Raw genomic sequence first — 57,671 nt, forward strand, 5'->3', positions numbered from 1 at the left:
ACTCCTTGAGTAATTTTTTTCATACATTGTATAACGCTCAAAAAGTGTAAATTGCTTTGAGTTTTTTACTATCGGAGATAAAAAAACCCGGCAAACTCCAAAATGTCTTCAGGCATAGACATCGACCAACCGGGCCGGCTCCCCGAAAGTCTTTGAAACCTGTTCATCGTAATAATCCTTTAGCCGGTCAAAAAAGGTTTCCGAAACCTCTCCAGGTTCCACACGGCGTAGGCCGGATAAAAAACTTCTGTCACCCGCGTATCCCATAACCGAATTTTCATGTGCACCCATATTTCCCGCCGCTTCCGCTTTTTCTTCCGCCTCTACCGCCTTTTCCTGTCTGAGTTCCGCTCTGGCCTGTTGTTCCATTTGAATCGCCGCAGCCGCGACCCTCATATCCTGGGGTGACGGATTCGCCGGCGCAAGTGCGGCCCTCCTGATTTTCTGCGCCTTCCGTATTGTCTCTTCAGGATTTCCCGGTACAGGAGAGGTATCGATCGATACTTCACCGCCAACCGCATAGAGTCTTCCGTCCGGGCCCATGACAAACGAATAGGATGCCCCAGCAGTCGCAATCCCTCCCGCGGCTGCAATATGTGCGTGCTCATGCGCGCGGACTTCGGCATCACGCGCCCGGAGATGACCCAGGATACGCGCTTCCGAAAGATTCATTTCATTTTCTGAAAACGTTTCTTCAGCTTTTATCCGCCGGTTTACCTCGTTTATCTTTGTAATTTTTTCAAGGCTGTAGGGCATATATGTTTCTGTAAGTCTGTTTTTTCCATAAAGACCGGAAATTATAGTGTTATGGAAATCAATTTCTGTTAACGGCATACCTGAAATCCTCATCCATATAGCACGCTATGGCTCGCCCTCCCGTTTACTTTAAAGTATATCATGATTCCGCAGAAAAACAAAGCTTTTTTTAAACGCAAAAGTGCCTGAATCGAAACGCGTGAGTCCATCCCTTTTCCCTTGACAATCGGTATTCCTTCCCTTAAGCTTGTTGTAAGAAAGACAATCACACCGATGATTCCCGGTTCTAAAATCAGAAATTGTATATTGATCAACCTTGACGGATTCCGCGCAGACGCGATCGCACATGCACCCTGTCTCGAGTCCCTGAAACAATCCTCCTGTTTTTTTTCTTGTGCCTTTACCTACGCGCCATATACCGTCGCTTCCCTGCCCGCGGTTATGACGGGATTATACGGCAGGTCGAACGGCGTGAATGCCTATTACCGCAGTAACCGCTTCGATTCCGGCAACTGTTTTACCATGGCACAGTATTTCAAACAAAAAGGGTGTCATACACGTGCCGATATCGTCAACAGGCACGTTATCCCCTCCCCGGGTTTCGATTCGATTATGATCCATGATGAAAACAAGGATGATTTTATCGATCGGCACTGCGGCATAATCAGAGAAGTGTCTCTGTGCAAAAAACCTTTCTTTATTTTCTTCCAGTACAGCCCTATCCACGCGAGGCTGGTACGGGATGTCATAGACCGCTATGATGATTTCAGTGATGAGTATTTTGATAGAGAAAACCGCAATAAAAATCTCGACGGGTATAAAAAAGAAATCGTAAAAGCGGATCATTATGTCGCGGCTATACTGAATGTATTGAAAAACCTGCATATCGAGAACAATACACTTCTCCTTCTCTTCTCAGACCACGGTTGCAGCCTGGGCGAGAGAAAGGGGGAGAAGGCATATGGAGTATATTTATATGACTATACACTAAAAGTATTCATCTATCTTATCAATCCGGTTTTTTCAAAGGGATTCGTCGTCAACGACCTTGTTCGAACGATCGATATTCTTCCCACACTCATGGACGTATTCCGGATAAAACCGATGAGGGCTTATCTCCCTCCGGAGGGGATCTCCTTGCTTCCGCTATTATCAGGGAAAGAACCGGAAGGGCGCATCTCCTTTTCAGAGACCGGGGGTCTCGGGGGGCCCGATCCCTCACCCCAAAAACCAAATATAAAATGCATACGCACGCAAGACTGGAAACTCATTTACAATATATCCAGGAGAACGAATGAGCTATACGATATGAAAACAGATCCTTGTGAAACCAAAAACCGTGACGATGATGATGTCGACATCAAGTCGTATCTCTGGGAATTGCTTAAAGCCGCGGGAAATTTAAATCAGGGAATCGATTATGACAGTTGACGGGAAGGAGTATACATGCCAAAAAACAGGGTATTGATCATCGGACTGGACGGGGTCACCTATGAAATCCTCGAACCATATCTGAATCAGGGTTTATATCCCTCACTGAAGCGGCTTTTGGATACGGGTATCCACGGAACCGTTACGGCGACGATCCCCCCCATGTCGAGTTCGACGTGGACATCGATTCAGACCGGAGTCAATCCCGGCAAACACGGCATTTTCGACTATATGCAGAGGAAGCCCAAAGCGACCGAATTCGAATATAAAAACGCGAAATCAATCAGGATACCGGTTCTTTGGGATCTGATCGGGAAATACGGCAAAAAATCCTGTATCGTCAACGTGATGATGACATATCCCCCGAAAGATATAAACGGCGTTATAATTTCGGGCGGATTGACCCCGGAGAAAGCTCGATTCTATTCGCCCGAAACAATATCGCCGGAAATAAAGGAGATTATCGACAGATATATCATCACCCCCTACGGAGGATATGATTTTTTTCGAGATAATTATACCGATTATATCGAGAGATATATTCGCGTCGCGGAAAAACAGAAGGATGTCACTCTCGGGTTAATGCGGAAAGTTGATTGGGATTTATGCATGGTGCTTTTCAGTTGTACGGACGGCGTTCAGCATATGGTATGGAAGTTCATCGATAAACGAAGCCCTCTCTGGAAGGAAAGTTACTCCGGTATCGAAAATCCGTTTGTTGCTTTTTATAAAAAAATCGATTCGTTTATCGGCGAACTTGTCAATCAATGCGACAAACACACCACCATTATCGTCTGCGCGGATCACGGATTCGGCCCCTTTTACGCGCGAATTAATCTCAATAATTTTTTGCAAAAACATCATTACCTCGCATTCAGGAAAACATATTTAATCGGTATCAAGCAATTAATGCTGAAACACAATATCTCGCTTGTACGTGCAAGAAGGATCGCCCATAAACTGCGGATAACAAAATTGAAGCAACGATTCAGGGACGAAAAACAGAAGACACTTGGCAGGGCGGCATTATCCCTGTATGATCTCGATATGACGAATACAAAAGCATACGCCGTCGGAACCTACGGGCAGATTTATATCAACCTCAAGGGAAGGGATCCTTCGGGCATTGTGATGCCGGGTAGAGAATACGAACGGCTGCGTGACGAGATCATTCTTCACCTCATGAACCTGAAAGATCCCGCAACCGGGAAAACGGTCATAAAAGAAGTGAAGAAAAAAGAGGAACTGTATTCGGGGTTCTATAGCGACAACGCGCCGGACCTGGTCGCCATCCCCGAAAGGGGGTATTCTCCGAACGGAAGCATCTTTTTCACTTCCGGGAACATCCTGGAAACGACGGATTATGCGTCGGCCACCCACGAGGTCGAAAGCGGTATATGCATTCTTGCCGGAAACAATATCAAGTCAAATCAAAACCCGTTCAGTCCCGTCAGTATCATGGATATATGTCCGACGGTCCTCGCACTGCTTTCCGTTCCGATTCCGGATTATCTCGACGGTAGCGTCATTGGTGTTGCACTGACGGATAGTAAAGAAAAATCAGTCGAGCCGGTGTATGAACATATAGATATCGGCGGTTTTTATACAGCGACGGATGAAAAACCATTGTCGCAGGAGGAGATCAAAGCATCGGAGAAAATCATCGAAAACCTCGGCTACCTGCCGAAACAAAAATGAAGCGATATTGAGCTTGCCAGAAAATTGTAAAAAGGCCATACTGTCATTATGGAGTTTCCCGGGCGTGTTTCCTTTACCCTCACCAATACCTGCAATCTCCGCTGCCGCATGTGCGGGCAATGGAGTGAGGAAGGGTATATACGCGAAAGAAAAACAAATCCTGCCATTGAAATGAAACTCGATGACTGGAAGCGGCTGGTCGACGAGTGCGGGGAACATCACATAACGTCGATTTTACTTCGCGGCGGCGAACCCTTTCTCTTTCCCGGTATTATCGAACTTCTTGAATACACAGTCGGTAAAGGGATGCATGTCTCAATCGATACCAATGGGACCATGCTTTCGAAATATGCGGCCGACATTGTCCGCATCGGAAACATTCACCTCACTGTTTCTGTGGACGGCCCCCGGAGCATCCATGATAGTGTCCGCGGGGTTACGGGCTGTTTCGACAAGGTAAAGAAAGGTCTCGCCGGTCTTTCCGGGTATATCGGACAACGAGATCCGAATCAGACAATAAGCACATCGATCTGTTTTACCATCAGCCGTTATTCATACAGGGGACTCGGGGCCATGCCCGATGTTGCACGCGAGATGGGAGTCGGGTCAATCGTCATCGTTCCATATTATTATGTACCGGAATCGGTGGGAAGGGAATATGAACGGCAGCTTCATGAAAATCTCGATTGCAACGCCTATTCATGGACCGGTTTTCATCATGAAGATTCGGGCGTCGATTTTGATGTTTTCCGGAACGAACTGAAGACGTATATGACCGGGCTTGAGGGCTTATATAATTATCCTTACATGCCGCTTACCGAAAACGAATACCGAATCTGGTTCGATAACGCGACAACGCCCGTCGGCCCCTTATCCTGTCATAATGTCGAACGCTTGCTCGACATTCAACCGTCAGGCGATGCGAATTTTTGCGTGGATTTTCCCGATTATACAATCGGCAATTGCAGGGAAGCGACAATCGAGGAAGTCTGGAACAGCGGGCGCGCAAACCGTTTTCGCAGCTTCAGACGGAACACTCCCCTCGCCGTCTGTTACAGGTGCGGAGCGAAATATATGTCGGAACAACACAACTGAAAACACCGGCGTGTACCGGATAATCGAACGATAATAAGGGCACCTCTAAAAACCTGCTTTGCAGGTTTTTTGAAGTGCCCATAAAAATATTCGATGACGGTCCTCTTGTATGAACGCGTCAACGGCCGGTCGAAGATAAAAACGAATCAATCGGCCGGATTAACCGGTTCAAAAAGAAGAGCGTTTCGCTTTTTGCCCACCTCACGGATAACCCCCATCTTTTTCAGGCAATAGGTTACCTTTCCCGCATCCCGTACCGAATAACCGGTATATGCCGCAAGATTGCTGTTCGAGAAAGGGACGGCGATACCTTCCGGTACAAACCGCCTGAAATCTTCGACTGTTCTGAACAGATAGTGTCCCGTAATTTCCAGAAGGCGCCTGTCGACAATACTTACTCCCTTTCTCCGCCAGCTTCCCTTGCCGTCATTAATTCTAATTTCTTCCATTCGAATAAGAAGGAGTTCGATTTCAAGGTTTTCATTGATAAACAATTCAGGGATATAAACGAGTTCTTTGAATATATCGATAAGTCGCCCTTTCTTTGGTGATTTTCTCCTTTTTTCAGGATCATCGTCACCCGATTTTTTCTTCACAATCCATTTTTCCAGTACAAGCGGATACACAACCCTTACAATATACCGGCCGGACAGGTCCATTATTTTCCTTCTCAATGCGGTAAAGTTCCCTGTTTGAATCTCGATGAGAAGGTTATCCCGTACGATATCGACAACATATCGACCTATCATGACTTCACATCTGTCACCCGGGAGTAAAAGTGCCGCCTTGATATCTGCATGAAGCGATCTTTCATTGAGTTGCCCTATATGAGGAGCTTTTTTTTTCCTTTTCATAACCATACGTATCTATATCGGTAAAAAACATTGATGTTGAGATCCTCGATACTCCAACTGTTATCACAGAAGAAGATTTCTTTTAACTATTCATATGTATAGATATTCTACGCATAGCTTTACCTCCGTCCCTGAGTAATATCGAAAGCAACCACATCAGTACATTTAAAACCACCCGCCTTTCCCGACAAGCGATGCCCGCGATTTATGCGGCGGGCTTTTTCTTAATTGCAAAAACCTCATATTTCAGACAGATAGTAAGGATTAATGAAGACAGTGAAGGCAAATAGATCAGCGTCAACGGATCCATAACCGAACTAAAAAGTAACTGATAACTTATCAGTGAAACAATATTGATACTCATGATAATCCCAAAGAGGATTACTCCATGAATCCTCTTTTTTTTTAAAAAAAGGTCGAACAACAAAATAAAAACGACATTCATGATAAAAACCATGAGAAACATACCTTGAGTTTTCAGATCCCCTGCCGCTTCACTAATATTAATCGTATTCCCTTCTCCCATTGTCATTGTCGTTTCCTCAAATTCGAGTGTATATCCTCCAAGGAAAAGAAGGGATATCGATGTCACAGCATAGCCGATATACGCAAAACATGAGAGAGCAATTGACCTCACGACCTCTCCCGCCAGCGGGAACCGATCGAAGATACTTTCATTCTGTTCTTTGGATTTTTGGGTGATAAAAAGCAGGATGGAAAAAATCAACGTCTGAACTCCTATTTCCACATAGCCCATGAGATGATACCATAAAGGAAGCCTTGAATAGAGAAAGCCTTCGATTGAAGATGGGGATGCCGCCGGTGTATTCAGAATACCGAAAATGAAAATGATTCCCCATATTACCAGCCAGCCGTTTTTCTTTGAGATCCAGACTGGCTTGACAATCCACAAACCTATGGCGAAAAACAGTCCGCGAATCGGCTGAAGAAAGGGACCGGCCATAGCGGCAGGATCGCTTACAGGACGCATAAAATTCTTGATGACATCAATGGCAAAGATACCTTTGTAATCAAATATCTGATGAAAAAAAAGACCGCAGAGAATGTATGTCACCGAATGGATGACAATAACCCGTAAAGTAAAATTAAGTTTTTGTTTTGTCCCGGTTGTCATGTTTTCCTCCCTTTTAATCCGGAAATGATAAAATCGGAATTTTTAAAATTCCTGTTATATACGGACTATACCCCCGAAGCGAAGCCGGTTCCATGGGAAATTCTTACTAAACATAACATCCTGCAGGTGAATAAGGAAAAAAATCAAAATTCGGAAATATCAATTAATTGACCCATTTGGGCTTCTTTTATCCGATTAATAAATTCAACACGGCACCGGGTCCCGGTTTTTCTGTAAATGCTGTATATCTGATTTTTAATTGTATTTTCAGCAACGCCAAAATTGTAAGCCATTTCTTTGTTGCTCAAACCTTTTACCAAAGCTTTGGCAACCCGCTTCTCGGAAGGAGTGATATGGTAGTGGCTAAAAAAGCCATCCGGTATTAATTGAGTGATTTCTCTTGTCTTTTGGGGCAGGTACTCCATCCAATCGATTATATTCAGAATAATATATGTAATGGCAAGAGAAAAGATAAAACCCTTATCGATTGAAGAGGGACGGAGGAAAAGGAATTCCAGTGCACACATCGAGATCGAGCTTATAAGAACTATGATATCTCTTCGAAACTCCCTTGACTGTTTTATCTTATTATCCGATCCTGGTCCACCCGTCATTACAACGACGGTCATAATAAAGAAAGGAATGAGTACACAGGCGATTGCGATAAAAGGAAACACTCCTTTTGAGAATATTACTGAAACGACGACACACACTATTGTCCACGAAGCATAACAAATCAACAAGAGCAATTCTTTCCTCTTCAACGATGTATGCCTGAGTGCGGCCATATAATTATTGAAACTGATCAACAAGGGTATTGACAACATCAGGATGACCGGAGAAAAAAGAAACATCAGTGAAATCCCCGTATTAATATTCAGATAAAATATCACCAACGCCCAGATAAGTATACATGTGTAGGAGAGTTTGAACCACAGAAATCCCACTATCTTTTTGTCATGACTCAACCGATACTGATAGAACAGCACGCCGATAATCATAATCCCCGATAAAAGGGCTATTGCATAGATAAAAAGATTGAAATGAAGCATACGCGATAATATACCCTTTTCGTACGTTTAAACGATTACTTCCTCAATCCTCGCTATGCTGTTTCCGCTTTGAGGCGACAAAACGTGCGAAATCATTAATGTTTTTTATAACGATCTTGTTCCCCTCAAGCCCCATCCTGTCCTGTCGTTTGAAATGATCGATCACTTTCCTGCATTTGTCGGGGGGAATCCCTGCCCAGTGGGCAATATCGTCGACCGAGGCATCGATCTCAACCACATCGGGATCGAGCGTGTTTGGTTGTTCTTTTTCCGAAAGCATGAGAAAAACATCTGCGACCTTTGCGTCGATATCATCGAGGGTGAGAATCATAAACCGCCGTTTCTGATCATAGATCCTTTTAGTAAAAAGCTTGAGCAATTTAAGAGCGATCTGGGGATTACCCTGCATGAGTACCATAAAATTTTCCCGGTTAAACTCGAGGGTGACGACATTACCCACGGCGATTGCGGTCGCCGATCGCGGTGCCTCTTCCAGAATCGCCATTTCACCAAAGATTTCTCCGGGTTCGAGAATATCGATCGTTTTTTCGATATCCCCCATAATTTTAACGATTTGTACCCGGCCGGCATTGATGAGGTAGAATGTGTCTCCGGGTTCATACTCGCAAAAAATAACATCCTGATCTTTATACCGTTTTCCGAAACGTTCTATTAATGAATCGCTTATATTCAACATAAAATGACCTCCACGGTACAATCGGTATATCCATTACCATCCTGTCACCGGTCGTTATCACGATAGTATACAAAATCGATCCGGCTGAAATACTATCGCTCTACCGCTCCAGATTCCGCAAAGACCTGTCGGCCTTTTGAAAAAGGGGATCGGCCTCCGGGGTTAGCGACAACACCTTTCTGTAAATATTGATCGCCTTATCCATTTCCCCTTTTTTCTCATTGCACTGCCCGATATAAAACAGGGCTTCTGAGAGATCGGGATGTTTCGGATATTTCTGGAGCAGCATGGTAAATATTTTGATGCAATTGTCGAAGTTATTCGTATGGAAAAAACATTTTCCGATTTCAAATTGTGCTTTCAGTTTATATTCTTCATCGCCGCTTGTTTGTATGATAGTACGGAAAATATTAGAGGCTTCGGAGTATTTACCTTCACTCGTCAGACTCACACCGCGGTAATAATCCTTGCCCACCCCTGAAAGCTCTTTTTCTTTCGCCGGTTTATCCACTTCCGGTATTGAACTGTCGACATTGATAACCGGCCCCTCACCCTGACCGTACTTCTGGAGGTAGTCTTCCGCGAGATAGATATTGCTTGTCGCTTCCTCGGCGTATTTTCCCGAAGGGTAATAGACCAGATAACGACCCAGTGCGTAGATTGCCTGACTATATTTTTTTATCTTGAGATAATATAGACCGATGCGATATAAACCCGTTTCCGGATTTATCTGATCCCCCGCATAAATGAGATTTTGTACCTGTTTATGTATTCGCCTCAACTGATTTGAAAAAACCTTGAGCATGGTAATAATAATGCGGGTATTTTTCGCAGCGAATTGTTCGAACTCCGGCACGGTAAACGAAATGACCCTCGAATCATTGAGAACAAGTGCCGTTTCCTCGCGGGGGTATCTGCCAAGAGCGGATTTCACGCCGAAAAATTCACCTGTTTTTATGAGCTCATGAATTTCCTGGCCTGTTTCAATATTGATGAAATTGAGACTTATTTTACCCTCATTCAGGATAAATACCCTGTCGGCAATATCACCTTTAAAGTATATTATTGAATTGGATTTATAGGCGATCGCCTTGGGTGACACTCGTTTTTAATCTCCTTGTTATAATCCTCTTTTATAATAATCCTAATCGTCTATCGGAATAAAATCAAAGCTTTTTTTGAATCCGACCGCATTTCTGATCCTCGCCATCAATCCTGCGGGATCCCCCACAACGACCTTATTTCTTTTCTTTACTTTTATCTGGGTGTAATCCACTTCATATTGTTTGAACAAATCCTCGAATTCCGCCGAACCATAAACGGGTTTCCCGTCGAGGGTGAGAAGTTCGATATCTTCCATCCGTATATCCACAAATGCCTTGTAAGGATCATCATGGCGCGGTTTGACAAGAAGCAAGTCTGCCAGTTTTCCCTCCTCGATGCTTCCTATCTGGTGCTGCATTCTGAACGCGATAGCGGGATTGATCGTCGTCATATCGAAAAGTATTTTTTCGTCAAGCTCTTCATCATACATTTTTTTATATGTCTGGGCGGCAAAACGAATCTCTTCAAGAATGTTGGGCGAACCCGAATGGGTCGCGTCCGTCCCGATTGCCACATTGATATGTGCATCAAGTATCTTTCTTATTTTACAGGTGACATTGAACATAAACATATTCGAACCCGGACACCAGACGATCGTTGCCCCCGCTTTCTGTGTACTTTTGATATCCTCATCTGAAAACCCTATACAATGGATAAGTACATTGTGGTCGTCAAAACAATCGAGTTTTTTAAGGGTTTGAACGGCGGATTGCGTTTCCGCATCAAAACCTTCCGCACAATGGATGATAAAAGGAAAATTTTTCTCAATCGCCCGCCTGTGTTCAACTTCAATACCGTCACCCCAATCAAGCGCGAATGACTCCACAGCGTGGGCAAGGGTATAGTTCTGATTCACCTTTATCGGTAGAGCGGGGATATACTTGCCGTTGATATTATGGGGAAAGTGGTCGTTGACGGTCACAACGCCGGAAAAGAGGTTCTTGTAGGCACTCAGAAGGTAAAGATCCTCAACAGGATTTTTCTCCCGTTCATGATAGACGGGGGCCGATTTTAAATCTTCGTCCCAGAAATGCCAGTTGAGATAGTACGTACCCTCTTTCGGCCCGACCTTTGGCAGATAATTACCTCTCATGTGATCGTGAACATTGATGATGGCAGGATAACAATAATATCTGCCCTTCACATCAATATCATAGTCCGCCTTGCTTCCGATCCCGGTTATATTACCCTTTTCCACTTTAATACTGGAATCCTCGAACAGCTTCTCCGGCGTTACTATTGATAATCCACTTATAGAATAACTTCCAAGCATCTGCTTCCCTTTCGCTTACAAACAAATTTATTAATTGTCTGCAAATTTATCAATACCTTTTAGATCGCTTTATCCATACAACCGCCTTCCCGTATGATTCCGGTTGATCTTCATCATACTGAAGTATATGTGTAAAAAAAACTCAACCGCACCCGCACAAGAAGATGGTTATATATACCATTATTATCGGTATTTCGTATAAAATTCTCAGAAACAAATAGCTATTTTTTAAAAAGTAATCCCTTTTTGTCAAATTTTCAATTGTTTTTACATCCTTTCGCTTGACAGTATCATATACATAATGTATATTTATACAATATTTGTGTATATATATTCAAGGATTGTAATATGGAAGACAAAAAAACAAGATATCGGGCTATCAGAAGGATTATCAGTACCCATATCATCGACAGCCAGGATGCACTCCTCAAGCACCTTGAAGAAGAGGGATTTGATATTACACAGGCAACACTCTCCCGCGATCTCAGACAACTGCGGGTCGTAAAGGTCTCGGACAGATCAGGCGGATATTACTATACTTTTCTCGAAACGGATACAGGTAAGGACACGAACAACTCATTGCAACAGGATTTTTTAAGGGGATTCCTATCAATCGCCTTTTCGGGGAACCTGGCTCTTATAAAAACACTTCCCGGACACGCGCAAAGCGTCGCCGCCGCCGTGGATAAATTCGCGATCGATGAAATTCTCGGTACCCTGGCAGGCGATGATACGGTTTTATTGATACCGAAAGACGGCATAGAACGGGAAGCCATGATCTCTGCACTGGAATCGAAAATACCCGGTTTAAAGGAGGAACAGATATGAAAGCGGCAGTCTGCGGAACATCCGGATACACCGGACTTATTCTTTTGAGGCTTTTAACGGGACATCCACACATACATAACATTATTCCGGTCTCCTCCTCTCGCGAAGGAAAGCACGTCCGGAGTATCGATCCCGGTATCGGTGAAGACATCGTGGAGAAGACCTCCCTTACCGGAGGACTATGCGTTTCCATAGAAAAGGCGGCAGCAATGAGTCCCGATGTTGTTTTCGGCGCACTTCCGCACCTGAAATCCGCCGAACTTCTTTCACCCTTTTTCGCAAAATCTGTCGTTATCGATCTTTCCGCCGATTTCAGGATAAAAAATCCGTCCGTATTCGAAAAATCATACGGCTCGCCGCCGCCAAAACCACACCTGCTTCACGATGCCGTCTATGGCCTTTCGGAATGGTACAGGGAAGACGTGGTAAAGGCCGATATTATCGCGAATCCCGGATGTTACCCTACGGCAACCCTGCTTCCGCTGCTTCCCCTGCTTAAAGAGGGGATAGCGGGCGGTCTGTGTCTTGTCACCGCAATTTCGGGCATTTCAGGCGCCGGAAAAAAGGTAAAGGAAAATCTCCTCTTTTGCGAAAGAAGTGAAAATACCGGTGCATATTCTCCGGGGAAAAGCCATAGACATACATCGGAGATCCAGCAGGAAGCGGATACGGCAATGCCGGGGACGGAGGTCCTCTTCACCCCACACCTCGCTCCGTTAAAACGTGGCATGGTAATCACGACCGCAATTCCATGCATCGGAGAGGTTTCAGATGAGGATATCGGCGGCGTATACAGCCGCTATTATGCGAACGCACCGTTTATCAACATCAGGCCGGATATCCCCCAATCACGCGATGTCTGGGGTTCAAACAGGTGCGATATAAGCTGGCAGCGTGAAGGGAATGTGCTGCTGATTTTCTCGGCAATCGACAACCTCATCAAAGGCGCTTCCGGGCAGGCGGTTCAGAATATGAATATACGATTCGGATTCGAAGAGATATCGGGTCTTTCCGTCCATAATGAAATCTGAATAAAGGAGGTATCAATGAGTACCCACGTCGTAACGATTAAAATCGGGGGCGCCCTCGCAAAAAACGTGCGTCTCATCCTTGAACTGGCACAGGACATGAAGGAACTTGAAGGCAGCAATATGTTTATTATCGTCCATGGAGGAGGTGAAGAAGTCTCTGAACTCACCCGGCGGTTTGGAATGGAGCCGGTATTCAGAGACGGTATCCGTATTACTTCGGTCGAGGAAATGGCGTTTGTCGACAAGGTGCTGTGCGGAAAGGTGAATAAACGGCTTGTCAGGCTTTTCCAGAAAAGCGGATTCGATGCGGTCGGTTTAAGCGGTTCGGACGGAAGGCTTTTTCTCGGCAGGAGCATCGGGAGTGAGGAGAATCCCACCCATACGGGAAAAATAACCGCCGTCAACCCGCGGCTTGTCAGGGTACTGCTGGAAGAAAATTACCTCCCCGTCATCGCATCCACTTCCATGGATAATGAGGCTGCGCCCTTGAACATCAACGCGGACGAAGTCGCATTCAAGCTTTCCACGGTACTCAAAACCGACGTCATCGTCTTTTTATCCGATATTCCCGGCGTCCTCCGTTCCGGAAAAGTATCGGCTTTACTCACCTCGGAGGAAATCAGGGCCTCCGTTGCGGACGGAACGATCACGGGCGGTATGATTCCCAAAGTAAACGCTGCCCTCGATTCCCTTACACGCGGCGTGGGAAAAATTATTATCGGCGAATGTAACGGAAGCGGTTCCCTGAAAGACCTGATCAATGGTAAAACGGGAACGCAGATAGTAATGTAACATAAAAAAGGAGACACGACCATGATTGAAAAGAATGCCTTTATAAAAAATCCGCCCCTCCCGAAAAACTTCGCATCGGAGTTTCTTCTGGTGCAGAAAGGGCATGGGATTTATCTCGAGGATAACGCGGGAAACAGGTACCTCGATTTCGGCGCGGGGCTTGCGGTGAATGCGCTCGGCTACGGGCGTGAAGATCTTGCCGATATCGCATGCGAACAAATGAAAAAACTCATCCATATTTCCAATCTCTATGCGACTCCGCCGCAGATCGCTTGTGCCGAAAAGCTGATTGCAACCGGTCATTTTGCAGCGGTCCACTTCGGCAATAGCGGTTCGGAGGCGAACGAATCAGCGATCAAATACGGCCGGCTTTATGCATTACGCACAAAGGGTCCGGGCCACCACAAGATTCTCTGCTTTCATAATGCCTTCCACGGGAGAACCATGGGAGCCCTCTCCTGCACACCGACTCCCAAATACCAGGATCCCTTTGTCCCGCTTGTTCCGGGAGTCGAGAGTATCGATTATAACGATTGCAAGGGTCTGGAAAAGGTACTCGACGAACGTTTCGCCGCGGTAATCGTCGAAGTCATACAGGGCGAGGGCGGCCTTGCCATGATGAGCGGTGAGTTCGCCGCGAAACTCAACGAACGCTGCAAAACACTCGATATTATCCTGATCGCCGACGAAATCCAGACAGGCCTTTCGAGAACCGGTACATTATACGCGGGTGAGGCGGTCGGGCTTGAACCGGACATCATAACGCTCGCGAAACCCCTTGCCGGCGGTCTTCCCATGTCCGCAACACTCATACCGGAGAAGATCAACGACCTGCTCGCAGTCGGTGAACACGGCACTACCTTCGGCGGCGGACCGGTAACCACGGCGATCGCAAACAAGGTGCTGGATATTCTTACCGATCCCGCGTTCATCCGGGCGGTGGAACAAAAGGGCGCACTCTTGAAGAAGCGCCTGCTCGAGTTATCCGGGAAATTCGATTTCCTCGGAGAAGTGAAGGGTAAAGGACTGCTTCAGGGTGTCGAGGCCGATTGTTCGGTTGAAGAAATCGGGACAATTATCAGAATGGCGCTGAAAAAAGGACTCCTCATTCTGAGATCGGGGAAAAATGTACTCCGGATCGCACCTCCTCTGGTAATATCGGAAAACGAGCTTTTAAAAGGATGCTCGATTCTGGAAGAGGTATTATCGGAATATATCCGTACGAAACAATAATCTAAGGAGAACGATATGAACGAGAATAAAATCAAAAAGATCGTGCTCGCTTATTCCGGCGGACTCGATACATCGATTATTATCCCCTGGCTGAAAGAACATTACGGAAATGCGGAAGTCGTTGCCGTATGCACGAACGTTGGCCAGGATGAAGACCTGAGCGGACTCGAACAAAAGGCACGCGCGTCGGGTGCATCAAAACTATATCTTGTGGATGTAAAAAAGGAGTTTGTCCGCGATTACATCTTCCCGCTGCTCCGGGCTCGGGCACTCTATGAAGGGAAATACATGCTCGGGACGTCAATCGCCCGTCCGCTTCAGGCGAAATGCCAGGTGGATATCGCATTGAAGGAAAAGGCGGATGCGGTCGCCCATGGATGCACGGGGAAAGGAAATGATCAGGTACGATTCGAGTTGACCTACAAGGCGCTTGCACCGCACCTCAAGGTCATAGCCCCATGGAGGCTTTGGGACATTCATTCGAGGGAACAGGCGATTGCATACGCCCGGAATCACAATATACCCCTTGGTTCCATTTCAGAAAAGAACATCTACTCCCGCGACTGCAATATCTGGCATATGAGTCATGAGGGTGGTGATCTTGAAGACACGGCGAACAGACCCCGTGAGGACCTTTTCAAACTTACCGTATCGCCGGCCGATGCACCGGACAGGGAGACGGAGATAACCATCGATTTTAAAAAGGGTATACCGGAAGGGCTGAACGGAAAAAAATATTCTCCGCTCGACCTCCTTTCCGAACTCAACAGACTCGGGAGAGAAAACGGTATCGGACGGGCGGATATCGTGGAAACCAGGGTCGTCGGCATGAAAAGCCGAGGTGTGTACGAAACACCCGGGGGAACCATTCTGTATGCCGCACTCAAGGAACTGGAAATGATGACGCTCGATGACGAATGTCTCGCCATGAAAGAGTCGATCGCGATCCGGTATGCCCGAATCGTATATCAGGGTAAGTGGTTTTCGCAGATTCGCGAATCGCTTGATGCATTCATGGAAAAGATTTCGGAATATGTGACCGGCTCCGTTTCCTGTGTCCTCTACAAAGGCAATATCATCATCGGTTCGAGAACATCGCCCTATTCCCTTTATATGAAGGACCTCGCTTCATTCGGGGAGAGTGCATACGATCATAAGGATGCTTCCGGGTTTATCAATCTTTACGGCCTATCGACCGGCGTCTCTTCCATTGTCAGGCGCGGAGAAAAAAGCGATACCGGCCAGGCCTCGTCGATCAGGGAAATGGCGACATTTCACGATAAATAGAATGAAATAAAGGAACGGAAACGAAAAGGGAGAGCCATGATTAATATAAGAAAACCGACGGTCGGGGATGTCGAGACCATTTTTAATTTGACAAGCAGAATGGCGGGCAAGGGATTGATGCTTCATCGAAGCAAATACAAAATCATCACGATGCTCCAGAATTTTCTTGTTGCCGAGGACGAGGAGACGGGAAAGGTGATCGGATGCGGTGCTTTCATCCTGCTTTGGACCGATCTCGGCGAAGTCGTGGCGTTAGCCATTGAAGAGGAATACCAGGGGAAAGGGGTGGGTAAACGTATCGTGAAAGAACTGCTTTCGAACGCCCGCCGGATGCAAGTCCCGGAGGTCATTACCCTCACCTATAAGCCCGGATTTTTTAAAAAGATCGGTTTCAGCCCGGCAGACAAGGACAGGTACCCGCGAAAAATCTGGGGGGAATGCCTTGAATGTCCGAAACTCGAACAGTGTGACGAGACAATGCTCCATATCATGATGAATGAGGAAATCGATATCGGGTGAAAATGCCGCATCCAAAGAAATAGCCCCAATAACAGTTACCCTGTTCGGCCCGCAGGGTTATTCGATTTCTGCCGAAAACCGTATACCGTGACCCGGACCTGTATCGTGACCATGAAGGGCGGGAGGATACATGCTTGTTGACAAACAGGCTGTTCTGTGCAATAATGTGCTGTACGATGTGCTTCCGGAAAGTGGGGTAATTCGGTAATCGGTCCATAACCCGCTGATAAAACGGTATTCTTTTACGACACGATACATACATTCAGGCTTGAAAATGATTAATATCGAAGAGTATGTTCCACTGAAAGACGAACTGAATCTGCTATATAAACAACACGGAAAATATAAAACAGGGAAAGGGAATACCGGGGAAAGTGGTTTTCCAGAGAAAATCAGCTTTCCAATGGAAAGCCCGCATATTCCCGCCCGTGACGAACAGGCATCTCCATTACTTCCCGCATATATTATTTCAAATGCACTATCGATTCCCCTTGATATTTATCGCACATGTATCCTGGTCCTCAAGGGTATGTGGGAAACCTCACATGAGAAAACCAAGTCGGGAAACGGGAACAGGCCGTTAAGCCGTGAGGATACAGACGGCGAAAAGGAACACCAGGGTATACGCTTCAAGCCGGACGTAAGCGGTTTATACCCCCTCATCCGCGAGGCTTCCCTGGAACTTATCCGAAATTCCGCTACACTTGAAGAGAGTGAAAAGTGTCAGTTCGGCGATTTTGATGAAAAATCACTGCATCACCTCCTTCAGGAAATGCTCCTTACAAAAATCTATTTTTTTTCCATCAATTCGAAAGAAGTTGAAGATTTTATCAGGAAAAAAAAAGACGAATACGAACTCCTGAAGCAGGCGCCGGAGAAACTCAAACAGGAGTACTGGCTTGCGCGGTGTGTCTGGGTTGAACTGCAGGAGGAACTTTCCGAACTGCTTATGCTGCTGGAATCCGCACGCCTTAAAAATGCCTATATTGTCCGGGAGTTTCTGCATGTGTTCGGGGAGTGTTATATCTCACTGAAAGAGCAGATCATACGGGTTCTTTCCCTCAAACGCCGTCTTCTGCTCAAGGAAACCCACCCCGGGTGGTCCATACACGATATCGATGAGAAGGTGAAAAAACTCGGAGACGAAGAGGAAGCGGAAATGGAGAAACTCAAATTCAACGCGAAAATGGCGTGTTTTGTTCATGAAGTCAAACCGGGTAAACCCATCAATGACCAGACACTCAATGAATACAAAAAAAAGGTAAAAACGGTACTTCGCCAGATTTATTTTATCCTTCATCCACACAGACTGATGCATCACCCGCAGTTTCAAACGCTGACGGAAAAACAGCGTAATCACCTGATGAAACTCTGGGACAGGGTAATGGAAATCAGACAGCACGAACTGCGCTATCCTGAAGGCACGGTCGGTCATTATATGCATTCACTCGAAAAACTCCTTTCGCTGCGCGACAAGGCGGATAAAATTCTCTCGCATTCCGGTCTCCGCGTTAACGTGAACTATATCATTGCCGGAGACACCATCGAAGAACGTATCGCGTGGCTTGAAAACGAGATCAAACAGCTTGAAAAGGATATTCAATATACACGCGATGAAATCATGGCTTTTCAAAACAATAAGGACATTCTGGAGAAAAAAGCGGCACTCTCATGCCCGGCGCGACACGAACAGGTGAAAGTGGAGATGCATAAACGTGCGGTCGAGTTGAAAAGCGAAGCCGAGGAACTCGAATCGACATACCGGCTGTTGTTTGAGAAAAATTGATTCTTTTATGGCCCCGCATTCGTTTAATCCGCCGTGGCCGGTTTTTTTAAAAGCGCAGGAACGCGCCGCAGGGAAAAAGGAATGAATACCCCGAATAATAAAAAGGATAACGGGAAGGACCTCGCCCTATCACGGGAAACACGAATCAGCCTTCTCGATGAACAGCAACAAATCTTTTCGTTATGCAATATCAAGGCGAGAAACACCATGCACCGGGTGGGGGGACATTCCGACTGGATACGGGATATCGCATTCACATACGACAACGAAAGAATAGTGTCCGGAAGTGATGATTGTACCGCCCGGCTTTGGGACACAAAAACGGGCACCTCATTAATGGTGTACCGGGGCCATACCGATACCGTACGAGCGGTCGCAATTCATCCCGATAACACAATATTGGCGACAGGGAGTTGGGATACGACAATTCGCCTATGGATGCTTGAAACGGGGAAATGTATCAAGATTTTGAAAGGGCATACAGCCCGAATACGGTCGATCCTTTTCAGTCCCGACGGGAACTATCTTTTTTCGGGAAGCGAGGATAATTCGATTAGAAAGTGGTTGGTCGCCGATGGTGAATGTGCCGGCGTATTTCTCGGCCATAAGAAGGCCGTACGGACAATTATATCATCAGGCTGCGGTAACTATATATTTTCCGGGGGCGAAGATTCCCTCATCCTGCAATGGGATACCTCAAACGGCGAATGTCTCTGTGAAATAAAGGGACATCAAGGGGAGGTATTCACGCTTTGTCTTTCATCGGATAACTCATTGTTATTCTCCGGCGGACGGGATCGAATAATCAGGATTTGGGATTGTGCGAGTCGAACATGCAGGAAAAAATTGAGGGGCCATAAAAACTGGGTAATGTCCTTGTGCCTTCATCCCGATGGGAAAAGGCTTTTAAGCGGCGATCTTGACGGGGTTGTAAAAATATGGGATATCGGTGAAGGGACCACCTCGTTTACCTATGGCGGACCGACATGGGGGGTCAACGGAGTACGGTTTTTAAATGACGGCGGGTATTGCCTTTTTTGTTCGGAACACCGCGTGTCCCTTCTTCATATCGCAACGGGGAACGTCATCCGGGATTTCAAGGGGCATATCAAGAATGTCGCAACGATTTATTGCAATAAAAGGAATACGCTTCTCGCTACGGGGGGATGGGACGGGGTGATCAATCTGTGGAACCTCTCAAACGGCCGCCGTATCTTTACATTGACCCACAATAAAACAAAAGGAAGCGGTATCCTCTCCGTTTTCATCAGCCGGGACGACCGGTATCTTTGTGCGGGGAGTGACAACGGGTATATAATGGTCTGGAGTCTGAAAAGCGGCAGGTGTATTCGAGTGATCAGAACAAGCGTCGATAACATTCATGGGGTCTGTTTCACTGCGGACAACAACCATATCATCATCTGTTGCAGGGAACTCTATGACAATATTGTGATGTTCGATATTAAAACCGGCGAGATGGTCCGGCAATTCTGGGGCCATGAAAACACCGTTTTCGCCATCGATATAAGCGATGACGGGAAGTACCTCGCATCGGGGAGTGCGGACAATACCGCACGTGTATGGAATATCGAAACAGGCGCCTGTATCGCGACCTTAAGAAATCACACCGACTGGGTCGAGACCGTCCGGTTCAGCCGCGACGGGCGTTATCTCCTGACGGGCGGCTGTGATCTTCTGGTCAGACTTTTTGATATCGAAACGGAAAGTCTTGTCAGGGAATATTCTGGTTCCACACACACAATCTACTCCGTCGATATTGACGGGGAAGCGACCATGATCATTGCGGGCGGGAATGACAAGATGATACGTATCTGGGATAAAACAACAGGAAAGGTGATAAAGCAATACAAGGGAAATGATTACCAACTGTACGCGGCGCGATTCGACAGAACCGGAACATTTCTCGTAACAGGGGGCAAATACTCACTCAAGCGCTGGGAATTGGATTCGGGGATACGTGTGCAAGAATACACCGGTTTTTCAAACAGTATTTGTGCCATGCATGTCAATCCATACACCCGTGAACTCGTTATCGGAAGCTGGGAGTTCGGTGCAAAAAAAATCAACATTGAAAAGGCCGCGGTAACCATGACCTACCGTTACTGCATGTCGGCGACGCACGCGGTATTCCTGAGTACCTCAGGCGAACGGCTGGTCGCGGGGGGACGGTGCGTACTCACCAACCTGCTCGATGCGCGGACCGGCAGGCAGCTTCGCTGGTTCGAACACGGTAAATGCGTCAATGCCGTCATCCTCAATGCCAGGGGAGACAGGCTTTTTACCGCGTGTTCGGATCATCTTGCCAGGCAGTGGGATATCAACCTCATCGAATGTGTCGTCACCTACAGGGGACATAGAAGCGCCGTCTTTGACATTAAACTCAGCAGGGATGAAACCAGATTGTATACCGCCGGGAGGGACGGAACGATAAGGCAATGGGATGTTCGGCAGGGTATCTGTTTAAATACATTGTATGGCCATGATGGAGATATCAACACCCTCCTTCTGAGCTGGGATGAGTTTTCCATCTTTTCCGGATCAAAAGACCGTACAATCCGGGAATGGGATATTTCGAGCGGTGTGTGCCGCAGGACGATCGATACCGAAGATGAAATTACCGCATTAAGCCTGACAATGGACGGAACAAAAATAATCAGCGGAACGGCCTGCGGAATGATTGAAATGCGACACAGGGACGACGGGGGGCGCCTTTGGTTTCGCCTGGAACATGATGGCGGAATAAGCGGACTGGCGGTTTTGGATGAGAGGAATATGATCATCTCATCGAGTTATGACGGTACCGTTAAATTCTGGACGCTCGATACGGGAGAACTCCGCGCATCGTATCATAATATTAATGAAGGATTTCTCTGGACGAGTCCTCCGGATAAATGTGCTCCTTTCGGCCGTTTCTGGACAGACAGGAGGGATATTATCGGGGTGATGGAATGCGAAGAAGACGGAAACAATCCATCGATTATTCCGGCAAACCATCCTGAGAGGGACTCCTATATGCGAATATACAACAACAAGGAGGCGATCCTGAAACGCATCAATACAAGGATACTCGCGCAGGAAAGATCGGATATCCATTATTGTGTCGAAGCCGAAAGCAAACGCCTTGATTTCAAGGGGGGATAAACGAACGAACATGACGACACTTTACGATCTGAAAAAGATGTGCCAAGAAATGTACCCGGAGAAGCCTCCCGATATGATGCTTCTTCTCATTGTCTGGGCAACCGGAAAAAAGAGGGACGAACTGGATAACCTTCTTGAGAACTCGGGACTCTCGCTCGATGAGTTTATCGTTACCCTCATGCCTTTCCTCGATACCCCTCAACCGGAAAACGATAACCTACTCACTTCATGTATCCTGGCTGCAACGGATGGACCGGTTTACGGTGTCAATCTTCTCCACATGCTCGCAGAGAAACCGGAAAACAGGCTGCATGCCGTTTTGGTAAAGGCGGGCCTCGATATATCGATCTTCAAAAGGAATATCGAAGCGGCCCTCGCTGCAAAATCCGGCATTCTCACCGCGCACGGCATCGCTTTGAAGGATCATTCCGGTACACTGCTTCAATACGGACGGGATCTTACACTGCTTGCTCGCCAGGGGGAATTCGACGCGCTTTGCGACCGGCCGGTCGAGATCGACCGTCTTTTAGAGGTACTGCTTCGAAAACAAAAGGCGAATCCGGCATTGACGGGGCCGGCCGGTGTCGGGAAAACGGCACTGGTCGAGCTTTTTGCGCGATATCTGGTGAATACGGACAATCTCCCCCTCCCCCTCAAAGGAACGGGGCTCTTTGAAGTGAGTATGGGAAGACTCGTTGCAGGAACGAAATACCGGGGTGATTTCGAAGAGCGTATGACACGGATTATCGAAGAGGTGCAAAAGCGGAAGCCCTCCATTCTTTTCATTGATGAAATGCATCTCATCTGGGGGGCGGGAAGGGCCGAAGGTGTTACTACCGACGCGGCCAACATTCTGAAACCGTTTCTCGGCAGGGGGGCACTCCGCCTTATCGGCGCCACCACGGTGCAAGAATTCCACCGCACCATTACACAGGATACGGCCCTGGCGCGGCGTTTTCAGGAAATCCGGCTTGCCGAACCCGATTCCGGTCTGACGGCCGAGATGGTCGGAAGTCAGGCATACGAGTTGAGCCGCTACCATGGTGTTGATATCCCGGATGACATCGTTCATGAAGCAATACGGCTTACCGACCGTCATCTCCCAGGCAGGTTCCAGCCCGATAAAAGCGTCGATCTTCTTGATTCGGCGTGCGTCAATGTCGTACGGAACGGAAAGGACCGGGTGACCGTGGACGATCTTCTTCACACCCTTTCACGCCAGACCGCCAGACCGATCACTTCTCCTTCCGCCGACTTGAGACATGAACTCAGGAATCTCGGTGCGGAATTGAGACGCCGCATTGTCGGACAGGACGAGGCGATCGAACGGGTTGTGGCCACCTTCGTTCACCGGCGGTTCGATCTGGGTCCGGAAGAAAAAAATCTCGGTTCGTTTCTTTTTGCCGGCCGGACGGGAGTCGGCAAGACGGAACTGGCGAAAAGTATCGCGGATGTGTTTTTTAACGGGCGCCATTCGCTTCTCGTTATCGATTGCGCCGAATACAGCCAGACCGGCGGGATAAACAACCTCATCGGGAGCCCGCAGGGATACGTGGGAAGCGAAAAGGAGGGGATGTTTGCCGAATGGGTTCACATGACGGGAAGCGGAGTGATTCTGTTCGATGAAATCTCCAAAGCGCATCCGGAACTTCACAAACTGATCCTCGGCCTGCTGGACACCGGGAGAATCACAAGCAGCAAGGGGGAACGACTCGATTGCCGGCAGTGCATGATCGTGCTTACCACCAACGCGCTGAAAACGGAGGATCTCCAGCGTGAAAATATCGGATTTGCCCGGTCCGCTTCACATCCCGAGATCACCGAAATTCTTTCGGATCATTTTCCCATGGAAATGCTCGCGCGGCTGGACGAGCACATTCTCTTCAATCCCCTGAGTGACGGGGATATGAAGCGTATTATTCTGATTCGCATGGAAGAGGCGGCAAACCGGATGAAAAAACAGGGGATCACTCTCGTCTACGACGACAACGCGGCGAGTGATTTTCTCATCGGATTTCTGAAAAAGAACCGGACAGGGGCGCGCGGCGTCGAACGCCTTATCGAAAAGAAAATTCTCCAGCCGGTTTCACGGGCACTTCTTTATCATGAAGGGGAAAGGGGAAACGAAGTCGTCCTGGGAGGTGATTTTTATTCTTCCGGAACTATCGAGATACACTAAATAAAGCCGCCCCCGGCCGGGACGGCTTTTCTGCGATAAACAAACACCTCCAAAAAAGCGGCATCCATTTGGAGATCGTATTCTCATGTCATTGAACCGGCCGTCACGGCAGGGGGATGAACTTTTCATCCTTGACGATCGCCTGGCCTTCGGGTGACAGAAGAAAATCCAGGAAAACCTTTTCGATCGTCCCGGCTTTGGGCATTCCCTTCGAAACCGCATAAAGCTTTCGAGAAATCATGTACGTGCCGCTGAGGACGTTGTTGACGGTCGCGTCGACTCCTTCGACCAAAACGACCTTTGCGCCCGCGTTTCTGGCCGCGTCGATATAACCGAAACCGCAATAGCCGATTGCACAGGGTGTCGTTCCCGTCTTTTGCACCAAATCACCATTTGATTCCGTAACGATCGCGGCGGTAAGAAAATTCGCGTTTTCTTTTCCGAGTACCTTTTCAAGAACAAGTTCCTTAAAGGTGGCGCGCGTTCCCGAGGCTTCATCCCTGTTGATGACTACGATGCCGGCATTCGGTCCACCGCATTCGGACCAGTTCGTAATTTTACCTGAAAAAATTTCGGCGATCGTTTTGAGGGAAAAATTATCCATGGGTACATCTGAATTGACGACGACTGCGATGCCGTCGAGGGCGATCGCTGTTCCCACAGCCCCTTTGTTTTTTTCCTCATCTTTCAGTTCTCTCGACGATCCCCCGAGTGAATAGATTCCTTCAAGAACGCCGGATATCCCGACAGAAGAACCCTGGCCTTCGTAACTGATCGTTATCCCGCTGTGGGATTTCTGAAACTCTTCGATGGCGGATTCGAAGATGGGAAGAACGGTCGTCGAACCGCCGAAATTATAATTTTTTTCTCCCCCCCCCATGGCCCATATAAGGGAACCCACCGATACGAGTACGATACATAATGCAACCGATTTTTTCATTTTATACCTCCTGAAAAAGTATACATGGTACCAGATAACAATGCTTTCATACTGTTATGGTTATAAGTAAAATATCTCTGTTATATGAATATTGGGTTAACAAAATATGAGGATTGTGTTAGTACCGTTTTTTTCTTTCTACCCGCACGCCCCTTCTGCACAGGCGGTAAAGGCCGGGAGTCGATCTCGAGAAAGCGTGTGTTTATGACATTACGGAACGGTTTTCGGCAGCGGAAAGGTACTCCTCTTCATCAACCAATGAACGAAGGATGGGGAGGGTTTTTGAGAAGCCGGCATTGCCGAAAAACCGGGAAAAGCTCGGCCGCACTCACGGCACAAAGCATCGCGCCGCTTCAACGGCTTTTTTCCATGATTTCATCTGAAATGATCTTTCCGAATCATCCATGAGGGGGGAAAAGCGTTTTTCGCATTGCCATGTTGAAGCGATCTCCCCGACCGTACGCCAGTACCCGACCGCTAAACCCGCCAGAAAGGCAGCGCCGAGGGCGGTCGTCTCGGTTATTTTGGGGCGTTCCACCGGAATGCCTGTAATATCGGCCTGGAATTGCATGAGAAAATCGTTTTTTGCCGCCCCGCCGTCGACCCGTAAAACTGAAAGCGATGTTCCGGTATCCCTTTCCATGGCATCGAAAAGTTCCTTTGATTGAAAGGCGATGCTTTCGAGTGCGGCCCGGACGATGTGCGCCCGTTCGGTTCCGCGAGTGAGGCCGACGATGGTTCCCCGCACATCCGGATCCCAGTACGGAGTACCCATACCGACAAACGCGGGGACAAAGTAAACACCGCCGGTATCGGGGATTCCCGAAGCGAGTGCTTCCGTCTCGGCGGCATTCCCGAAAAACCCCATATTGTCCCTGAGCCATTGGACGACGGCGCCCGCGATAAATATCGAACCCTCGAGTGCATACTCGAGTCCTTCTCCCCTGTCCCAGGCGACGGTGGTCAGCAGTTTGTTCTTTGACTCAACCGGCGTGCGGCCGGTCGGCATCAGACAGAAGCAGCCTGTTCCGTAGGTGTTTTTCGCGTTCCCGGGTCGAAAGCACCCTTGCCCGAACAGTGCCGCCTGCTGGTCGCCCGCTATTCCGGAGATCGGGATCTCTTTTCCGAATATCTCCTTTTTCGTCATACCGAAAACACCCGAAGACCTCATGACCTCAGGCAGCATTTGTCCCGGTATGTTCCATTCGCGACAGAGTTCTTTATCCCAGTTCCCTTCCTTTATATTGAAAAGAAGTGTTCTGCTCGCGTTGGAAGGGTCGGTCAGATGTTTACCCGTTAAATTGAAAACCAGCCATGAATCCACGGTCCCGAAAAGGAGTTCCCCCTTTTCCGCTTTTTTTTGGAGACCGTCTATATTCCCGAGAAGCCAGAGAAGCTTCGTCCCCGAAAAATAAGGATCGATGAGAAGCCCGGTTTTTTCCCTGACGACCGGTTCCTGACCCGATTCAATAAACGTTCTGCATATATCCGTTGTTCTCCGGCATTGCCAGACGATCGCGTTATAAACGGGCCTGCCGCTTCTTTTATCCCAGACAATTGTCGTTTCACGCTGGTTGGTAATCCCGATTGCAGCGACGCAGGACGGATCTATCTTCGCTTTTTCGAGGGCTCCCCTCGCCGCATCGATCTGAGTGCTGAGAATTTCCATGGGATCGTGTTCGACCCAGCCCGGTTTGGGATAGATCTGTTTGAAGGGGATCTGGGCGATTGAAACAACCGCCGCTCCGGTATCGAACACGATGGCACGGGAACTTGTCGTTCCCTGATCGAGTGCGAGAATATAGCTTCCCATGCAACGAAGTATAGAGAAAAATCCGGTGAATGTAAACCGTTCGACGTCGTTTCTGAGGGTTGCCGTTGAAATCGTAATGAATCGGGAAAAAAGAGGAGATACCGGACGCCATACGCTTCTCCGCTTTTCCTTTATTCGCAGCGCGCCGCGGATTATCACACCGGTATCTTGAAATATACGCGAATATGCGATAAAGTGTTGTTACATCATGCCGGACTTATTGCTGAATCCGGTTATCCGGATTCTCCTCATATTCGTTCTTCCCCTTTTCATCATTCCCCTGATTATGCGGTTCATCGTCGGTCGTATCGTTCTTTTTTTTGTAAGGAGGAAATTTCTTCCGGCCTACCTGAAAAAACTCTATAGGGGCTGGGAAACGAGTGACGACCGGTCAGCAATCGAAGCGATACAAAAACTCGCGTTTCAACGCCTTCGGGCGCATTTTATTTTCAAACCCCTCCTCGTGGAGGACATCAAGGCCATATTAATCAGCATCAAAAATACATACAATCCCGAGGCGGACCGGGAAAAACTTACATTTTCATTCAGTATCGTACGGCTCATGGAATGCTCCCTTCTCGCGTTTTCCGATCTCTACCGGGAATTCGGCGACGCGATGTGGTTCAAACTCATCAAAAATATACGGATTATCTGGTTCTACCGCGTATGGAATCTGAAGAAATTTTATGAACTTGTTTTTTCGATTCCTTTTATCGACCGTCTGAGGCGCACGCGCGTCATCGGTAAACTGATACGCGCCGCACTTATCCCGATCCTCGGTATACCCACACTCATCTGGTATGTCGCCCGTTCAATCGTCATCAGTGTTTTTTTCGAATCCTTTTTCCGTTTTTTCTACGCACTCATCCTCATGAAAGCCGGCTATTACGCGATCTATCTCTATGGAAAAAAAAACACCCATATCAGTAAACGAATCAAAAGCATCCCGAAAAAAAAACTCGGTGAACTGAATTCCCGGATAGAGGAAATGATCAAGCCGTCTTTGTGGCGGGAAAAAAGCAGCCGTTATCCCGCGGCGTCGCGTCTTTATCGCGAACTTCTTACGGAATTCGGGATTACGCGGGATGCGTCGGTTGAGGAAATCAAAGAGAATCCGTTCGGCACAACGAAGACGATTCTCCGCCGGATCGCCTCGTCATTTAAAAAAGCATATCAAAAGCAGAATCCATTCTACCGGAACAGAGAAAACGATAAACTCAAACTCCTCAGGCTTTACCGGGAAATTGCCGGCGTTTATGTTCCGGGAACGAATGAACCGTTTCAATATCTGCGGCTCGAGGAATTGATCGCGACCGGCTATATGGCGAGTGTCCTGATTCTCCACAAGGTATTGACGACGCCGGGGATAAGGCTTCTTCTCGATAAAATATCCGGGGATTTCGCGATTACCCTTACCTCACTCGTCTCTCATGAGGCGGTAAAAGCCGGCTTCAAAGGGGCGAAAGACGCATATAAATACTACCGGCTTTATCGTTTGGGTTCACGGGCATGGAGAGTCGTGAGGGGAATCGTTTCTCCGTACACACTCATATGGACCCTGGGAAGCCCCGTCCTTTTTCAGCAGTTACAGGATCTATTGAAAGAATACGCGGCCCACAGGATCGGAAGACTCATGCTGTATTGCTGGGAATCACATATACTCAAGACTAAAATGACGATAATACCGATCCTCTGGTAATTCAGCGGGGGATCGATTCACTCGGTCTGCCGAAGTAATACCCCTGTGAATAGGGAATACCCAATTCTTTAACCTTGTCGAACACCTCTTTACAGTGGACGTATTCTGCGATGACCTCCGTATCGATACTTTTACCGAACTGGGAAATTGTGTACGATATCTTGAAACTTTTACCGTTTTTATCCAGATAACGGATAAAACTCCCGTCAATTTTTATGAAATCCGGATTAAAATCCAGAAGCCGAGAGAAATTCGAATGCCCGGTGCCGAAATCATCGAACGCGATTTTTATACCGATATCTTTCAGTTCGTTTATCTGTTGAATATCCTTGTTGTCCAGCTTCGACTGTATTTTCTCTGAAAGTTCGATGATGAGGCGGCACGGTTTGATGCGGTAGGCGGTGATATTATCGCTGATAAACTGAACGAGATAGTGGTTTTTGAGGTCGATGTCGGAGATATTGATCGAAAAATCAAAGCTATTATGTTGAAAAATATCGAAGCTTTTAACAATCATGTTTTTCGTCAGATACGAAAGAAGACCCGCCTTTTTCGCCGGTTCCAGAAAATGCGCGGGGGGGATAACCATGTTGTTGTCGATCATACGCGCCAGGCATTCATACTTTTCTATCTTGCCGTTTTGATTGTTTATAATCGGCTGGAAATAGGGGACGAGTCTGTTCTGTTCGATCGCGCATCTGATTCTCGATGCCCATCCGAGGTTCTCCTTCTGTTTTTCTTCGAGATCGGCATCATGATAATATTCGCTGTACCTGTTCTTTCCGATTTCACGGGCACGCCTGAGCGCGATATCGGCATTACGGAGGATCATCTCGTCATTACCTCGCGCAATACCGATGGTCAAACTCAGTTTGAGTTCGAGATTTTTATAGAGAAAGGATTTTTCCTGAAAAAGGCCCAGAATATGATCGGCAAGGATGATATCCTGATGCTCCTGCGGTTCTTCCAGTAAAATAACAAACTCATCGCCCGCAATCCTGTAAAGAAAAGCATTATCCGGCCGCACACCCTTGAGAAGAGAAGCGGTGTGTTTAAGGATATAATCCCCTACCTCGAGACCGTACGTACTGTTGATAAGCCCGAAATCATCGATATTGAGAAGGAGAATCGATTTATGCTCCCCGTGTGACAGGTGTTTGATAAACTCCCTCCTGTTAAAAACCCCGGTGAGTTCATCGAATTTCTTTATAAGGAAGGTATTGTCGTGTTCTGTTTCTTTCTGTTTCCATCGCAAAAGCCGGTGCTTACAGAGTGAGAGGGACCTGTTGACGGTATCAAAGCTTTCATTTTTTTGAAGACAATCAAAGCAGCCGAGGTCAATCGCTTTCCGGAAAATCTCTTCATTGTGATCCGGAACGACCAGCATGAAGGGAATAGATATATCTTCATTGCGGAGTTCGGCGATGAAAGCGATAGCGTCGAAGCGCGGTTCATTATGGTAGAGGATGAGAAAATCGGGGGGGTCGTTGAGAATAAAAGTGACGAGTGTTTCTTTTGAATCTGTTTCATACAATCTGATTTCCGGATGCTTTTCCTTTATGCAATGAAGAACCGGATGAAGCGCATAACTGCTTGTATTGTAGGCGATCGCTTTGAGAGGTTTATAACTTTTCATCGGAAAGAAACCTTCCTTTTTTTATAACATGCGGTGAATTATATCATGATTTGGCGATTTGTGCAAATCGTAATAGTCTTTTTTTCTCTGTTGTATTCTTGTCGGGGAAAGTCTTTCCTTGATCCTATTTGGAGGTGCCGTATTCCCGTATGGCCGCGAGAATCCGGGAGACAAGAAGATTCTCGATTTCGATTGACGATACCTTGTCCGCGATCCCTTTTTTCCGGTCATCGCGGATATTCTTGAGATTTATCGACAAACCGGATTCTTTTATCGCCCGAATGAACGAACGTATGATAAGTGTTTTTGGAAGTTTATACCCGCCTGCCTTCTTGATTTCAAGTGAAAACTGAAGAAGCCATTCATTAAGATGCGGTGGAAGGGTAACATTGATTCTGTCGTACGATGATTTATCGATCATGTTTGGTTCTTTTTTTAAGTTCCTCCACCAGATATGCCTGCAATTCCTCCTCCGAGGATATTCGCCCATTGACCTTGATGTGGAGATCCCTGAAAAACTGGGTGATACCGAGTATAGCGGGAGTGAGGTCATTGCTTTTTCCGCTTATTTGTGCCAGAAACAGCTTTTCATCGTCGATTAACTCAAGAGAACAATCCTCCGAAACCCTGTCCAAATTCTGAAAATAACTGAACGTATTACGAAAAGCGGGAAATACAAAGAGACCATGATAAAACCCCGTCACAGGCGCCTGTATCGAATATAATACCTTTGCCGCGATAAACGAGGCACCCTCTTTTTCGATATAAGGAAACCGAAGGAGAAGAATTTCCTTATCCGGTTCCCGGTAAGGTGTATAGAGACAGATCCCTTCCTTCGACACATTAATCGCGGAGGCCCGTTTCCCGAAGACATCCCCATCATCGGTTATTTTCTGATAATCGATAATAAGACTTGATTTTTGCCTGGCGTGTTTTCTTCGTTCCTTTTCCATAGATGTTAATATACTATCGGCAATTAATATAGAAAAATTAAAATGATATTAATCGCAGGTATTGTATTTATATTTCCGCAACATAGAAAATCAGGCAGGAAGCCGGATTTCATTGCCGGAATATGCTACGGACAAATGCACATATCGGTAAATGTCATTCATCCGTGATATAGTGTCGATATAGATACTATGAGAGGATCCAATGTGAACAGATTCAGGCACTGTCGGAAGCAAACAATAAAACTCATATATGTCGTATCGATTGCCATACCGTTCTTATGCTCCTGTCTTCACGTCTCCGAAATATATAACGCAGTCGGATCGGGTATGAAGCCGCCTTCAGCCTGGACGGATAGAATGATGGGTAAAGCCGGTCCGGTGATAACATCGGTACAGACAAAGCTTCAAACAAAGCTTCTCGAAGGGGCAGAGTATGTATTGGGGAAAAACAATATGATCGTAGGCGGCAGGCATTTTGAAGCCGACTGTTCGGGAACGGTACGGGCGATCTATTTCTACGCGGGTATCGATCTTGCCGCCGATTTCGATCGTTACACCGGCAATGGTGTTGCCAGGCTCTACAAGATACTCAGATCCAAAGACCTGCTTTATAAAACGGACATCCCCCAAACGGGGGACATCGTCTTCTGGGACAATACCTATGATAAAAACGGTGACGGAAAACGGAACGACCCCCTCACCCATGTCGGCATGGTCGTCGATGTGCAAAAAGACGGAACGATCGAATACATCCACCGGGATTACCTCAAAGGCAATGTCAAAGCGAAAATGAACCTCCTCAAGCCCGATATTTTCTGTGAAAAAAACGGTGATGACTTGGTTATACTCAACACCCCGATCCGCATGAAAAAAGGAACATCTTATGATGGAGATCACCTTTCCGGCCAGCTTTTCCGGGTGTTCGGCAAGGGATATCTGATCGAATGAGGGTTCGGGGGTCCAAAGATCGGGGACGGAGGTCGAATTTTTTATTACAGACAGACACGGGCTGATCCCGGATTCAATCGTCGTGTTCAAACAGACGAAGCTGTTCCTCAAGCCCGCGGTAATATGATTCAATGACGGCTGAGTTTTTATGCGCAAATCCGGCTGCAATCGTACTGTAAAAATTATTCTTTTGACCCGACCGCCACTGTAATTTTTCCAGGATACACGGGAAGCCCTTTCCTTCGAGTCCGCACGAAAGAAGTGCCCGCAAAAGACCGATAGGACCAAAGAGATCCATACCGTCCGCATCGTAGACCACTTTTGCCTCCGGGGACTCCGGCAATGTCTCGGAAAACTGGCGTGAATGGGCGACGATGCATTCCCTCACGAGGGATATGGTTGTCCGATCGATTTTCTTCGCATCGAGGTAATCCGATGCGATCTCTGCACTGATCATGTTATGGTCCTTTCTCCGTATGCTGTGTCCCGCATCATGAAACAATACCGAACATTCTATGATATCCCAGCGGGCATGCATTTCCGCGTTGACCATGCGTGCGTAGGCGAGAACGCGCTGAATATGCGGCCAGCCGTGGAGAATATCTTTCGGCATTTTATCCCGGGCGAAATCGGCGATACCCGTCATAAGCGTATTCAATGCAGTCACAGCAACCTCCGGCCACTCATTTGACATCCCGTTTCGGCAAAAAATCGTAACATCCCACATTATTTTCATATTTTTGCCTTGTTCATGTTATAATCCTTCTATAAATTTGTCAATTGAGGCGCCACGGCAATTGAAGGAACGGCAAAACGTATGGTGATACCGGGTATCACGCTTCAAAGTGTGTTTGCGACCTCAATGAAAAACATGTCGGACATATCGAGGGTGCGTGTGATGAGGATTATTCTATTGAGTATTCTTCGATAATGCCTGCCGTGAAAATAAGGAGAAAAATATGGATGAAATTCTTGAAATTCTTGAAACGAACGCAAAAATGAATCCAAAGGAGATCGCCGTTCAACTCGACATGAGTGAAAAGGAAGTCCGGGAAAAAATATCGGCATATGAGAAAAAGGGTGTGATCGTCAAGTACAAGACCGTCATCAATAGAGAGATTATAGCCGAAGAGAAGGAAGAGGTGACCGCCCTTATCGAAGTTAAGGTCACCCCCCAGAAAGATAAAGGGTTTGATGCGATCGCGGAACGGATTTACCGTTTCCCCGAGGTGATCTCGTGTTTTCTCCTTTCAGGCGGTTACGATCTTCTTGTCACGGTCAGGGGACCTGATTTGAGAACGGTTTCAGGTTTCGTTTCCGAAAAGCTTTCACCTATGGAACATATCCGTGGAACCGTCACTCATTTCCTTCTCAAACGGTACAAGGACGATGGAGATATTCTGGTAACGGAAGTGAAGGCGGACAAACGGCCGCCGATATCGGCTTAACGGGAGGAGATAATAATGAAACAACCGGCATATACGGTATCGAAAACGATCGCGGACCTGCCGCCTTCCGGCATCCGTGAATTTTTCGATCTGGTTTTGACCATGGACGATGTCGTCTCGCTGGGAGTCGGTGAACCGGATTTCCCGACTCCCTGGCATATCATCGAATCCGCAATTTTCAGTTTGGAAAACGGATATACCAGCTATACCTCGAACAAGGGCATGCTGGAATTACGAAAACATATTTCAGAAAAAATCAACAAAGACACCGGTGTGTCATATGACCCTGAAAACGAAGTGCTTGTGACCGTGGGGGTAAGTGAAGCAATGGATATTGTTTTCCGCGCCCTTCTCAATCCGGGCGACAAGGTGGCGGTGGTCAAGCCTTCATACGTTTCCTATTCACCGTGCGTTATTATGGCGGGGGGAGAGGTGATCGAATTACCGTGCAGGGAGGAACACCGGTTCCGTCTTGATCCGAACGATCTTGAAGCCGCCTGCAAATCGGGGATACGGGCGGTCATCATCAATTATCCGTGTAATCCGACCGGCGCTTCATATACAAAAGACGAACTCGCCGAGTTTGTCCGTATTGCCGAAGCCTATGATCTTCTCGTCATCTCCGATGAAATATACGATTGTCTCACTTACGATTTCGATCATACCCCGCTCATCACCTTTCCCGGAATGAAATCCCGGACGATCTATCTGAATGGTTTTTCAAAAGGATTTGCCATGACGGGTTGGAGAATCGGCTACATAGCGGGACCGCCGGAAATCGTTTCAATGGCGAACAAAATACATCAATACACGATTCTTTGCGCCCCGATCATGGGACAGTTCGCCGCTATCGAAGCCCTGCGAAGCGGGGAAGAACAGATGCTCGCAATGAAAAAGGAATATAGGCGGCGGCGAAATTTCATCGTTCACAAACTGAACGAGATGGGACTATCGACCGGCATGCCGCAAGGTGCTTTTTATACGTACACGAACATCGGTGTATCCGGAATGAGTTCTCCCGAGTTTGCCAGAAAACTCCTCATGGAAAAAAAAGTCGCGGTCGTTCCGGGAACGGCATTCAGTTCGGAAGGCGGGGAGTATATCAGGATTTCTTACGCCTCATCGTTCGAGAATCTCAAGGAGGCCTGCTTCAGAATCGGAGAGTTTTTGAAAAAGTAATTCCGTTACCGGCAGCCGCATCGATTGCCGTATGCAGGTCTCTGTTACCATGCGTAGGCTTCGGGCGCCCGGCCCCCAGGTCCCGGGAAGATTTCATCGAGGACTTTTAATGCGGATTCATCGAGCGGGATTTCAGTCGCCCGGACCGCGGTTTCAAGGTGTTCAATCGTCCTCGGACCGATGATCGGAGAGGTGACTCCCGGTTGGTGCAGAAGCCACGCGAGTGCGACTTCCGCCGGCGGGTGACCCAGCGTCTTGCAGAAGTCCTCATACTTTTTGATCTTCTCTTTTTCGGATGCAATACGGTCGGTTATCCATTCGCCCGACCTTCTTCCTTTCCCGATCTTGTCAAGAAAACCCGCGAGCATGCCGCCGTCGACAGGGCTGTAGGGAATAAAGCCGAGTCCGTAAGCGGAGCAGGCCGGAATCACCTCGAGTTCCACCATACGGCAGTTCAGGTTGTATTTGCTCTGTTCACTGACAGGACCGGTCAACCCGCGACGCGACGCTTCCTGACAGGCGGTTGCTATCTGCCATCCGGCGAAATTACTTGAACCCGCATATATTATTTTCCCCTGCGTCTGAAGCTTGTCGAAGGCGTTCCAGGTCTCGTCCCACGGGCAGTCACGGTCGATGTGATGCATCTGGTAAAGGTCGATGACGTCGGTGTTAAGCCGCTTAAGGCTCGCCTCGCAATGCCGGGCTATTTTCAAGGCGGAAAGATTTCTCTCCGAGTGATTCGGTTCGTAGCGTTCGGACTTTTTATTTGCGGGATTGTAGACTTTGGTGGCCAGAACTATAGAGTTCCTCCGTCCCCCGCCCCTGCCCAGCCATCTGCCGATAATTTCTTCCGTGTGGCCGTGGTCGACCTCCCATCCGTAGACATCCGCCGTATCGAAAAAGTTGATGCCCAGATCGAGTGCCCTGTCCATGATCCTGAAACTCTCTTCCTCCGTAGTATGCCAGCCGAAGTTCATCGTTCCGAGGCAGAGCGAACTGACCAGAACGCCGTGTTTTCCGAGTCTTTTATACGTGACAGCCATTGTTTCCTCCTTATCTATTGTCAACCATGTCTTTCCGGCTTCGTCGCCGGTGGACGATTGCGGCCGAAACGGCGCAGGAATAATTATTGAACCGTCCGCGATTTTTCATTAATTATCGCCTCATTATTCTATACGCTCCCGGCAAATGAATTCCAGGTTTTTTTCTCTTTTCTTCTGACCTCCGTCTTGAATGACGCTTCCCGGACATATCCGGCCGGATACATTCTTTTCCGAGAGATTTTGTATTATGATTGACCGGCAAAGGCAACCCGAACAATTTCCTAACGGTTTGCTAACATTTTCCTAATATTTCATACATAGCTTGAATCAGGAACGATCATGAAACAAGACTATCGGGCTATATATGAATTGATTATTAAAATTCTGCTTCTCTTGTGCGCGTGCGTCTCGGTGCTTGCCGTTGTTCTCATTACACTGTTTATATTTCAAAGCGGACTGCCCCTTTTTACGAAAGTATCGCCGGTCGAGTTTCTTACAAGCACCTACTGGAAACCCGCCGATGAAACAAACCCTGGATTCGGTATTCTTGCTTTTATTGTCGGATCGTTTTACGTCACCGTTATCGCCCTTCTCATCGCGGTCCCGATCGGGCTGTTTTGCGCCGTTTTTCTTTCAGAGTTCGCGAAGGGCAAGCCGGCACAATTACTCCGGAGGGCGGTCGAAATCCTCGCCGGTATCCCTTCCGTCGTCTACGGGCTGTTCGGGGTGGTGATCATCTGCGGCCTGGTGAGGGAAATCTTCGGGGGTACGGGATACAGCGTCCTTTCGGGTTCGATCATTCTCGCGATCATGATACTCCCGACAATCATCACGATATCCGAAATTTCGATCCGTTCGGTTCCGGAGGAATACCGGGCGGGGTCGCTCGCGACGGGGGCCACACACTGGCAGACGATCGTTCGGGTGATCCTCCCTTCGGCAAAATCCGGGATCATCGCCTCGATCGTTCTGGGAACAGGCAGGGCGATCGGAGAAACAATGGCAGTGCTTATGGTTGCGGGGAACGCACCCATCATGCCGGAAGGGTTGACCTCGATGGTACGGACCCTGACGATGAACATTGTCACCGACATGAGTTACGCGACGGGCGATCACCGGACTGCGCTTTTTACAACGGGAATCGTCCTGTTCCTTTTTATCATGACACTCAACATCATCATCTATGCCATCACACGGAAAAGCAGGATACAGGAAGAATAGGTATGGATAATATTTCTTCTCACACAAAGCGGTCACTCTTTTATGAAAAGGTATGGAAGGGGGTTGTCTGGATTTCAGCCGGAATCACGATCGGTTTTTTATTCTGGATTTTGGGCTATATTTTTTACAAAGGCCTTGTTTCCGATACCAGAACGGAATATCCCTTTATCGGGAAAGCCATTGCCGAGTCGGCCCTTGATGAAAACGCCAACTCAATAATTGTCGTTATCGTTCATCCGGATATCCGGATAAAAGAACTTACAATAAAAGACATAATCGATTATTACCGTGGTGAAGAGCGATTCTGGCTGGTCTCCGAACAGGGACTCAAGGTAAGGCCTTTTTCCTATAATCCTTCACTGCCGCTGGGAGTGGCGTTCAGGGACGCCGTCATCGGCGCCGACGGCTCCTACGTCCGTTCTACGGTTTTCGTCGAATCCGATGAGCAGATGATACGGATGGTTTCATCGACACGGGGGGGTATCGGATATCTGAATTCCAGCGGCCTGCGATCGATAAAAAACACCCGGGGAGTCAAAACCGTAAAAATACGGACCCTTTCCCTCTTCGCCAATGAAGATGTATTCGCGATCAGGAACAACATGAAACTCACCTCGCTTACGGAAGAAGATGTGCGGCGCATATACAGATCAAAGGTGAGGAACTGGAAGGAAGTCGGCGGCATCGACCTCCCCATCGTCCCCGTTTGTTTTTCCTCCGGCACCGTGACCGGCAGGCAATTCACGGAGACCGTCCTCGATGGGAACGAAGCGGGACCGGCGGTGCGGCGGGTTTCTTCGTTAGTGGAAATGACGGCGGCCGTCGGCGAACATCCGGGTGCGGTCGGCGTCAGCCCCTATCTTCTTGTAAAAGACGACCTCCGTCCCCGGATCATCAAGGTCGAACGGCGCGAGATCAAACAGAATATAAGCATTCATTTTCTTCTCGAAGATCCGGAAAAAGCGGGAAAAGCGGGCGGTATCGCCTCCATCATCATCAATACCATGATTCTCATCCTCCTCACCCTTTTTATCGCGGCACCAATCGGGGTCGGAGCGGCTTTATATCTTACCGAATATTCAAAACAGGGGAAAATCGTCGCGATCCTCCGTTTTTTCACCGAAACACTCGCGGGAATTCCTTCCATCATTTTCGGCCTGTTCGGCTATATTGTCTTTGTCATCGTCTGCAAAATGGGAATGGGATTGCTTTCGGGCACCCTTACGATTACCATCATGATTCTTCCCACGATCATCCGTACATCGGAGGAGGCTTTCAAGGCCGTTCCGAAATCATACAGGGAGGAAAGCCTCGCACTGGGAGCGACCCTCTGGCAGACGGTACACGGGGTGGTTTTGCCCACGGCGATCCCCGGAATCCTGACCGGCATTATCCTTGCCATCGGAAGGACCGTGGGAGAAACGGCGGCCGTCCTTTTCACCCTGGGAAGCAGGCCCGGGCTATTTCAGGATATCTTTTCTTCCGGGAGGGTCCTTTCCCTTCATCTTTATATCCTGGCCAAAGAGGGGATATCGTTTGAACGAGCGTTCGCGACGGCCCTCATCCTGATCGTCATCATTCTCCTTGTCAATATCGCGACAACGACATTGATCGGGCGTATGAGTTTATTGAAAAAGAGGTGATACAATATGGAACAGGAAAATGGAACAAAAACCGACTTTCGGCTGCATACCCTGCACGTGAAGAAAGCGGATGAAACGGACATTTCGGACGGTAACGGCCGTAAAGCCGAACAGTCGACATACAAAATACAGACTCAATCACTCAATCTGTTTTACGGAGACAAACAGGCCCTCGTCGATGTGACAATGGATGTCGCACCGAACAAGGTGACCGCCCTCATCGGGCCTTCGGGCTGCGGCAAATCGACCTTTTTAAGAACCCTCAACCGCATGAACGATCTCATATCCTCGGTAAGGATCGAGGGAACGGTCCTTTATGACAATACCGATATATACAGGGACTTCAATGTGATCGAACTGAGAAAACGTATCGGGATGGTCTTCCAGAAACCGAACCCCTTTCCCATGAGTGTGTACGATAACGTCGCATACGGGCCGCGTGTTCACGGAATCAGGAAAAAGAGCAGGCTCGACGACATTGTCGAACGGAGCATCCGGCGCGCAGCGCTTTGGGATGAAGTCGACGGGAGGCTCGATGAAAGCGGTCTCGGTCTTTCGGGGGGACAGCAGCAGCGGCTCTGTATCGCGAGGGTACTCGCGGTCGAACCGGACGTCATTTTGATGGACGAACCGACCTCCGCACTCGACCCCATATCGACCGCGAAGATCGAGGATCTCATTGAAACACTCAAGCGGAACTATACGATTATCATCGTCACCCATAATATGCAGCAGGCGGGACGGATCTCGGATGTTACCGCGTTTTTTTTAAACGGCGTAATGATAGAAATGGGGAAGGCCAGAGATATCTTTTTCAACCCCAAAGACAAACGGACGGAAGACTATATTTGCGGACGTTTCGGTTAGCCGAAGGGAGAAACCATATGAAAATACGGCATCATTTTGACGAAAAACTCGAAGAACTCAAAATAGACGTTCTTTCGATGGGAACCCTGACGGAGGAATCGATCGCCAGGGCGCTTCACGCATTAATGAAAAAAGACAGAAATATGGGCCTTGAAGTGATAAAAAACGACGAGCATATCAACCAGCAGGAACTCGATATCGAAAGGACCTGTGTCCTCCTCATCGCCACGGAACAGCCGGTTGCGGGTGATCTGCGGTTTATCATCTCCTCGCTTAAAACGGTGAGGGACCTCGAACGGATCGGTGATTATGCGGCGCATATGGCAAAAACCGCGGTTCATCTCAGCGAAGAACCTCTTGAAGTTCCCAAAGATATCCCTATAATGACAGAACACTGTATTGCCATGCTGAAAACAGCGCTTCAGGCGTACGCGGATATGGATGTGGCGAAAGCCGAAAGCGTTAAAAAGAGGGATGAAATGGTTGACAGCCTTTACCTGAATGTATTCAGGGAATTGATCATCGATATGAAAGAAGAACCGAACCATCTCCGGCTGGTGAGTTCACTTCTCCTCGTCGCCAAATTTCTCGAACGGCTTGCCGATCATATTACCAATATCTGCGAAGAGATTATCTATATGTGCACGGGGAAAAGGAAAGACGGATCTTTTTAATTTATTATAAACGGGGTTGACGGCATGAAAAAGGAAGATATTCTGATTGTCGAAGATGATGAGGATATAAGGGAGCTTATCTCGTTTAACCTGAAAAACGAGGGGTATAGGGTGATCGGCGTTTCAAGCGGGGAAAAGGCGCTTATTTCCATAGGAGAAAAAAAACCCGCGCTTATTCTGCTCGATCTCATGCTTCCGGGTATCGACGGCCTCACCATGTGCGAACAGCTTAAAAAGGAAACGGTAGCCGGTTCCATTCCCATAATCATTGTCACGGCACGGGGTGAAGAGGACGACATTGTGAGGGGGCTTGAAGCGGGTGCGGACGACTATATTACGAAACCGTTCAGTATACAGGTACTCTGCGCTCGGGTAAAAGCCGTTCTGCGGCGGAAAAAACGAAGCGATGCTGCTGAAGATGATTCGGAGATCCCCGTCTCAATCCACGATCTCACCATCGACCCGAAACGCCATAAATCGACCGTGAAGGGCAATCCCGTCGAACTCACCCTTACCGAGTTCAGGATCCTCCATCACCTTGCACGCCACCCGGGATGGGTGTATACCCGTTATCAGCTCGTGGAAGCGGTACGAGGGTATGATTACAATGTCACCGATCGTTCCGTCGACGTTCTTATTTTCGGGCTGAGGAAAAAACTCGGAACGTGCGGGGACTATATTGAAACCGTCAGGGGAATAGGATACAGATTCAGGGAATAAAGCATGAAAAAAAGGCGGCTTTTCCGGCAGGTATACCGTTATTTTATCTATGTCATCATTATCACCATCGGTATCATTACACTCTATGCCACGACCACATTCAGGGATTTCTTTTTCAGACAGACCGCCCTCGAACTCAAACGCAACACATACCTTATCGAAAACCAGATACTCGATTCCCTGTTCCCGTTTACTGAGGATTCGCCCCGGAAAGCGGAAGAACTTTGTAAAACCGTTGGTGAAAGAGGAGATTTCCGCCTCACCATTATCCTTAAAAACGGAACGGTCATCGGTGATACGGCACAGAACGCGGATGCCATGGAAAATCACGCGGATAGGCCTGAAATCAGGGCAGCTTTGGATGGGGGAATCGGAACCCATATCAGGTACAGCAATACGCTGCAGCAGGAAATGATGTACGTGGCAATTCCCCTTATCAATGAAAACCGTATAACAGGGGTTCTTCGCTCCGCCGTTTCGATTACATCGTTGAATGAAGCGTTTACATCACTGCTCCTGACCATCGCTTTTGGGGGACTCATAAGTATTATCGCGGCGACCGTGCTTGCCGCATGGCTGTCGCGAAATATCAGTCTTCCTATTGAGGCACTCAAGCGCGGCGCCGAACGATTCAGCCGGGGGAGATTCAATGAGAAACTCTCGGTGCGTTCGAACCTCGAGATCGGGAGTCTGGCGGATACCCTGAACACCATGGCAAGCCAGCTTCAGGAGAGGATCGAAACGATTATCCGGCAGCAGTCACAGGAAAAACAGATTCTCGCGACCATGATCGAGGGGATTGTCGCAATCGACAGGGAAAATACGATCATCACGATAAACCGGGCCGCATCGTTACTGCTTTCGATTCCCTATAAAAGCGCAAAGGGGAAAAGAATCGAAGAAATCGTATTATTGAACAGCCTTCTCAAATTCATTCAAAAAGCGATAAAAAGCAGTCTGCCGGTCGAAAAACTCATCACCATTTACGAAGAAGAGGAGCGAACCCTCGAAACCCATGGTTCGGCTTTGAACGACGATCAGGGAAACCGGTTCGGCACCCTCATCGTCATTCACGATATAACACGGCTGCGAAAACTGGAAAAGGTCCGCAAGGAGTTTGCCGTGAATGTCTCCCATGAGTTGAAAACCCCCCTCACCTCAATAAAGGGTTTTGTCGAAACCCTGCTTGCGGCGCATAACGCCCGTGACGAGGAGAAATTCAAACACTTCCTCAGCATCATCGCAAAACAAACAGACCGGGTCATCGCGATTGTCGAGGATCTGATGAGTCTCGCGAGAATCGAACAGGAAGCGGTCCGGGGAGGAATCTCGTTCAAGGAATGGAGTATTCGGGAAATACTGATCTCGGCAAAACAAACATGTGAGTCCTCTGCCGCGGCAAAAAATATCTCCATCAATCTTATCATGAATCGTAATATCCGTGCCCGGATCAATGCGCATTTAATCGAGCAGGCTGTCGTCAACCTTATCGATAATGCGATCAAATACAGCAATAACGGAAAGCAAATCAACATTACACTTGAACGGAAAGAAGGCGAAGCGTTGATTTCGGTCGAGGACCATGGTTGCGGCATCGCCGAAGAACACCTTCCGCGGCTGTTTGAACGATTCTACCGCGTCGACAGGGCCCGCAGCAGGAAAATGGGCGGTACCGGGCTGGGGCTTTCGATTGTCAAACATATCGCTGAAGCCCACGATGGCCGTGTTACCGTCGAGAGCAAAGAAGGCGCCGGAAGTATATTTTACATTATTATTCCAATTCGAACTTGATATAACGGTGACACTATTCTTGTCGATTATTACCTGAAACAGGGAAAATGACGATACAGGTCCGTGTATCAATCGTAACAAGGCAGAATTCCGTCATTTCGGACGGACGCGAAATGATATGATGTTTAAAATAAATGAGTCAGACCTGAACGTCTGACTCATTTCACTCTAATGCTTTCTCAATAACGATAATTATTTGTTCTGGGCTTTCTCTGATGAGCTTCATTCACTTTCAAATTGCGCCCATTGAATTCGGTATTATTTACCTTTGCAATAGCGGTATCGGCACAATCATTGTCTTCCATTTCGACAAATGCGAATCCCTTGGATCGATTTGTATTCCGGTCGGTCACGATATTGACATTCATAACCGTCCCGTACTGGGAAAACAATTCTTCGAGTTCGCTTTCGGTAGTTGAATAACTCATATTACCGACATAAATTTTTTTAGACATAAAACGCATCCTTTTTCCAGGATTTCTCCTGAATAATTTTATATGTAGTTTATCAACGATAAACTCTTGTGTCTATTTAATCTTCTGTTAGGGTATTACTCATTTAAGAGACTCACCAAAAACAAAAATATCATGCTTAAAGAAGCGGGCTTACAAGGCATAGCATAAAAACATGAATGTCAGATTAAAAGAACAACCTGTATTCACGATACATTGCTCATAATATATAGCAGCATAATTATTATGTCAAGCATAATAATACGGATTTCTTATAAACAATTCGTATTTTGCATTAATTAGTCACGGAATAAACATTATTTTTCAATTAATTCCGGCATTATTAATAAAAAATCCCACTTCCAAAGGAGAACCTCCGTTGGAAATCGTCTCTATATCGTAAAAAACCCCCGAAACGCCGATACTCCGGAAATCCGCTGTTTTGCCGTCGAATAAGTTCCTTATTTATGCTATGTATACAACTAATGAGTAATTTCGTGTTCGAAGTACCCCGACAAAGTATAAAGAAACGGAATCCGATTCGTAGGGAGCCGTTTTATTGCACAATCGGGATTCAATACGTTATGAAAAATAAAATTTATCAATGTCAGCCATGAAAAATCGACAGGAAATGAAAAAAATATTTTGCTTTTATAACCTTGACTATTTTATTATAGCATCCTAATATTGGTGCGTATTCGGAAAAAACAAAATTAACTGGATACGTTTATATGGAAAATGGTGATGCCTTTGGCTGCCATTGCGAATATAATCTTAATGTGCAACCAATTGATGCTATCTGGGAAGAGAGAATTTGGTTAACTCCAACACTATGTAAGAGAAAGGTGAGGTATTATGGTTGAAAAAGATCTTGTTGAATACATGGCAAAATCGCTGGTTGACAGTCCGGACAAGGTTAATGTGACTATTGTGGAAGGAGAAAAGTCAAAAATCATTGAATTACGAGTATCCAAGGAAGACATCGGGAAAGTAATCGGAAAGAACGGACGAATCGCCGGGGCCATGAGAATCATTCTCAACGCAGCAGCAGCAAAAGAAGAAAAAAGGGTACGTCTGGAAATTATCGATTAGAGGAAGCTTAGTTTAAGCCACGAAACGTCGATAAAAAACGACTCGACCTTAAAAAATCTCGAGGACTTGAATTCGGATAATTCGCAAAGAGTATGCGCCATCCCGTTCAGCATACGATAAAAGGCCGGCTTTATGTGTCATACTGATATTTTCTTATATAAAAAGACATTAACTGCAGTATTATGAGAGTTGGAGTATCACCTTTCCGCGTTTATTCTCCGGCAATCGGTATCAAGCGGTTCAACATCGAAATAATGAATTTCCGACCATGTTTCCCATGCAAATGGGGTTCCTGCACGCACCATCCATGACCAGTTCGATCTGTTCCCGTCCGTAATGTAGGCACCGGCGGCGCGGTAGGAGTATTCGGAAACGGTAACAATGGCATCGACGAGCAGGTATTGCGATCCTTCATGCAAAATACAGAGTTGGTAACGGACGGCACCCGGAACATCACTCCAGTCAAAGTCCCACTGAATCGCATCCGATTTATCAGAACAGCCATTATCGAATTCAGTTCCCGGAAGCGGCGTGAGTAATTCGGCAGTGTGGTCATCATGAATCTCTCCTGTCAGGTCCTGAAAATCTTCACACATCGAAAACGCCAGGAGTGAAAAACCGGCGATTAATATGATAAAGAGATGAATTACATAGTTGGTATTCATTTTTCAATCCTCCTTTTTTTATATGAGTCTTCACACCCATTATTCTATACCTCCCTATACCGGCCTTATATATGCATGCCGGTATATTGCCGTATGCTTCGCGGTATAGATTCACCTCCTTGAGCGTCTTTAAGGCTTATATATCGTCGCAATTAAAAAAAAATAAATACGGCACGACTTTTCCAGGAGTTATACAATGCAGGAGGACGAATATGTTAATGAGTATGATACAATCGGATTTACATGAATTTCAATTTATAGAGCACGGAAAATACTGTTAACCGGACTTAACGACGATTGGATTTTTCTCGATTGCACTGAATTCTGTGGACGTACCGGTTACGCGTATCAAATAAAGGGAAAAACAGGCCGGCTTATTATTCTGTGAACCGTTTATACTGAACATTCAGACACCCCCCATTTCCTCTCTTACCGCCGCGATCGCCTTATCGATCGTGAGATGGGATCGTGTACGCGCCGATTCATAATGCTTTCCGCAAAACCATGCCGCGCAGGGCGGGTGGCCGTGTCCGCCCGTCTCCTTCATTCGATGTTCCCATTCGATATCGGCGGGACGTTTCATGAAATATACGAGTCCTCCCTCATCGATATCGAACCGTTTGTGACAGATAACGCATATCGGGGGTTTCATATGATCCTTCTCCTTTTGCCGGCTGATATTACGTGTTTACCTTTATTTAATACTTTAGGTGATGGGCGATCTTTTTTCAACAAAATCCTATAAGACGGATGCGGATTGCCCGGCAACCGTATGCCGCGGATCTTTCACCACACACATGGAAAAGTATATGGATAGAAGCCCGCAGACGATTGCACATAAAAAAAGCCCTTTGTACTGCAGAAGCCCAAGGGAGAGGACCAGTCCTCCGAGAATCGGGACAAGCCCCGAGAAGCTTCCCGTTATAGCGATATTTATCGTCGAATACAATATCCTGTTTTTATCATCACCGAACTCGGTGATAAAGACCTGGCCGGTATTTAAATTCGCAGTGAGGGTGACGCCAAGGAATATAAAAATGACGAAGAAAGTATAATATGACGGAATAAAAACGGCAATAATCAATGTGACGGTTGTAATGACCGTGTTGATTTTCAGAACGATGAGGTTCCCGAATCTGTCTCCCAGATAGCCGAGAACAAGACTTGAACCGGCTTTGCTGCTATTGAGAAAAAGAGTATAGAAGACAACGGTCTGTGCGGTGATTCCGGGAATGGTATCCATGGCATACGATGTATAGAAAGCTGCCCCAAGTGTTGTCACGGCAAAAATAAGCCGAGTAACCAGAAAATTACGCAGGTTGGAATCATTTTTGAGATGCTTGAAAAGCGATTTCAAATAGGCGGGAAAAGGTATCTTTTCAGGAACGGGGGATTCCTTCTCTTCCTTCACAAACATAAATGCAACATATGATAAGAAAATCAGAATAAAACCCATTAAAAAGGAGTACCGGTAATTGACGGGAAACATGAAAACTGAAAAAAGGTAGCTTATCAGCAGGGGAAGGCACATTCCGGCGACACTTCCGATAAAGGTTCTGATGGCAAAAGTGCGGGCCCGGTGTGAGACGGGGAGTGTTTTTGCCAGCAAATCAAGCCATGCTGGCGTTCCGATACCCCCGCAGAAACAAAAAAAGAAATAACCGAGAAGCACCAATGTGACGGCAACGGGCGGAGACACCTGCTGAACCCAGAAGGTACTGAGAACAAGCAAAAACAGACTGCATCGCTGAAAAAAAGCGGAAACCATGATAAACCGTTTCCTGATCCTGAACCCCTTTGCCATCTGGGTGGATACAAGACCGGGCAGATTATAACCGAACAAGGTAAGCGCCGGAATAAAACCGACGGCGACAGGGTTGTCGTAGACCTGTTTCACGAAAAGAACAAGGATCGTCGACACCTCAAAAAAGACCATTCCGCTTAAAAAAAGGCTTCCGTCGAGAATATGAAAGATGATATTGTGTGTTGCGGTTTTTCCGACCGATTTTATAACCATAAGGGCTCATACTACCATACCTGTATCGAATATGCACAGACCCCCCGAATATTTTCTTGACAGCAGGCTGATTTGAAGTATAGTTATTAGTAACCAATGCAACCCGGAGGGTGAAAGCCATGTTTATAAAGGGAATTGCAAAACTGTTTATCGCAATTAATGCGAACACAAAACCGGGCCAAATTTCAGGCGGTATCGCCTGTGCTTTTCTTCTCGCACTCGTTCCTTCTTCACATCTCCTCTGGTACACCATCTTTCTTTTCCTGTTTTTCCTTAAAATCAATCTCGCCGTTGTTTTCATTTTCACCGGGATTTTTTCGCTTCTCACACCGCTTCTCGATGGGCCGCTGAACAGGGTAGGACTCATAACAGGATACCTTCCGGGTATCCGTGATTTTTTTGGTTTTCTTGATAATGTTCCGGTTTTGGCTTTTTTCGGTTTCGACAATTCACTTGTCCTTGGTGGACTCATCGTCGGTATCATAACCCTGGTTCCGGTATATTTTCTCTCCAATGGCCTCGTCTCCCTCTACCGCAAAAAAGTCCGGGACAGATTCGCGAAAAGCAGGCTGATAAAAAGACTCCTCCTCATCCCGATAATCGGAAAACTTGTCGATGCAATCAGGACCGCATACACCCTCTATGCCGATGCGGGATGAAAGACGGAAAGAAAGAGTGATTCAGGAGGCTTTTTGATGGCAAACAAACCACCGAAGTTTTTTAAGAAACGGTTTACCGAAAAGCAGTTCAATAAAAAGATTCTAAAAAGGACATTCGATGAAAAGGAGAAAGAAAGGCTTTTTTCGCTTTTTATTAAAGATAACGACGCTAACTATACCCTCAAAGATGATCTTGCAAAGGAAGATATAAACCAATTAAAAAGAATTCATAAAACAATAAAGAAGAATACGGGGGTTGTTCAAAAGGGAAAAATAATCGTCGCTTCAGCCATTATCGGTGTCGTGGTCGTCTTTAATGTATTTTTCAGAGACATGCTGCTCGAAGGCGCCCTTGAATCTTCTCTTTCTTCCCTCTTCGGCGCGAAAGCGGAGATTGACGGACTCGTCTTCGATATATTCGGGGCACGAATATCGTTTGAGCATTGTTCTGTTGCCAACAGTGAAAAACCTTACAAAAACCTCTTTGAACTGGGTAGAACCGGAATCGATCTATTAATGAGCGAGCTCCTGAAAGGGAAGTTTATTGTGACGAATATCGAATGCCGGGAGATACAATGGGATACCGCCCGTAACACATCCGGTGCACTCGTTAGTTCACGGGAAAAGGAAAACGGGGGAGAAAGCCCGGAAGAGGGTGCACAACCTTTTTCACTCAATATGGCGGGGACCGATATCGGGTCTATTATTGAATCGGAAAAAGAGAATATCAAAAGTCCCGAAAGAATCGAGGAGGCGAACAGGCTTTTTGCCGAAATGACGGAAGAATGGAGACAAACGGCAGACGGGCTTGAACCTGCCGTCAACGACTGTTCGAAAGCGGTTTTAGAAGTGACGAAAATCGATATCAAGAAAATCAAAACGCTCAAGGATGTCGAGAAAGCGTACGCGACAATCGATAAGGCGACAAAACTTGTTTCTGAAACAGGTAGATCGATATCGGAAACTGCGGACAAGGTCGGCAAGGACCGCGCTGTTATCGACGAAGAACGAAAAAAAATCACCGATGCGATCGATTCGGATACAGCCTATCTGATGTCGTTCGTCGCGGCACCGCGTGAAGGGGCCGAAAGAATAATTTCAAGCGTATCCGAAAAATTCCTCGCGGCAAATCTTGGAGAACTGCATACATACCTGTTCAAGGGAATCGATGCATTACAACATCTTGACAGCGGGAAAAAGGGAAGAAAGGGGCAGCCGCCTCCGAGATCGGGCTACAACATGCAATATCCGGGCAGCCGCTATCCCGATTTTATGATCGTGAACGCGGCCTTTTCTGTGGGAAGCGACGCAGGTACGACGCAGACTGCCGTTCAACTGGCAAATATCTCGAATGCTCCGGAACTCGTCGACTCACCATCCGCCATACGATTTGTCCATAACGAATATGACCGGAAGGTCGAACTGGACGGTACAATCGATCTGAGGGAAACAGTCGATGATCTTGTTTCGTTTGATATAAAAATATCGGGATTTCCGCTATCCATCGACAAAGGATTGGAACTCATCGGTATCGCATCACTCGACGCGACAATATACTTCTCAACCGGTATCCGGGTTGACAAGGCGGACAAAACGGCCGGATCTCTCGAGTTGATACTTACCGATACGAACGCGTCGATGCGGAATACCGACAATATTGTCTTTGAAAATATACGCGATATTCTTGAGTCCGCGTCTGAAATCGCCATAAACGCATCATACTCGTTTTCTTCGGGCGGGAAACTGTCGATCACCGCCGGTAGTTCAATCGACCGCCTCATCAAAGAAAAAGTCGGTGATGCGATCGACCGTATGATAAAGGAAACCAAAGAAAAGATCGGGAATGAAATCGAGAAACAGATCGCCGGGTCGTTACAAAAAAACAACACACTCGTCGCCGCCTTTGAGGGGGTGGAAAAAACACTTGAAGCGAATAGGTCCGATATTGCGGCATTCGAAAAGACAATCGATGAAAAGAAAAAAAGCGTGGAGAAAAAAGCGAAAGACTTTTCAAAAGACCTTGAAAAAAAGGTACAGGAGTCTCTTCCAAAGCTCGATTTGAAATTTTAGAAAAAAGGGGTCACGTGAACACATTTCGCGATGTTCCGCTCAACTCCATTCAGATACCGCTCCTGCGTTGCATCGAGAAAACCATACATACGCCACTTCCCGTTTCACGGTCATTTACCGATTGGGAAGAACGGGAATACGAACGGGGAATCGCCATCGAAAACGGCGATATTGTGGGCCTGGGGCTGGCATTCCGGCTTCATTCGGATATCCCCCGGGAGATAACGGAACTCCACACTCTCCGGGGACTCGATCTGCGGGGAAATAACATCGAAACCCTTCCCGGCCGTTTTTTTGCCCGCCTTACGAACCTCGAGGTTCTCTACCTTGGCAACAACAGGATCAAGGCGCTTCCCGCGTCAATCGGAAAATGCTCTGCGTTGCGGCGCATCGACCTTTCGAGTAATGAAGATCTGCCCGGACTTCCCGGCCGTGTCTATGAATTGCCCGCCCTCCGGGAACTCGATATCCGCTTTTGCGCATTTAAGAGTCTTCCCCCTCACATCGGAGAACTCAGACGGTTACAGATACTCCGGGCGGGTAATAATCGGATTGAATCCCTTCCTCACAATATAGAAAACATCAGCGGGCTGGAATATCTTTCACTCGAAAACAACCGTCTCACCGATCTCCCTGAAAGTATGGCGGCGTTGGGAAATCTTCGTGTCATCGATGTATCGGGAAATCAATTTTCACGATTCCCCGCGCCGATCACCGGGATGCCGTTCCTTGAAAAAATATCGCTCGCGTCCAACCTCATCGGAAGTATTCCCGATACGATCGCCGGCTTGTCACGCCTTCGCTATCTGAATTGTGCGGATACCGGCCTGACCTCTCTCCCTTCTCTGTTCGGAAACCTCTCCGAACTCGAAGAACTCTATCTGTTGTGGAATACATTCGAACGAGTCCCCGCCGAAATCGGATACCTCCGAATACTCAAAACACTCGATATGAGTAATTGCGGGCTTACCCGCCTGCCCGCCTCATTTCGCCGGCTGAAAGAACTCAGAAATCTTATTCTCGCCGGCAACCGGTTCCCCGAAATTCCGGATGCCGTCTTCAGTATGGCCTCACTTCAAAAACTCGTCCTCAACAACAACAAGTTGACCGCGCTTCCGGATGCCATCGGCACGCTTAAAAATCTCTCCGGCCTCAATCTCGAAGACAATCTTATCGCCTCCCTTCCCGATGCTATCGGAGAATGCCGCTTGCTTACATCCCTTAACCTCACCGGCAACAGACTCGAAACCCTCCCTGTCGCCATCACCGGTTGTGAAAAACTAACGGCGTTATCGATCGACAACAATAACTGGAGCCGTTTCTTCCGAAAGCACATTATCGATGCCTCATCGTCCGGAACACTTCTAAATCTCGAACGTCTGGGGGAGTTCATTCCCCTTCTCATGGAAAAGATCGAGAATAACGAACAACTCGATGAGTTCGACCGTGAATATCCGTCCTTTGCCACCTATGCCGACATTCTCATACCTTTCTGCAAACGTTCACATACCGATACGGGAAAGGATGTACTCGATTTGCTTCGAACAATTCTTCATTCCCGTTAACGGGTTTCATCTTTCCTCAAATTTCATCCCCGTTATAACAGGAGTATCCTTCTGTCAGGCAAACGATCGGTTTTCATTCAGAAGCGGTATTTTTTATTGAAAAGCACTTGCACAAGCGCCCTCATTTTAATACCATTTCGTGATGACGACGTATTTTATAAGGCGTTTTCTTCTGATCATTCCCACCTTTATCGGTATCACGATAATGGTGTTCACAATTACCAGATTTGTTCCGGGCGGCCCTGTCGAGAGGATCATATCCGAATACCAGCAGATGTCGAGTGAAAGCGGGAGAGGGGCCCATTCACTGAAGCAGCAGGTCCAGCCCCTTTCCGAAAATCAGATAAATCAGCTGAAAAAGTATTTCGGCCTGGACAAACCGGTATTAATATCGTATATCCTCTGGCTCGGGAAGGTGTTGACGGGTGACCTCGGACGATCGACGATGTATCACGATCCCGTCCTCCAGATGATCGCCGAAAAAATGCCGATATCCCTCTATTTCGGTATTATTACATTGGTTATCGTCTACGGCGTATGTATCCCCCTCGGTATCGTCAAGGCGATACGGCATAAATCCATCCTCGATAATGTCTCTTCCGTTCTGGTGTTTATCGGCTATGCCATCCCCGGATGGGTGGTCGGCATCCTTTTGCTTCTTCTCTTCTCATCGCACTGGGAAATCTTTCCGCTCGGCGGATTTGTCAGCGACAATTTCGCCGATCTTAATCCGATAGAAAAGGCCGGCGACCTTATCCTGCATACCGTCCTCCCCATCGCCGCCTACGTGACCGGATCGTTCGCCGTCATGACCTTTCTGATGAAAAACACATTGATGGACAATCTTTCGAGCGATTACGTGAGAACGGCCATGGCAAAGGGTCTGACCTTCAGAAAGGCGGTCTTCAGGCACGCGCTGCGGAACAGCCTGATTCCGCTTGCGACCAGTTTCGGCAACAATATTTCGATTATCCTTACCGGTTCGTTTCTCATTGAAAAAGTATTCAATATCAATGGCATGGGACTGCTGGGGTATGAATCCGTCGTGGAGCGCGATTATCCGGTCGTCATGGGCACCCTTGTGATCTCTTCGCTCCTTTTCCTTGTCGGAAACATTCTCTCCGATATCTGTGTCGCCATCGTCGATCCGCGGGTGCAGTTCAGATGATAAACCTCACACTGAATCCGTTGACGGTCAAAAAAATAAAACGATTCGTCTCGATCAGGCGCGGATTCTTTTCTTTTATCATTTTTCTTTTATTGGTACTCTTTACGATATTTGCCGATCTGTTCATCAACAGCAGGGCGCTGATCGTATCGTACAACGGGAACCTCTATTTCCCCACCTACGGCTCGATGATCCCCGGCTCGACGTTCGGACTGGATTATGATTATGAGACAAATTACCGGGAACTGAAAGACGTCTTCGAAAAACAGAACCGGGGGAACTGGTTGCTTCTCCCGCTCGTCCCTTATAATCCGTACGAAAACGATTTCAGGGAAGGCGAATATCCCCCTTCACCTCCGTCCCCCGGCCAGAAACATTTCCTGGGAACGGACAAGGCGGGAAGGGACATTCTTGCACGGCTGATTTACGGATTCAGGGAAGCGCTTATCTTTTCCATGAGCCTCCTGCTTATCAACTACGTTATCGGCATCGGCATCGGCTGCGCCATGGGGTATTTCGGCGGTCTTTTCGATCTGATCTTCCAGCGTATCATCGAAATCTGGACCTCCGTCCCCTACCTCTATGTGATTATCATCATTGCATCGATCGTCTTTCCGAATGTTTTTATCCTTATCCTTATCAATGCGTTTTTTGGATGGATCGGCATGACGTGGATCATGAGAACGATCACCTACAAAGAGAAGACGAGGGAATACGCGATCGCTGCAAAATCGATCGGGGCGAGCCACCTGAGAATCATCTTCCGCCACATTATCCCCAACACGATTTCCATTATCGTCACCTACGCGCCGTTCTCCGTTGCCTCGGGAATCATCTCTCTTACCGCTCTCGACTACCTCGGCTACGGTCTCAGACCCCCGACCCCCAGCTGGGGGGAACTGCTCGAACAGGGATGGACCAACCTGGGAGATTACTGGATCGCCTTTTCCGTCATCACCGCGATGGTCGTCACCTTAACCCTCGTCACATTTATCGGGGAAGCGATAAGGGAGGCTTTTGATCCGAAAATGCATACAACCTATGAATAAAAAAGAGAGGAGTATATTAATGAGAATAACGATAAAAGCCCGACTTTTTCATAAACGGGGAAAAAAGCGCCCGTGGAAATGGTCGAAACGCATGATACCGGAAAACGGCCGTCCGTTACCGGGAAAAACGCTTTTCTCCTGTGTTCTCGCGCTGCTTTTGATGCTGTTTGCCGGCTGCGGGCAACACCGTGAAGAATCGGATAAAGGGAAAGGGGAAATTTTTACGGCGCCCGTGTCCGAAGAAAAACTCCCTTCGGGGATCACCTGGCTGACCAACAATTCCGATCCCGCCTTCTCCTCGCCCAGGGCGAAAAAAGGCGGCACCTTCCGCGATTTTTTGTTGAGTTTCCCCCCCACTTTCCGTATCGTGGGACCGGACTCGAACAGCGATTTCCGTTCCTATATCCTCGACAACCAGTTGAGCCTTATCAATATCCATCCCAACACGGAAAATCTCATTCCGGAAATCGCCACCCACTGGGCATTCGACGAGGACGGAAAAACCATGTATTTCAGACTCAACCCGAACGCGCGGTGGTCGGACGGAAAGAAGGTGACGGCCCACGATTTCGCCTATACCCTCGAGTTCATGCGGTCAGAACACATCGTGGCGCCATGGTACAATGATTTCTATACCGAGTTCATCGACAGGGCCGTCGTTTATGACGATTACACCCTGGCCATGGTCGCGACGCGCCCCATGCCGGACATCTGGCTTTACCTGGCGATAAGGCCTGTCCCGCGCCACTTTTACGGCACCCTGAACGAGAATTTCGTGACAGACTACAACTGGGCCGTCGAACCGAATACGGGGCCGTATCGGATAAAGGAGTTCGAAAAGGGAAAAAGCGTCACCCTCGAACGGAAAAAAGACTGGTGGGCGAAGGATCTGAAATATTTCAAAAACAGGTTTAATGCCGACAGGATAAAAGTAATAGTGATAAAAGATCGAAATCTCGCATGGGAATATTTTAAAAAAGGGGAAATCGATACATTCTGGATGCCCTTTCCGGATTACTGGTACGACAAATCGCAGATACCGGAGGTCGAGAAGGGCTATATCTACAAGGTAATGTTCTTCAATGACACGAGACAGGGTGCATACGGCATCTATATGAATCAGGATACCGAAATTTTCAAGGACAAAAACGTCCGGTACGCTTTCGCCCATGGAATGAACGTGGAGCTTGTCATTAAAAAGATATTGAGAAACGACTATTACCGTCTTGAAAACGGGAATGTGGGTTACGGAAAATATTCGAACTACAATATAAGGGCGCGCCGTTACGATCTTGATAAAGTGGAATATTATATGAAGGAAGCGGGATGGAAACGCGGCGCTGACGGTATCTGGATGAAGGGGAAATTGCGGTTTTCAGTCAATGTTACCTATAACGCCGAGAACATGACCCCGCGGCTTGTCGTTTTAAAGGAAGAGGCGTTAAAGGCCGGGATAGAACTTCTCCTCGACAAACTCGACGGTACCGCGGTCTATAAAAAAGTCATGGAAAAAAAGCACGAGGCGGTATGGTGGCAGTGGAGCACGAGTTTCACTCCACAGTACTGGGAAGGCTACCACTCGATAAACGCGCATAAACCCCAGACGAACAATATCACCAATACCGATGACCCCGAACTCGATGAGATGATCGACGAGTACCGGAATACAACGGATGAAGAAAAACGGATAGCGCTGTCAAAGAAAATTCAGCAAAAAATCTATGATATCTGCCCCTTTGTCCCGCTTTTCATGGTCCCGTATTTAAGAAGCGCGGCCTGGCGGTGGTGGCGGCTTCCCGATGTCCCCGGCGCAAAAATGAACAATGAAGACCTCTTCAATCCTTTTTTCGGCGATTACAACTACGGGGGACTATTCTGGTACGACGAACAGCTCCTCAAGGAAACGGATGAGGCAATGAAAAAGGGTGTTTCACTCGGCGAGGTGACCATCGTGGACGAAACTTATAAAATGGATATATTGAAGTAAAGAAACGGAGGAATACTGATGAAAAAAAAATACTGTATATTCGCGATTCTGGCGCTTGTTTTTACCGCCGGCTCCTGCGGCAATGGCGGGGGAGAAAAAACGGGGACGGAGCATTACGTGTTCAAAGCCCCCCTTTCTTCCGAGCCGCTTCCCGACGATCTGGTCTGGCTGACAAACGAGGAAGACGAAACGTTCGCCTCCCCGGAGGCGAAAAAGGGAGGGACCATGGTCGTGGCCTTATATTCGTTTCCCAATACCTTCCGAATCGTGGGGCCGGACTCGAACAATAGTTTCGCCACCTATATCAGGGGTAATGACATGTTACCGGTGGGACTCCACCCCAACACGGAAAACATCATCCCCGATCTTGCCACACACTGGGCCTACAAACATGACAACAAGACCATGTTTTTCAAACTGAACAGAAAGGCGAGGTGGTCCGACGGCGTTCCCCTGACCGCGCATGATTTTGCCTATACCCTGAAATTCATGCGTTCGGAATACATCGTCTCCCCATACTACAATGAAGTATATGCGGAGGATAAATTCGAAGTCATCGTCTATGACGATTATACCTTCGCGATCGTGAACAAGGAAAGCGAGGTAACGGAAAGCGACCTTTTTTTCCATGTTAATATGTATCCGACACCATCGCATTTTTACGGCGAACTCGATGAGGATTTTATCGAGAAATACAACTGGACCTCCGTCCCCAATCCCGGACCGTATCAGATAACCGATTTCGAAAAGGGCCGGAGTATCACCTTCGAACGGAAAAAGGACTGGTGGGCGAAAGACATGAAATATTACAAAAACAGGTTCAACGTGGATAAAATAATCTTCAAGGTCATCAAGGACCAGAACCTCACCTGGGAATATTTCAAAAAGGGAGAGCTCGACGTACACGGGGCGACCCACCCCACCTACTATTACGAGAAGACCGATATCGATCTCTTTCATAACGGCTATATCGACAAGATATGGTTTTACTTCGATATACGGCAGTCGCCGTGGGGCATGTACCTCAACCGGGACAACGAGCTTTTCAAAACGAACAACCTCCGGTACGCCTTTGCCCATGCCATGAACCTGGAACTGGTAAACGAGAAAATTCTCCGCAACGAATACTACCGTCTCGAGCAGGCATTTATCGGGTACGGCAAATACACGAACAACACCATACGGGCGCGGCGGTTCGATCTCGATAAAGTGGATGCGTACATGAAGGCGGAGGGATGGAAACGCGGCAAGGACGGTATCTGGACCAAAGGCGGCCTCAGTTATTCGGTGGATGTCACCTACAGCTCGGATCTCGACACCCAGCGCCTCGTTGTCCTGAAAGAGGAGGCGCAGAAGGCCGGTATCGAACTGAAACTCGACAAACTCGACGGTTCGGCCGCATACAAGAAGGTCATGGAAAAAAAACACGATGTCGCGGTCTGGGGCTGGACCACGAAGTTCAGGCCGGTTTATTTCCAGCAGTATCTCTCAGAATACGCGCACAAACCGCAGACAAACAACATCACCAATACCGACGACAAGGCTCTCGATGAGTTGATCGACAAATACCGGTATTCCTATGAAGAAAGCGAACGGGTAAGGCTTTCCCTGCTGATCCAGGAAAAACTCCACGAAGAATGCTCCTTTGTCCCCTGGTTCATGGTCCCCTATGTCCGGCAGGCTTACTGGCGGTGGTGGCGGCTGCCGGAACCGCCCGGGACAAAAAGTTCGGACAGCGTTTTCGAACCCTTCGATTCAAGCTTTGGCGGGCTTTTCTGGTACGACGAAAAAATGCACAGGGAAACCACAGACGCGATGAAATCGGGAAAAACCTTCGAGCCCGCGGAAATCATCGATAAAACCTATATGATGGACATACTGAAATAGATGGATAACGGGTTTATTCTGGAAGTCAGGGGCCTGATCACCTCGTTCAAAACAGAGGCGGGCAAAATCAACGCGGTCGAGGATGTCGGCTTCAGCCTGCGCAGGGGTAAAACACTCGGGCTTGTCGGCGAATCGGGGTGCGGAAAAAGCGTGACCGCGCTTTCCGTCATGCGCCTGCTGCCGAAGCCCGCGGGAACTATCGAAGGGGGGAGTGTCGTCTTCGACGGGGAGGACCTCCTCCGGCTGCCACCTGACGCCATGCACCGGATACGGGGCAAACGGATATCGATGATATTCCAGGAACCGATGACCGCCCTGAACCCGATTCAGCGTGTGGGAAAACAGCTCGATGAAGTCTATCTCCTGCACAACCCCGGGGTAAAAAAGGAAACGGCAAAGGAAAGATCCGTCGGTCTGCTCAAAGAGATCGGCCTGCCCGATCCTGAAAAACGGTACACCGAATATCCGCATCAGCTTTCAGGGGGTATGCGGCAGCGGGTGATGATCGCCATGGCCATCTCGTGCGAACCGGAAATCCTGATCGCGGACGAACCCACGACGGCCCTGGATGTC

Annotated in this window: 49 protein-coding genes (1 of these 49 running past the window's edge); 31 read left to right on the forward strand and 18 right to left on the reverse strand. The window is 47.6% G+C overall.

Annotated features, from left to right (window positions below):
• Positions 1–108: 108 nt before the first annotated feature.
• Positions 109–834: a hypothetical protein gene (locus JW881_06060; GenBank protein ID MBN1697057.1), complete on the reverse strand. Its 726-nt coding sequence runs from the start codon at positions 832–834 to the stop codon at positions 109–111.
• Between the two features lie 228 nt (positions 835–1,062).
• On the opposite strand from JW881_06060, the gene JW881_06065 reads away from it, so the two are divergent.
• Genes JW881_06065 through JW881_06075 form a run of 3 tightly spaced genes read left to right on the forward strand, consistent with a single transcriptional unit; the run spans position 1,063 to position 4,980 of the window.
• Complete coding sequence (locus JW881_06065; protein MBN1697058.1) at positions 1,063–2,187, forward strand: sulfatase-like hydrolase/transferase; 1,125 nt, start codon at positions 1,063–1,065, stop codon at positions 2,185–2,187.
• Positions 2,188–2,202: 15 nt separating this feature from the next.
• The gene (locus JW881_06070; GenBank protein ID MBN1697059.1) at positions 2,203–3,885 is read left to right on the forward strand and encodes an alkaline phosphatase family protein; all 1,683 of its coding nucleotides are present in this window, start codon (positions 2,203–2,205) and stop codon (positions 3,883–3,885) included.
• Positions 3,886–3,933: 48 nt separating this feature from the next.
• Positions 3,934–4,980: a radical SAM protein gene (locus JW881_06075; protein MBN1697060.1), complete on the forward strand. Its 1,047-nt coding sequence runs from the start codon at positions 3,934–3,936 to the stop codon at positions 4,978–4,980.
• Between the two features lie 146 nt (positions 4,981–5,126).
• Here the strand turns inward: JW881_06075 and JW881_06080 are convergent, their stop codons facing one another.
• From JW881_06080 to JW881_06105, 6 genes are all read right to left on the reverse strand, one after another.
• Positions 5,127–5,834, reverse strand: a complete 708-nt coding sequence (locus JW881_06080) for a hypothetical protein (GenBank protein MBN1697061.1) — start codon at positions 5,832–5,834, stop codon at positions 5,127–5,129.
• 205 nt (positions 5,835–6,039) lie between these two features.
• The gene (locus tag JW881_06085; GenBank protein ID MBN1697062.1) at positions 6,040–6,969 is read right to left on the reverse strand and encodes a hypothetical protein; all 930 of its coding nucleotides are present in this window, start codon (positions 6,967–6,969) and stop codon (positions 6,040–6,042) included.
• A 143-nt stretch (positions 6,970–7,112) separates the two neighbouring features.
• Entirely contained in the window at positions 7,113–7,970 is an 858-nt protein-coding gene (locus JW881_06090; GenBank protein ID MBN1697063.1) for a hypothetical protein, read from the reverse strand.
• 94 nt (positions 7,971–8,064) lie between these two features.
• Complete coding sequence (locus JW881_06095; protein MBN1697064.1) at positions 8,065–8,718, reverse strand: Crp/Fnr family transcriptional regulator; 654 nt, start codon at positions 8,716–8,718, stop codon at positions 8,065–8,067.
• 100 nt (positions 8,719–8,818) lie between these two features.
• On the reverse strand, positions 8,819–9,820 hold the full coding sequence (locus JW881_06100) for a tetratricopeptide repeat protein (GenBank protein ID MBN1697065.1): 1,002 nt from the start codon (positions 9,818–9,820) through the stop codon (positions 8,819–8,821).
• 42 nt (positions 9,821–9,862) lie between these two features.
• A complete protein-coding gene (locus tag JW881_06105) occupies positions 9,863–11,095 on the reverse strand; it encodes an amidohydrolase family protein (GenBank protein ID MBN1697066.1) in 1,233 nt (410 codons plus the stop codon).
• 348 nt (positions 11,096–11,443) lie between these two features.
• Here JW881_06105 and argR point away from each other — a divergent pair, with 348 nt between their 5' ends.
• From argR to JW881_06150, 9 genes are all read left to right on the forward strand, one after another.
• The gene (argR, locus tag JW881_06110) at positions 11,444–11,923 is read left to right on the forward strand and encodes an arginine repressor (GenBank protein MBN1697067.1); all 480 of its coding nucleotides are present in this window, start codon (positions 11,444–11,446) and stop codon (positions 11,921–11,923) included.
• A complete protein-coding gene (argC, locus tag JW881_06115; protein MBN1697068.1) occupies positions 11,920–12,954 on the forward strand; it encodes an N-acetyl-gamma-glutamyl-phosphate reductase in 1,035 nt (344 codons plus the stop codon). Before argR ends, argC begins: the two co-directional genes overlap by 4 nt.
• Positions 12,955–12,969: 15 nt before the next feature.
• The gene (gene argB / locus JW881_06120; GenBank protein MBN1697069.1) at positions 12,970–13,746 is read left to right on the forward strand and encodes an acetylglutamate kinase; all 777 of its coding nucleotides are present in this window, start codon (positions 12,970–12,972) and stop codon (positions 13,744–13,746) included.
• 21 nt (positions 13,747–13,767) lie between these two features.
• Positions 13,768–14,979, forward strand: coding sequence for an acetylornithine transaminase (locus JW881_06125; protein ID MBN1697070.1), 1,212 nt, complete (start codon positions 13,768–13,770; stop codon positions 14,977–14,979).
• Between the two features lie 15 nt (positions 14,980–14,994).
• A complete protein-coding gene (locus JW881_06130; protein MBN1697071.1) occupies positions 14,995–16,266 on the forward strand; it encodes an argininosuccinate synthase in 1,272 nt (423 codons plus the stop codon).
• Between the two features lie 36 nt (positions 16,267–16,302).
• Positions 16,303–16,785, forward strand: coding sequence for an N-acetyltransferase (locus tag JW881_06135; GenBank protein ID MBN1697072.1), 483 nt, complete (start codon positions 16,303–16,305; stop codon positions 16,783–16,785).
• A gap of 274 nt (positions 16,786–17,059) precedes the next feature.
• Complete coding sequence (locus JW881_06140; GenBank protein ID MBN1697073.1) at positions 17,060–18,571, forward strand: hypothetical protein; 1,512 nt, start codon at positions 17,060–17,062, stop codon at positions 18,569–18,571.
• Between the two features lie 81 nt (positions 18,572–18,652).
• On the forward strand, positions 18,653–21,733 hold the full coding sequence (locus JW881_06145; GenBank protein ID MBN1697074.1) for a WD40 repeat domain-containing protein: 3,081 nt from the start codon (positions 18,653–18,655) through the stop codon (positions 21,731–21,733).
• The gene (locus JW881_06150) at positions 21,690–23,912 is read left to right on the forward strand and encodes an ATP-dependent Clp protease ATP-binding subunit (protein ID MBN1697075.1); all 2,223 of its coding nucleotides are present in this window, start codon (positions 21,690–21,692) and stop codon (positions 23,910–23,912) included. Before JW881_06145 ends, JW881_06150 begins: the two co-directional genes overlap by 44 nt.
• A 103-nt stretch (positions 23,913–24,015) precedes the next feature.
• Here JW881_06150 and JW881_06155 read toward each other — a convergent pair whose 3' ends face one another.
• Positions 24,016–24,852, reverse strand: coding sequence for a phosphate ABC transporter substrate-binding protein (locus tag JW881_06155; protein MBN1697076.1), 837 nt, complete (start codon positions 24,850–24,852; stop codon positions 24,016–24,018).
• 328 nt (positions 24,853–25,180) lie between these two features.
• Positions 25,181–26,665 carry a glycerol kinase GlpK gene (gene glpK / locus JW881_06160; protein MBN1697077.1) on the reverse strand — a complete coding sequence of 495 codons (1,485 nt, stop codon included), beginning with the start codon at positions 26,663–26,665 and terminating at the stop codon, positions 25,181–25,183.
• Between the two features lie 208 nt (positions 26,666–26,873).
• Between glpK and JW881_06165 the strand changes: the two genes are divergently transcribed.
• Positions 26,874–28,364 carry a hypothetical protein gene (locus JW881_06165; GenBank protein MBN1697078.1) on the forward strand — a complete coding sequence of 497 codons (1,491 nt, stop codon included), beginning with the start codon at positions 26,874–26,876 and terminating at the stop codon, positions 28,362–28,364.
• A 1-nt stretch (position 28,365) separates the two neighbouring features.
• Here JW881_06165 and JW881_06170 read toward each other — a convergent pair whose 3' ends face one another.
• From JW881_06170 to JW881_06180, 3 genes are all read right to left on the reverse strand, one after another.
• A complete protein-coding gene (locus tag JW881_06170; protein ID MBN1697079.1) occupies positions 28,366–30,000 on the reverse strand; it encodes a GGDEF domain-containing response regulator in 1,635 nt (544 codons plus the stop codon).
• Positions 30,001–30,124: 124 nt separating this feature from the next.
• Complete coding sequence (locus JW881_06175) at positions 30,125–30,421, reverse strand: hypothetical protein (protein ID MBN1697080.1); 297 nt, start codon at positions 30,419–30,421, stop codon at positions 30,125–30,127.
• Entirely contained in the window at positions 30,411–30,953 is a 543-nt protein-coding gene (locus JW881_06180; protein MBN1697081.1) for a hypothetical protein, read from the reverse strand. Before JW881_06180 ends, JW881_06175 begins: the two co-directional genes overlap by 11 nt.
• A 360-nt stretch (positions 30,954–31,313) precedes the next feature.
• On the opposite strand from JW881_06180, the gene JW881_06185 reads away from it, so the two are divergent.
• On the forward strand, positions 31,314–31,901 hold the full coding sequence (locus JW881_06185) for a C40 family peptidase (GenBank protein MBN1697082.1): 588 nt from the start codon (positions 31,314–31,316) through the stop codon (positions 31,899–31,901).
• A gap of 73 nt (positions 31,902–31,974) precedes the next feature.
• Here JW881_06185 and JW881_06190 read toward each other — a convergent pair whose 3' ends face one another.
• On the reverse strand, positions 31,975–32,568 hold the full coding sequence (locus JW881_06190) for an HD domain-containing protein (protein ID MBN1697083.1): 594 nt from the start codon (positions 32,566–32,568) through the stop codon (positions 31,975–31,977).
• A gap of 292 nt (positions 32,569–32,860) precedes the next feature.
• On the opposite strand from JW881_06190, the gene JW881_06195 reads away from it, so the two are divergent.
• Both JW881_06195 and JW881_06200 read left to right on the forward strand, forming a co-directional pair.
• Positions 32,861–33,349: an Lrp/AsnC family transcriptional regulator gene (locus tag JW881_06195; GenBank protein MBN1697084.1), complete on the forward strand. Its 489-nt coding sequence runs from the start codon at positions 32,861–32,863 to the stop codon at positions 33,347–33,349.
• Positions 33,350–33,364: 15 nt separating this feature from the next.
• Positions 33,365–34,528 (forward strand): aminotransferase class I/II-fold pyridoxal phosphate-dependent enzyme, encoded by a 1,164-nt coding sequence (locus JW881_06200; protein ID MBN1697085.1) that lies wholly within the window; start codon positions 33,365–33,367, stop codon positions 34,526–34,528.
• A 44-nt stretch (positions 34,529–34,572) separates the two neighbouring features.
• Here JW881_06200 and JW881_06205 read toward each other — a convergent pair whose 3' ends face one another.
• Positions 34,573–35,571 (reverse strand): aldo/keto reductase, encoded by a 999-nt coding sequence (locus tag JW881_06205; GenBank protein MBN1697086.1) that lies wholly within the window; start codon positions 35,569–35,571, stop codon positions 34,573–34,575.
• Positions 35,572–35,910: 339 nt separating this feature from the next.
• On the opposite strand from JW881_06205, the gene pstC reads away from it, so the two are divergent.
• From pstC to JW881_06235, 6 genes are read left to right on the forward strand one after another with little or no spacing between them, the layout of a single operon-like run.
• Positions 35,911–36,792: a phosphate ABC transporter permease subunit PstC gene (pstC, locus tag JW881_06210; protein MBN1697087.1), complete on the forward strand. Its 882-nt coding sequence runs from the start codon at positions 35,911–35,913 to the stop codon at positions 36,790–36,792.
• Positions 36,793–36,794: 2 nt separating this feature from the next.
• Complete coding sequence (pstA, locus tag JW881_06215; GenBank protein ID MBN1697088.1) at positions 36,795–38,435, forward strand: phosphate ABC transporter permease PstA; 1,641 nt, start codon at positions 36,795–36,797, stop codon at positions 38,433–38,435.
• A gap of 6 nt (positions 38,436–38,441) precedes the next feature.
• Complete coding sequence (locus tag JW881_06220; GenBank protein MBN1697089.1) at positions 38,442–39,302, forward strand: phosphate ABC transporter ATP-binding protein; 861 nt, start codon at positions 38,442–38,444, stop codon at positions 39,300–39,302.
• Positions 39,303–39,319: 17 nt separating this feature from the next.
• Positions 39,320–39,976 (forward strand): phosphate signaling complex protein PhoU, encoded by a 657-nt coding sequence (gene phoU / locus JW881_06225; protein ID MBN1697090.1) that lies wholly within the window; start codon positions 39,320–39,322, stop codon positions 39,974–39,976.
• A 24-nt stretch (positions 39,977–40,000) separates the two neighbouring features.
• On the forward strand, positions 40,001–40,696 hold the full coding sequence (locus JW881_06230) for a response regulator (GenBank protein MBN1697091.1): 696 nt from the start codon (positions 40,001–40,003) through the stop codon (positions 40,694–40,696).
• Between the two features lie 3 nt (positions 40,697–40,699).
• The gene (locus JW881_06235; GenBank protein MBN1697092.1) at positions 40,700–42,487 is read left to right on the forward strand and encodes a HAMP domain-containing protein; all 1,788 of its coding nucleotides are present in this window, start codon (positions 40,700–40,702) and stop codon (positions 42,485–42,487) included.
• A gap of 179 nt (positions 42,488–42,666) precedes the next feature.
• Here the strand turns inward: JW881_06235 and JW881_06240 are convergent, their stop codons facing one another.
• Complete coding sequence (locus tag JW881_06240) at positions 42,667–42,942, reverse strand: RNA-binding protein (protein ID MBN1697093.1); 276 nt, start codon at positions 42,940–42,942, stop codon at positions 42,667–42,669.
• An 852-nt stretch (positions 42,943–43,794) separates the two neighbouring features.
• Here JW881_06240 and JW881_06245 point away from each other — a divergent pair.
• Positions 43,795–44,031: a KH domain-containing protein gene (locus JW881_06245; GenBank protein MBN1697094.1), complete on the forward strand. Its 237-nt coding sequence runs from the start codon at positions 43,795–43,797 to the stop codon at positions 44,029–44,031.
• A gap of 197 nt (positions 44,032–44,228) precedes the next feature.
• Here the strand turns inward: JW881_06245 and JW881_06250 are convergent, their stop codons facing one another.
• The 3 genes from JW881_06250 to JW881_06260 all read right to left on the reverse strand — a co-directional run bounded on the left by JW881_06250 (position 44,229) and on the right by JW881_06260 (position 46,713).
• On the reverse strand, positions 44,229–44,696 hold the full coding sequence (locus JW881_06250) for a hypothetical protein (GenBank protein MBN1697095.1): 468 nt from the start codon (positions 44,694–44,696) through the stop codon (positions 44,229–44,231).
• Positions 44,697–45,102: 406 nt separating this feature from the next.
• Positions 45,103–45,348 carry a hypothetical protein gene (locus tag JW881_06255; protein MBN1697096.1) on the reverse strand — a complete coding sequence of 82 codons (246 nt, stop codon included), beginning with the start codon at positions 45,346–45,348 and terminating at the stop codon, positions 45,103–45,105.
• Between the two features lie 87 nt (positions 45,349–45,435).
• On the reverse strand, positions 45,436–46,713 hold the full coding sequence (locus tag JW881_06260) for an MFS transporter (GenBank protein ID MBN1697097.1): 1,278 nt from the start codon (positions 46,711–46,713) through the stop codon (positions 45,436–45,438).
• 119 nt (positions 46,714–46,832) lie between these two features.
• Here JW881_06260 and JW881_06265 point away from each other — a divergent pair, with 119 nt between their 5' ends.
• From JW881_06265 to JW881_06300, 8 genes are all read left to right on the forward strand, one after another.
• The gene (locus JW881_06265) at positions 46,833–47,372 is read left to right on the forward strand and encodes a TIGR03546 family protein (protein ID MBN1697098.1); all 540 of its coding nucleotides are present in this window, start codon (positions 46,833–46,835) and stop codon (positions 47,370–47,372) included.
• A gap of 36 nt (positions 47,373–47,408) precedes the next feature.
• A complete protein-coding gene (locus tag JW881_06270; GenBank protein ID MBN1697099.1) occupies positions 47,409–49,442 on the forward strand; it encodes a TIGR03545 family protein in 2,034 nt (677 codons plus the stop codon).
• A gap of 14 nt (positions 49,443–49,456) precedes the next feature.
• Positions 49,457–51,007, forward strand: a complete 1,551-nt coding sequence (locus tag JW881_06275) for a leucine-rich repeat domain-containing protein (GenBank protein ID MBN1697100.1) — start codon at positions 49,457–49,459, stop codon at positions 51,005–51,007.
• A 142-nt stretch (positions 51,008–51,149) separates the two neighbouring features.
• The gene (locus JW881_06280; protein ID MBN1697101.1) at positions 51,150–52,175 is read left to right on the forward strand and encodes an ABC transporter permease subunit; all 1,026 of its coding nucleotides are present in this window, start codon (positions 51,150–51,152) and stop codon (positions 52,173–52,175) included.
• The gene (locus tag JW881_06285; protein MBN1697102.1) at positions 52,172–53,224 is read left to right on the forward strand and encodes an ABC transporter permease subunit; all 1,053 of its coding nucleotides are present in this window, start codon (positions 52,172–52,174) and stop codon (positions 53,222–53,224) included. The genes JW881_06280 and JW881_06285 overlap by 4 nt, the downstream gene beginning before the upstream one ends.
• A 19-nt stretch (positions 53,225–53,243) precedes the next feature.
• The gene (locus JW881_06290) at positions 53,244–55,211 is read left to right on the forward strand and encodes an ABC transporter substrate-binding protein (protein MBN1697103.1); all 1,968 of its coding nucleotides are present in this window, start codon (positions 53,244–53,246) and stop codon (positions 55,209–55,211) included.
• 18 nt (positions 55,212–55,229) lie between these two features.
• Complete coding sequence (locus tag JW881_06295; GenBank protein MBN1697104.1) at positions 55,230–57,098, forward strand: ABC transporter substrate-binding protein; 1,869 nt, start codon at positions 55,230–55,232, stop codon at positions 57,096–57,098.
• Positions 57,099–57,671, forward strand: the 5' portion of a protein-coding gene (locus tag JW881_06300; GenBank protein ID MBN1697105.1) for an ABC transporter ATP-binding protein. It continues 414 nt past the right edge of the window; only the first 573 of its 987 coding nucleotides appear in the window; it begins with the start codon at positions 57,099–57,101; the stop codon falls past the right edge of the window. It begins immediately after the preceding gene.

The organism is Spirochaetales bacterium, from assembly GCA_016930085.1.
GTDB lineage: Bacteria > Spirochaetota > Spirochaetia > SZUA-6 > JAFGRV01 > JAFGHO01.

What these genes read in the sequence shown, in the direction of transcription:
- JW881_06060 (MBN1697057.1), bottom strand. Translation starts at nt 834, where the DNA reads ATGCCGTTAACAGAAATTGATTTCCATAACACTATAATTTCCGGTCTT.
- JW881_06070 (MBN1697059.1), top strand. Translation starts at nt 2,203, where the DNA reads ATGCCAAAAAACAGGGTATTGATCATCGGACTGGACGGGGTCACCTAT.
- JW881_06075 (MBN1697060.1), top strand. Translation starts at nt 3,934, where the DNA reads ATGGAGTTTCCCGGGCGTGTTTCCTTTACCCTCACCAATACCTGCAAT.
- JW881_06080 (MBN1697061.1), bottom strand. Translation starts at nt 5,834, where the DNA reads ATGAAAAGGAAAAAAAAAGCTCCTCATATAGGGCAACTCAATGAAAGA.
- JW881_06085 (MBN1697062.1), bottom strand. Translation starts at nt 6,969, where the DNA reads ATGACAACCGGGACAAAACAAAAACTTAATTTTACTTTACGGGTTATT.
- JW881_06090 (MBN1697063.1), bottom strand. Translation starts at nt 7,970, where the DNA reads ATGATTATCGGCGTGCTGTTCTATCAGTATCGGTTGAGTCATGACAAA.
- JW881_06095 (MBN1697064.1), bottom strand. Translation starts at nt 8,718, where the DNA reads ATGTTGAATATAAGCGATTCATTAATAGAACGTTTCGGAAAACGGTAT.
- JW881_06105 (MBN1697066.1), bottom strand. Translation starts at nt 11,095, where the DNA reads ATGCTTGGAAGTTATTCTATAAGTGGATTATCAATAGTAACGCCGGAG.
- argR (MBN1697067.1), top strand. Translation starts at nt 11,444, where the DNA reads ATGGAAGACAAAAAAACAAGATATCGGGCTATCAGAAGGATTATCAGT.
- argC (MBN1697068.1), top strand. Translation starts at nt 11,920, where the DNA reads ATGAAAGCGGCAGTCTGCGGAACATCCGGATACACCGGACTTATTCTT.
- argB (MBN1697069.1), top strand. Translation starts at nt 12,970, where the DNA reads ATGAGTACCCACGTCGTAACGATTAAAATCGGGGGCGCCCTCGCAAAA.
- JW881_06125 (MBN1697070.1), top strand. Translation starts at nt 13,768, where the DNA reads ATGATTGAAAAGAATGCCTTTATAAAAAATCCGCCCCTCCCGAAAAAC.
- JW881_06130 (MBN1697071.1), top strand. Translation starts at nt 14,995, where the DNA reads ATGAACGAGAATAAAATCAAAAAGATCGTGCTCGCTTATTCCGGCGGA.
- JW881_06135 (MBN1697072.1), top strand. Translation starts at nt 16,303, where the DNA reads ATGATTAATATAAGAAAACCGACGGTCGGGGATGTCGAGACCATTTTT.
- JW881_06140 (MBN1697073.1), top strand. Translation starts at nt 17,060, where the DNA reads ATGATTAATATCGAAGAGTATGTTCCACTGAAAGACGAACTGAATCTG.
- JW881_06145 (MBN1697074.1), top strand. Translation starts at nt 18,653, where the DNA reads ATGAATACCCCGAATAATAAAAAGGATAACGGGAAGGACCTCGCCCTA.
- JW881_06155 (MBN1697076.1), bottom strand. Translation starts at nt 24,852, where the DNA reads ATGAAAAAATCGGTTGCATTATGTATCGTACTCGTATCGGTGGGTTCC.
- glpK (MBN1697077.1), bottom strand. Translation starts at nt 26,665, where the DNA reads ATGGGAAGCTATATTCTCGCACTCGATCAGGGAACGACAAGTTCCCGT.
- JW881_06165 (MBN1697078.1), top strand. Translation starts at nt 26,874, where the DNA reads ATGCCGGACTTATTGCTGAATCCGGTTATCCGGATTCTCCTCATATTC.
- JW881_06170 (MBN1697079.1), bottom strand. Translation starts at nt 30,000, where the DNA reads ATGAAAAGTTATAAACCTCTCAAAGCGATCGCCTACAATACAAGCAGT.
- JW881_06175 (MBN1697080.1), bottom strand. Translation starts at nt 30,421, where the DNA reads ATGATCGATAAATCATCGTACGACAGAATCAATGTTACCCTTCCACCG.
- JW881_06180 (MBN1697081.1), bottom strand. Translation starts at nt 30,953, where the DNA reads ATGGAAAAGGAACGAAGAAAACACGCCAGGCAAAAATCAAGTCTTATT.
- JW881_06185 (MBN1697082.1), top strand. Translation starts at nt 31,314, where the DNA reads ATGGGTAAAGCCGGTCCGGTGATAACATCGGTACAGACAAAGCTTCAA.
- JW881_06195 (MBN1697084.1), top strand. Translation starts at nt 32,861, where the DNA reads ATGGATGAAATTCTTGAAATTCTTGAAACGAACGCAAAAATGAATCCA.
- JW881_06200 (MBN1697085.1), top strand. Translation starts at nt 33,365, where the DNA reads ATGAAACAACCGGCATATACGGTATCGAAAACGATCGCGGACCTGCCG.
- JW881_06205 (MBN1697086.1), bottom strand. Translation starts at nt 35,571, where the DNA reads ATGGCTGTCACGTATAAAAGACTCGGAAAACACGGCGTTCTGGTCAGT.
- pstC (MBN1697087.1), top strand. Translation starts at nt 35,911, where the DNA reads ATGAAACAAGACTATCGGGCTATATATGAATTGATTATTAAAATTCTG.
- pstA (MBN1697088.1), top strand. Translation starts at nt 36,795, where the DNA reads ATGGATAATATTTCTTCTCACACAAAGCGGTCACTCTTTTATGAAAAG.
- JW881_06220 (MBN1697089.1), top strand. Translation starts at nt 38,442, where the DNA reads ATGGAACAGGAAAATGGAACAAAAACCGACTTTCGGCTGCATACCCTG.
- phoU (MBN1697090.1), top strand. Translation starts at nt 39,320, where the DNA reads ATGAAAATACGGCATCATTTTGACGAAAAACTCGAAGAACTCAAAATA.
- JW881_06230 (MBN1697091.1), top strand. Translation starts at nt 40,001, where the DNA reads ATGAAAAAGGAAGATATTCTGATTGTCGAAGATGATGAGGATATAAGG.
- JW881_06235 (MBN1697092.1), top strand. Translation starts at nt 40,700, where the DNA reads ATGAAAAAAAGGCGGCTTTTCCGGCAGGTATACCGTTATTTTATCTAT.
- JW881_06240 (MBN1697093.1), bottom strand. Translation starts at nt 42,942, where the DNA reads ATGTCTAAAAAAATTTATGTCGGTAATATGAGTTATTCAACTACCGAA.
- JW881_06245 (MBN1697094.1), top strand. Translation starts at nt 43,795, where the DNA reads ATGGTTGAAAAAGATCTTGTTGAATACATGGCAAAATCGCTGGTTGAC.
- JW881_06250 (MBN1697095.1), bottom strand. Translation starts at nt 44,696, where the DNA reads ATGAATACCAACTATGTAATTCATCTCTTTATCATATTAATCGCCGGT.
- JW881_06255 (MBN1697096.1), bottom strand. Translation starts at nt 45,348, where the DNA reads ATGAAACCCCCGATATGCGTTATCTGTCACAAACGGTTCGATATCGAT.
- JW881_06260 (MBN1697097.1), bottom strand. Translation starts at nt 46,713, where the DNA reads ATGGTTATAAAATCGGTCGGAAAAACCGCAACACACAATATCATCTTT.
- JW881_06265 (MBN1697098.1), top strand. Translation starts at nt 46,833, where the DNA reads ATGTTTATAAAGGGAATTGCAAAACTGTTTATCGCAATTAATGCGAAC.
- JW881_06270 (MBN1697099.1), top strand. Translation starts at nt 47,409, where the DNA reads ATGGCAAACAAACCACCGAAGTTTTTTAAGAAACGGTTTACCGAAAAG.
- JW881_06280 (MBN1697101.1), top strand. Translation starts at nt 51,150, where the DNA reads ATGACGACGTATTTTATAAGGCGTTTTCTTCTGATCATTCCCACCTTT.
- JW881_06285 (MBN1697102.1), top strand. Translation starts at nt 52,172, where the DNA reads ATGATAAACCTCACACTGAATCCGTTGACGGTCAAAAAAATAAAACGA.
- JW881_06290 (MBN1697103.1), top strand. Translation starts at nt 53,244, where the DNA reads ATGAGAATAACGATAAAAGCCCGACTTTTTCATAAACGGGGAAAAAAG.
- JW881_06295 (MBN1697104.1), top strand. Translation starts at nt 55,230, where the DNA reads ATGAAAAAAAAATACTGTATATTCGCGATTCTGGCGCTTGTTTTTACC.